Origin of the sequence: Hahella ganghwensis DSM 17046 (assembly GCF_000376785.1) — a bacterium.
GTDB classification, from domain to species: Bacteria; Pseudomonadota; Gammaproteobacteria; order Pseudomonadales; family Oleiphilaceae; genus Hahella; species Hahella ganghwensis.
On record NZ_AQXX01000141.1, the window covers coordinates 115,343 to 159,905 of the forward strand.

The following is a 44,563-nucleotide window of genomic DNA, read 5'->3' on the forward strand; positions in this document are numbered from 1 at the left end:
CCTTCTGGTGATCTCAGCCGATATAAATATCAGCACCCCGACAAGAGTGTTCCAAAGTGTAGAGATAAGCGTTATTATTGTCCATCATGTATACAGTGAACACATTAAAACAGGCAATAGCCCTCAACTCGAAACGCAGAAGCTATGACTTGGGGCGAGTTAAAGGTCTAACTAAGAGGGGAGCCGCCTTCGACGACCAGGACAATTAGTCTCAAATAAACTCTTTACTTTTCAATCAATCACATTCAATGTCGGCTCTTATTCTGAATCTGCCGCCAACCCAGCATTGATCCGATGCCAACCAAAAGTTGGTGAAGCAGAAGTTACTATCTTTCGTCGAACGTCATGTCGGGAGTTTAGGTACAAGGATCTGCAGTAGTAATTTCAGAAGCCTCCGGGGAGACTCTAAAAAAATATCAGCAAAACCTATCTTAATGTTGCCCCAATGGCGACTCTGGTAGTTTTTCAGAGGTTCCTCAGGTTTAATTGAATCAGTGCTACCTGTCCGTATCACTGAGCTGTTTCCGGAGAGTTTAAGTCTCGGGTAACGAATGGATTAAGTACCACCGACCAGTCCGGATATCCGTGGCTGTTTTCGGTGAATTAAACGGTCAATGATCTCAACGAAGGTATTCACATGACATTCCGCTTTCGCCTCCTGCCAATTGTGGCCAGCTCGCTTTTCATTTCGTTGTCGGCCCAGGCTATTGATCTCACCGGCGCTTACCAGAAGGCAACTGAATATGATTCAGAGCTGGCAACTGCTCTGGCCGCGCGTAACGCTTCTGCTGAAAGTGTCACTATTTCCCGTTCTGGCCTGCTACCTCAGATTGTTCTGGGCGGAGCCGTGACTCACCATGACGTAGAAAAGGGTTCCGGTGCCGATGACAGTTATGTCACAGAAGGTGCAGAACTAAGTGTTACCCAACCATTGTTGAAGTTCGACACTTATCACAACTTCAAAGCAAGTGAGTACGCCAGCAATCAAGCTGATGCAGAGCTGAGAACAGCCGAGCAATCACTGATTTTCCGAACCGCCGACGCATACTTCGGCGTACTTCGGGCCTGGGACGATCTGACTACCGCCAGGCGCGCTGAGGAAGCATTCAAACGACAGTGGGAACAAGCCAAAGAACGATTTGAAGTTGGCCTGATCGCCATTACGGAGGTCCATGAATCCAAAGCAACTTACGATTCAGGGAAAGTTGCCCGGATCAACGCACAGGGACAGGTGGATGTCGCCCTTGAAACACTGGAGCGTATTACCGGTGGATACTTTGATCGCATCCAGGTATTGAGCCAGGAATTTCCAGTCGCCATGTTGACGCCTAACTCAGTCAGTGACTGGGAAAACATCGCGTTCGAAAACAACCCTCAGCTTCTCGCAGCACGCTGGAGTGTTCAAAGTGCAGATAGCGTGGTGTCTTCACGTAAAGCTGGCCATTACCCCACCCTGGATGCGGTAGCCAGCTATGCCTATAGCGACTTCAACGGCCCGGCTCCAGCGGACGATGACTCTACAGACGCCAGCATCGCCCTGAATCTCACCGTCCCCCTTTATACCGGCGGCGGCACTCAGGCCGGCGTCCGACAAGCCCGTTATCAGCTTGAGCAAGCCCAGGAAACTCTGAACACCACTCAACGTAACATCCGCCTTCAGTTACGCAGCCTGTACAGGACTCTGCAAACCAACATCGAGGCCATTCAAGCACGCAAGCAGGAAATTGTGTCCAACGAAAGTGCTCTTCAGGCCACCAGAGCAGGATACGACGTTGGTACCCGAAACATTGTGGAAGTTCTGGATGCCGAGCGCCGTTATTTTGAATCATTATCCAACTATGCCAATGCTCGCTACGACTTTGTCGTCAACCAGCTTTCCTTCAAACAAACTGCGGGAGTCCTCTCCATGCAGGACATAGAAGAGCTGAACAAATGGCTGGGCGCTCCGGTTCAGGTAACCAACTAATCAAGTTGCCCGTTATTCTACTTACGAACGAAGAGCAGAACTCTTGAATGGGGCGTGTTATCGCGCCCCCGGCGGAATTACTCGCTCTTCGATCCCTGCCAGTAATCGTTCCAGAGCTCCCTGATTCTTCTTCACAAAAGCCACAGCCCGCTCTCCCTGCTCACGACGCATCTGATCATTCCTCAACAACTTGCCAATCTCCGAAGTCAGACTGGCCTCGTTGATTGTTACCAGAACACCTTCTGATTCGAGACGGTGACAGATATCCTGGAAGTTAAAAACGTGCGCGCCCATCAATACGGGTATTCCCAAAGCGGCAGGCTCCAGAGGGTTGTGTCCTCCACGCTGGATCAGGCTGCCACCAACAAATGCCACATCCGTTGCGGCATAAAATCTCATCAACTCCCCCATAGTGTCACCCAGCACTACCTGAACCTCAGGCGTGAACGGCTTCCGGTGACTTCTTCGGGCCATCACAAGACCTGCTTGCTCAATGATTCCAGCAACAGAATCAAAACGCTCTGGATGCCTCGGGACGATCACCAGCATCAGAGAAGGATCTTCCTGAAGTAATTGGCGAAACATATTCAATAAAATGCGCTCCTCACCCTCGTGAGTACTTCCAGCCACAATCACCAGACGTTCTTCCCCCCACTGAAGCCGTAGCTCAGACCCAGACTGGCGCAACTCGTCCGAAATCTGAATATCAAACTTGATACTGCCCGTCGTGGTAAGGTTTTCTACCTTCACCCCCAAACGGTCGAAGCGAGCGGCATCGTCAGCGCTTTGAGCTGCAACCCAGCTCAAATCAGCAAACATTGATGACGTCAGACCGCTCACTTTTTCATAACCTCTGGCAGAGCGTTCCGACATTCGACCGTTAGCCAATATGGTGGGTACCCCTCGCCGCTGACAGAAATGCACCCAGTTTGGCCACAGCTCAGTTTCCATAACAATCAGCCCGACAGGGTTCAGACGCTGAAAGAAACGGGAAATACATCCAGGGAGATCATATGGCGCGTAAACGTGAAAAACGGAATCTCCGAACAACGCCTTAACTCGTTCAGATCCCGTTGGTGTCATCGTTGTCACCACCAGACGGCAATGCGGGAAGCGTGCCAGCAAAGCTTTGATCATAGGAGCTGCAGCAACGGTTTCACCAACGGAGACAGAATGAATCCAGAGTGTAGGCCGGTCGTCTTTGGGGGCCTTGAATATCCCTAGACGCTCAAGCCAGCGTTGACGGTATTGTGGAGCTTTTCGCCCTCGCCACCACAAACGCATTAATACCAGAGGTAATATCAGGTAATAAAGCAAAGTGTAGAAGAGTCTTGTCATGTTATTTTTGATCTATAGGCTTGTGTGAATCAGCCGCGGAGTGTACCACAACTCTGCCTTTCAACTGCGGACTGCGCAATGTAGACCGTCACGAAACATTACAATATCCCAATCTGAATTTTCAGGGATTGGTTTGGGTTCACATACCGGACTCGCTATAATGGCGCCCGATTTGTCAGCATGAGGCCAGTCCATGGCAGAAATTCTCGAAACCGACATCGTCATCATTGGGGGCGGTATTGCCGGTTTATGGCTCAACTACCGTCTTCGCACGGCCGGTTACAGCACAGTGCTGCTTGAACGCCAAAGTCTGGGAGGCGGACAGTCCGTCCGCTCACAGGGAATTATTCACGGCGGCACCAAGTATGCTCTCCATGGCGCCCTGACCAATGCGTCCAACGCCATCGCAGATATGCCCGCCCGCTGGCGCGCCTGTCTGAAAGGGGAAGGCGATGTGGATCTCACCTCAGCCAGAATTCTCTCTGAGCATCACTATATGTGGTCTCGGGATCGCCTCATGTCCAAGCTGACTTCATTTTTTGCCAGTAAGGCTGTCAGAGGTAGGGTTGAAGCGGATGACCTGGAACATCGCCCAGAGGCGTTCAAAGACCCAGGATTCCACGGTAACTTTTACGCCTTGAATGAAATTGTGGTGGATGTCCCCAGCGTCATTAACTCGCTGACGAGTCCCTTCGGTGACGGTATCTACCAGTATGATTGCGCTCAACACAGCTCGCTGGAACTGGACAACGGAAAGGTTAATGACCTTCAGTTGTTTGGCAAAAATAAACGTGTTCGCATCAAAGCAAAGCGCTACATCCTGGCAGCAGGCGAAGGCAATGAGAGCGTGCTTCACAGTGCGCAGCTCCAGGGGCCAGCCATGCAACGTCGCCCATTGCACATGGTGGTGGTGAAACATCACTACCCTCACCCGATCTACGCCCACTGTATTGGTTCTGGCAGCAAACCTCTGCTGACGATTACCACTCACTACATGGCCGACGGACAGCCGGTTTGGTACCTTGGCGGCAACCTGGCCGAAACCGGTGTTGAACTGGATAAACAGACCCAACTGGATTCAGCCAAAACGATTGTCAAGGAGCTACTCCCTTGGATCGACTTGGGCGACGCCCAGTGGAACAGTTTCATGATCCATCGGGCAGAACCCCAGCAAAATGCTATGTTGAGACCGGATTCGGCCTTTGTCCACCAGTCTGAGAATATTATCACCTGCTGGCCTACCAAACTGGCACTGACCCCCAATCTGGTGGATGAAGTATTCGCCAAGCTGAAACAGGACAATATCACGCCTGGTGCGGAAACCGATTACAATCAGCTGAAGTTCCTGAACCGCCCCACGGTCAGTCAGCCTGTATGGGAGGATTTACTGTCATGATCTACCGCCCACTGGGCCAGTCCGGACTGGAAGTCAGTTGCCTTGGACTGGGCACTGTAAAGCTGGGACGTAATCAGGGAGTGAAATATCCGCAAGGCTTTGAGCTTCCCAATGACCGGGATGCCAAGGCGATCATCAATCTCGCCGCCGACCTCGGCATGAACCTTATTGATACGGCTCCGGCCTACGGAATAAGCGAGGAACGCTTGGGAACTCTGCTCCAGGGTCAGCGCAACCGCTGGATCATCTGCACCAAAGTCGGTGAAGAATTCGATCAGGGCAAGTCCAGCTTTAATTTTTCCCCTGAGCACATCCGCTTCAGTATCGAACGCAGTCTTAAACGCCTGAAAACAGACTATCTTGATCTTGTACTGGTCCACTCGGACGGTAATGATCTGGACATTATTCAACAGGGTGCAATTGATGCCCTGAACGAACTGAAGCAACAGGGCTTGGTCAGAGCAACAGGCATGTCTACCAAGACGGTTGAGGGCGGCATTGAAGCTCTACGCCACAGTGATGTCGCCATGGTGACTTACAACCTGAATGAGCGGCAGGAAAGTGAGGTAATTGATTTTGCCCGGGAACAGGGCAAAGGCATTCTGATCAAGAAAGCGCTGGCCAGCGGACATCTGTGTCTAAAGCCTGGTGAAGATGCTCTGACAGAGAGCTTTCGTTTTGTATTCTCGAATCCAGGCGTCACCAGTGCCATTGTCGGTACGATAAATCCACTACACATGAAAGCCAATATTGACGCCCTGGAGCGGGTCATTCAGGCGTAAAAAAGCCGCCCTTAAGAGGCGGCTCCTGATGAACCCTGCTTTCCCTTGATGCAATCAGCCCTGGGCCAATAAACTTCTCAGATCAATAATCGCTGCGTTGGCACGTGAAATGTAAGACGCCATGGTTAACGAGTGATTCGCCAACACACCAAAACCACTGCCATTCAGAATAAACGGACTCCAGACAGATTCCTGGGTTGCTTCCAGCTCTACTACTATCTGACGCAGACTGACAGTAGCGTTTTTATCTTTCAATACTGCCGCAAAATCCACTTCAATGGCTTTCAGAATATGAATCAATGCCCACGCTGTGCCGCGAGCCTCATAAAACACATCATCCACTTCCAGCCATGGGGTTTTTAATTCCTGTTCCTCGACCCCCGGCGTGGACTGCTGTGCTGCCGGATCGCCGGCCAGATCAACATCGAATTGTCGCTTGCCGACACTTTCACTGAGCCTCTGCGACAGACTGCCAAGACGGGTTTCCACATCCGTCAGCCAGCTTCTCAGGTTATCTGATCGAGCATAGAATTGGCCATCGTTCTTGTCTGTGTCCGCCAGGCGCACCATATAACGCTTAAGCGCAGTGACACCTCGACGATACTCAGACTCTGTTGAAGGAATCATCCAGGAAGCGCTGTCAAAATGCAGTTGAGGCTCAGCAATCGTGAGATCCCGATCTTCAACAGACTGACTTTGAGAGCGACTGATGTCTTTCCGCAGCGCCCGGCTTAAGTCCCTTACCTGTACCAGCACCCCAAACTCCCAGTTAGAAATATTGTCCAGCCAGACACCGGGAGGAAAAACATCATTGCTGATATATCCACCATTTTTCTGCATCAGGGTTTCCACGAGTGTAATCAACGTGGCAGTGGTTGTAGTGCCAACGACCGTATTGGTCTGCTGCTCGCCTACCAGCAACCGGGTTGATTCATTCACATCAAATAACTCAGGTTCCTGACTCCAGTACCAACCGACAAGCACAGAGGCCAACAGATATACCAGCAACAGGATCCCGATAAACTTCAACAACCTGCCACCGCCAAGATAATCCTCAAGATCCTCCCAACGCTCCACAAAGAAATTTTTCATTGATTGCCACATAAACCTTTCCAGTATTGATATGTATCCGTCAGCCCCGGCATAGAGATCAAACGGTTGTCATCCGCCCAAATGCACAGGCTCTGACTGAGGATGGCATATATGATACCCCATTGCACCATCCACCCCGATATTCATCAGACAATCCCACTCTTCCTGACTCTCCACCCCTACGGCAATGACCAGACTGTTTTGAGAGTGCGCAATCTGCACAATAGAACGAAGATAAAACTGATGCCCATCATCTTCGTCGATATTTTTCACCAATCCCGGGTCCACCTTAATCGCATCCACAGACAAATCCCGCAAGTATCCGAAAGGTAAGCCAGCCGTGCCAAAACGACCGATCACCAGACGATAACCAAAGCGTTGGCGCAACTGTATCAACACATCAACACCTGCCCAACATACCTGCAGCGCATATTCAGGACATTCAAGGTACAAGCGTCCAGTCTCCCCCTCATACTTATGCAGCAAAGCCGTTAAAACTGCTGCCAGATCATCCCTGGCGAGAGTCTGAACAGAGAGCAATATGCACAACGCACCATCTTCAGGATGCTGACTCAATCGATGCAATCCCTGTTCAAGCATGCACAAATCAAGTTCGGACGTCATCGCAAAGCGATTCAACATTGGAACAAACTCTGCGGCAGCATGCTGCCCGTGCTCATCAGCCAGCCTGGCCAGGACTTGCTGCATGATGACACCTTGACGCGCCACATCTGGGAGAGCTTCATTTGATATTGAGTTCGTCCCGTTATTTTTCTCACTTATCCCCAGACTGACAACAGGTTGAAAGTTCATTACAAATCCCTGCCTGTCCAACGCCTCACGTAATAACTCCCGCCAAAACGAGGCCGTTTTGACCGGATCAGAAGATCGTTTCAGGTCACCATCTGCCGCCGACCACCCGCCTCCCGAAGACTGTACCGCCTCCTGAGCTGCAAAGTCAGCAGCAGAAAGTAAATCGCTAAGGTTATCGCCGTCCCGGCACAAGACCATCCCCAGAGCTGTCACGCAATCACCATCTTTCTGCAAAGCCTCCAAAGCCTGCAGACGCATTAATAATTGATCAGCCAGCTCTCCAGCATGCTCAAGATCAAAGGCCGGAATAAATGCCGCAAAGGAAGAACCAGCGTGGCGAGCCACATAACTGCCCACAACAGCACGTACCTCGTCCTGCAGGACTTCAGCCACCTCAGTCAAGAGTTGATCCCCGGAAGACCTCCCATACTTTTCGTTGTATCGACCAAAACCTTTTAGTTCCAGCAACCAAAGTACCCCACTACCTTCCCCTGCACCACTGGACAGACCTGCCTGCAACCGCTTATCAAATGTCTCACGGTTAATCAGCCCCGTAACAGAATCCTGAAGCGCAGTCCTGCGAAGGCTCTCGATAGTATGGACCTGTTCATCAAACATGGTTCTTATTGAGGCAGTCATCGTGTTAACAGCCTCTGTCACCCGTCGCATTTCTTTGGTGGCCGGTAACGGAAGGGTTACATCAAAACGGCGATGCGCGATTTTGTCTGCTGCTGATTCCAGTCGCTTCAGGGGGCGCAACAACTGCCTCAACAACAGATGTAGCAATAGAAAGACCACGCATCCCAGTATGACAAATAACGCCCCCTGCTGTTTGACAGTAGACCAGAGGTCACGGTAAGCCAAGCCTGGATGGCTTCTGACCTGCAGAGTCCCAACCCTTTTCCAGCCGGAGACGACATCTGCCTGCCCCAAGGGAGTCTGCAGCGGCATTATAGAAATAAACCAGTCAGGAACCTCTTCCAGGCTCAGCAGCGCACTACGGTTAATAACGACCTGTCCCTGGCTATCCAGCAGACGCACATTCGAGTATGCGCCGGAATCAAAAATCGCATCGATCATCGAGGATGCAGCGACCCAGTCGCCTTCCACGGCAACCGTCGACAGCGAAAGCCCCAGTGAAGTCGCTGAATCCTGACCATGGGAAGTAAGCTGGGCCTGAAGATACTCCCGCTTTTGCACCACATTCAGTATCAACCCGCCGAGCAGGAGCATGACCAATACACCATATACCACTGCCAGCAGCAGTCCTTTAAAACTATACAGTCCTCGGGGTTCCTGGGGCTTATGAGTCACCGGATTTTTATCCTCTTATTTTCTCTGGAGCTGTTGATACTCATTTTCCACTGACAGAAATCTGATGAAAGTCTCACTCGAACAATAAGTTACAGAGCTATACAGTTTCCCACTATGCTGATTCGAAAAACCACTACTATACTTCATCTAATTGAAAGAATAACAATAGAAGAGCCTGGACGAAGACCACAAATCAGATAATTTCCAGCTCATACTCTAATCAGGCACCTTCACCACAGGACTCTTCAGAAAAAAAGCGGAAATGGGCCACACTACACTTATGACCATCGAAAGCCAAAGGGACAAACTCAAGCAACATTTCGCCGGGCGGGTGACCACTCAGGCTCGCGTTGTTCTTGAGGCCTGGCAACAACTCAAACTCCGGCAATGGAGTGACTCTCAGTGGCTGACGGATTTCCAGAATGCCACCATCAAACTGGGCAGGTACGCCGCCCGCTTCGATATGACCGATCACCTCAGTATTGCCCAGGCTATTAACCAGGATCTGAAAAAAGCTCATATTCGCGGCGGTAATAATGTCAGTCAGGAAGTAGAGGCACTGGAGGCACATATCCTCGAACTGGCCAATTTGACTCAGCGCAAATCAGACAAACCAGGCATGTATGCTCAGAGAACCTACATCAGAGCACCGATCTATATTGCTCTGAACAATGGGCAACTGGCAGACCGAATCATCCGACAGATGCAGTTTTTCGACTTTCGCGGCGAACGTTATTACGACCATGAATCGCTGGTTGCAGCCACCCAGAAAAACAAGCCGGAAACACTGATTCTTGATGTAGATTTCGGCGACAGCTCCCGCGCGGGGCTGGAGGTCATCAAGACCATTCAGGGTCATCACGAAACTCCGGTTCCCGTCCTCTTCGTCTGCGCCGACGAAGGCGACATCGAAACCCGACTGATCGCCGCCCGAAATGGAGGTGAGGAGTTCTTCTCCGGTCAGTTTGACGCAGCCCAGCTTATCGAAAAAGTGGAAACCTTCACCCGCACCAGCAGCCATCAACCCTATCGGGTCATGGTTGTGGATGATTCGAAAGCGCAGGCAGCCTTTATCGAAAGCGCCCTGAAGAAAGCCGGAATCATCCCCAAAATCATTACCGATCCCATGCAGGTACTGGTCGGACTGAAAGAGTTCTCGCCGGAACTTATCATCATGGATATGTATATGCCGGGTTGTACCGGCACAGAACTGGCCAAGGTTATCCGGCAACAAGATCAGTTTGTCAGCGTCCCCATCATTTACTTGTCGGCGGAAGATGATATCAACAAGCAATTACATGCCATGAGCCTTGGGGGAGACGATTTTCTGGTCAAGCCTATCGTTCCCCGACATCTGGTTGCGACGATACATAACCGAGGCCGCCGTGCCCGGTCCCTACTGGCGCTGATGATTCGAGACAGCCTGACAGGCTTATTCAACCATACACATACACTCCAGCTATTAACGGGAGAAATTGAGAAAGCCGGCCAGTCTTCGACCCCCCTGTGTTTTGCGATGATGGATATTGATTACTTCAAGAAGATCAACGACCGTTATGGACACCCCGTAGGAGACCGAGTACTGAAGAGCATATCCCTGTTTCTGAAACAGCGACTGCGTAAGTCTGATCATATCGGCCGATATGGTGGTGAAGAGTTCGCCGTCATTCTGCCCAGCACGTCTGAATCCGATGCACGGGATATCATGAACGAAATTCGGGAAAAGTTTTCCGAATTGATTCATCCTACAGATATGGAGCAATTCAAGGCGACATTCAGTTGCGGCATTGCCTCATGCACCCCCACTGATACCCAGCAGTCGCTGGCACAAAAAGCAGACAAGGCACTGTATGATGCCAAACACGGTGGAAGAAACTGCGTCAGGGTTTACCGTGAGAGCTGACAGGCAGCGGCCGGTTAGCTAACGCCACAGCCGGGATAATGGGAATTCAGTGTATCCCGGCGAACTCCAAATATGTAGTTCATATACCAAAGTATGACCAAAATCACCGCCAAATTTCTTGAATACCCCCAGTAAAAGAGTCAAACTTCTGCAAACTTGTTGAAATCATTCATTTCTATAGTTGGGAATTGCAGACGGATCCCCAATCTTGTTCAGAGCGTCAAGGTGATGTCTTCAGCCCCTGAAAAATAAAGCCCTAAGGAAATCGAGCTATGGCGAGCATCCTGGTTATTCATGGCCCCAACCTAAACCTTCTGGGAACCCGGGAACCGGAAATCTACGGATCTGAAACCCTGGACGACATTAACCTGCGCTTGACCCAACAGGCCAAAACCCAAGGGCACCATTTATTAACCCTGCAAAGCAATGCCGAGTATGAGCTGATTGACAGAATCCATGAAGCCAAACGTGAAGGCGTCGACTTCATTATTATCAATCCGGCAGCATTCACCCATACCAGCGTTGCAATTCGAGACGCCTTGCTCGGTGTCGGAATTCCATTCGTCGAAGTGCACCTGTCTAATGTGCATGCACGGGAAGCCTTCCGACACCATTCGTATTTCTCCGATATCGCCATTGGTGTGATATGCGGACTCGGCAGCCAGAGTTATGATTTAGCTTTGCAAGCCGCCATTGCAAGAATTAACCCTTAAACCATCGAGACCCCATTATGGATATTCGTAAAGTAAAAAAGCTGATTGAACTACTCGAAGAATCGGACATTGCGGAAATCGAAATCAAGGAAGGCGATGATTCAGTAAGAATTTCACGCAAATCCTCAGTTACCGCAGATCCTGTGTATGTCAGCGCCCCTCAGGCGGCCCCCAAGCCTGTTGCCGCAGCCGTTGAACCGGCAGCTGCCAGCTCAGCTGAACCAAGCCAGCCAGCTCTGAACGGGCATGTCGTCAAATCCCCAATGGTGGGAACATTTTACCGTTCACCTTCACCAACAGCAGGAGCTTTTGTTGAAGTTGGCCAGCAAGTAAAAGCTGGCGATGTACTTTGCATCGTAGAAGCAATGAAAATGATGAACCAGATCGAAGCAGACAAATCCGGCACCGTAGAGGCCATTCTGGTGGAAAACGGCCAACCGGTGGAATTCGACCAGCCATTGTTCACCATTGTCTGACTCTAAGCATCACGTCCGTTGGCAACAGTCCGAATTGATTCTTCACTGACTGCCACCGCAAAAACGGCCTACGCTTCCACTAGATGATTAGCGGCGTGGGCCATGGAAAACGAAATTCTTACGAGTACATTGACCATGTTGGAAAAAGTACTGATCGCGAACCGTGGCGAAATCGCCCTGAGAGTTTTGCGTGCCTGCAAGGAACTGGGTATCAGCACCGTTGCAGTCCATTCAAGTGTCGATCGTGATCTTATGCACGTTCGACTGGCAGATGAATCAGTGTGTATCGGCCCAAACAGCCCCACTGAAAGCTACCTCAACATCCCTGCCATTATTTCTGCAGCCGAAGTAACCGATACTGTTGGCATTCACCCTGGATACGGCTTCCTGTCAGAGAATGCCGACTTTGCCGAGCAGTGCGAAAAGAGCGGTTTTGTTTTTATTGGCCCCCGCGCCGACACCATTCGTCTGATGGGGAACAAAGTCTCAGCCATCCAGGCCATGCGAAAAGCCGGAGTCCCCACCGTTCCCGGTTCCGACGGCCCCATTACAGATGACAATCAGCGTACTCTGGAAATTGCCCGTAAAATCGGTTACCCGGTCCTGATTAAAGCAGCATCAGGCGGTGGCGGCCGAGGAATGCAGGTGGTTAACAGTGAAGCGGCTCTGCTGAACGCCATCCACGTAACCCAGAGTGAAGCCAAAGCGGCTTTCGGCGATCCTACTGTATACCTGGAAAAATTCCTGGATCGTCCTCGTCACGTCGAAGTGCAGGTACTGGCCGATGGCCAGGGCAATGCTATTCACCTGGGTGACCGCGACTGCTCATTGCAGCGTCGCCACCAGAAAGTCATCGAGGAAGCCCCGGCACCAGGCATTGATCCAGAAGCGCGGGAAAAGGTATTGAAAGCCTGTACAGACGCCTGTATCGATATCGGTTACCGAGGTGCAGGAACCTTTGAATTCCTGTATCAGGATGGCAATTTCTATTTCATTGAAATGAACACCCGTGTTCAGGTTGAACACCCTGTTTCCGAGATGATTACAGGAGTGGATATTGTCAAAGAGCAGCTTCGCATAGCCAGTGGCATGCCACTGACTTTCAAGCAGGAAGATATTCTGTTTCGCGGCCATGCCGTTGAATGCCGAATCAACGCTGAAGATCCGCAAAAGTTCACTCCCAGCCCCGGAACCATACAACACTTCCATGCCCCCGGCGGAAATGGTGTACGTGTGGATTCACATCTGTACAGCGGTTACACCGTACCACCGTACTACGATTCTCTGGTCGGAAAAGTGATCTGTTGGGGAATTGACCGCGACAACGCCATGGAACGTATGCATAATGCGCTCGAAGAAATGGTGGTAGAAGGGATCAAAACCAATATCCCTCTACATCGTCGTCTGGTGAGAGATTCCGGCTTCAGAAGCCAGAAGTTCACCATACATTACCTGGAAAAATTACTTAAGGATTAACATGAGCTGGCTACAGGTAACTGTTGCTGCAAGTGATGACACTGCTGAATATATAGAAGGGCTTCTGGAAGATATTGGAGCCCTGTCCATTACGATGGTCGACGCCCACGATGATCCCGTCCTGGAGCCAGACCTTGGAACAACACCGTTGTGGTCCAGCACCCAGGTGGTTGCCCTATTCAGTGCCGATATTGACCGGGAACTGGTCAGGTCGCATCTTGAGCAGCATCAGATACCTTATGACGCCACTCATTGTGAAATCATTGAAGACCGCGATTGGGAGCGGGAGTGGATGACCCATTTCCAGCCCATGCAATTCGGAAAAAGGTTATGGATTTGCCCAAGTTGGCAACCACCTGAAAATCCGGACGCGGTCAACCTTCTGCTGGACCCGGGACTTGCCTTTGGCACCGGCACCCATCCTACCACAGCACTTTGCCTGGAATGGCTGGACAGCCAGCACCTGCAAGAAAAAAGTATTCTGGACTTTGGTTGCGGTTCAGGCGTACTGGCCATTGCAGGTCTGCTATTAGGTGCCAATGCCGCAGTGGGTACAGATATTGACCCCCAGGCCCTGGATGCCAGTCTGGACAATGCTGAGCGTAACGGCGTTGAGGAGCGGCTGAGCCTTTACCTCCCTGACCAGTTACCGCCGATGTCTGCCGATATTATTGTGGCCAACATTCTCGCCAACCCTCTCATAGGTCTGGCACCGACTCTGGCTGGACTGATTCGCGTAGACGGAGCTATTGCCCTGTCCGGAATTCTCAGGGAACAGGAGCATGACGTCAGATCGGCATACGAGGTCTTCTTCGATCTGGAGCCAACCCAGTACAAAGAGGACTGGGTGCTTATCAGCGGAAAACGCCGCACCGGTATCTGACCTGACGGAACTGCAGGGAACGCAGGAGAACATGAAATTAATCAGGCGGGGAGACATTCTCCCTGTCACCAAGTATTAAAGATCAAATACTTGCAAAACTTCTATCTTTCATTCATGTTTAAACTGTTCTTTCCCGCCGAGTGCGCAGCAAGCTTTCACAATTCGAATCCATATTGGTTTCTGCCCACCGGTCGAGAATGGTTATCTTATTGTACCCATTTGATAGTTAATCTCCGGAGGCTTCATTGTTAACCCGTTGTCCACATTGTTCTGCCAGCTTCAGGGTTTCCGATGCACAATTACAGGCCGCCCGCGGCAAAGTCAGATGCGGCGCCTGTATGAAGGTTTTCAATGCCTCCGAACACTTAATGTCAGATGATCCGGTATCCTCTTCAACAGATGCATCCGGCCAGCAGCCTCCTGCCAGAAAATCCACCCCAGACACAGCCGCTAGAAAAAGTAACACCTCAAGCATTATCTCTGGCGACAATATCTTTGCCGATACAGACTTTGACACCAATGACTTTGAAACCCAAGACAGTGATGACATTCTGGATGAACTGACCAAGGCTTTGACAGCGGCCGGGGACGATTCTGATGACGAGCTGATCTTTCAGGACGATCCAGACCAGGATCAGGAAGAAGAGGGATACTCAGGCGGGCTGCTCGACGAAAGCGAGCTGAGTGACAGCTTCCGCGACCTGGAAAAGCCAGAGGAAAGAAAGAGCTTCGAATTTGAAGACGACGAGGATGATGAGAGCACCAGTACCGATGAAAGTTGGGCAGAGCAGATGTTGCGCGAACTGGAGAAACCAGCTTCACCGCAGCCACCCCCCGAACCTCCACGTTCTGCCAGCCCCCCCTTGTCCAAACCGTCTCAAAGTCAGACAAGCCCTCTGGAGATTCAGGATCATACCTCTCCGGCCGGAACAGCCGCGCCACAACCAAAACCAGCTTCCACAACTCCGCCTCCACCACAGCCAGATCCTATGGCGGCATCCATTCGCGCAGAAAGAGATAATCCCTATCACACACTCCGCGCAGACCCCATCAGTGTCAAATCATCGGGGCCTGAGATAGATCATGGATCGAACTGGTACCGAACAGCATTCTGGAGCCTGGCCATCATCTCCCTCGTAGTCTTCCTGGTATTACAACTGGCCTGGTTTCATTTTGACAAACTGGCCCGCTACGACCAACTAAGACCAATTTACGCGAAAGCTTGTGATGTTCTCGGATGTACCCTGCCCTCTCTGTATGATATTGGGAAAATTAAGAGCCAGAACCTGGTGGTCCGCAGCCATCCGCTGGTAAACAAAGCACTGATCATTGACGCCATCATTATCAATCAGGCGACATTCGAGCAACCGTTTCCCGACATCTCGCTGAATTTTTCAGATATCAACGACGCTGTTGTTGCCCAACGCCGATTCACCCCTCCTGAATATTTGTCTGGGGAAGCAAAGGGCATGACCGTCATGCCACCCAATGTGCCCGTCCATATAGCACTTGAAATCCTTGATCCAGGCAAAGAAGCCGTCAACTATACACTCGACTTTATTGCCACCTACGAGGCAGATAAATAATCTCAAATCCGCCTCGGTCCCGCCTTTTTGGCGGGGCCAAAGCCTCCAATTGATTAAATTTAGCCCTGACGGGATAAAAAATACTCTATTTTTTAAATTTCAAGTCTTTTCCGTCCCCCATCATCTGAGTATCATAGGCACCCCTATTCAGGGCGAACATTTTTTAAACACCTGACATTACTCATGGCCTGATCTTTACTTCAGGCTTTGTTGATTTGTCGAAAGATACTGATCCGGGCACAGACGAATACACCCCCATGCAAATCGGACCTTACCAATTGCGTAACAATCTGATTCTCGCACCTATGGCAGGTGTTACGGATCGCCCTTTCAGACAACTATGTCGCTCATTGGGCGCCGGGTTGGCCGTATCAGAAATGATGGCAGCGAATCCAGACCTTAGAAATACCCGCAAATCCAGATTGCGGATGGACCACACGGGGGAAGAAGCTCCCATCGCGGTACAAATAGCCGGAGGTGATCCTGAAATGCTGGCGGCAGCCGCCCGATACAATCAGGAACACGGCGCCCAGATTATTGATATTAATATGGGATGTCCTGCGAAGAAGGTTTGTAACAAAGCCGCCGGATCGGCTTTGCTTAAGGATGAAGATCTGGTCAGGGATATTTTGACCGCTGTGGTAAAGGCTGTTGATGTGCCTGTTACCCTGAAAATCAGAACTGGCTGGAGCCCGGAGAAGCGCAACGGTATCACCGTTGCCAGGATGGCGGAAGAGTGTGGCATTCAATCACTCGCCGTTCACGGCCGTACCCGGGAATGCAAATACATGGGTCATGCAGAATACGACACAATTGCCCAGATCAAGCAAAGTGTCTCCATCCCGGTTATTGCCAATGGTGATATCACCTCTCCGCTTCAGGCTAAAAAAGTACTGGACTACACCCAGGCTGACGGCATTATGCTGGGCCGTGCAGCTCAAGGACGCCCCTGGATTTTTCGGGAAATCGAACATTACCTGCTTACGCAACAGTTTTTACCGGAGCCGTCTCATCAGGAGATTCGACTCATTTTGATCGGGCACATTATTGATTTGCATGCGTTTTATGGCCCTGTCCAGGGTGCCAGAATCGCACGCAAACATGTCGGGTGGTATCTCGACAGTGCCTGTATCGGAGCAGAATTTAAATCGCAATTTAACCGTATAGACGACGCTCAGGCACAATTAGATGCCATTGATAGTTTTTTTGAGCGCCTGTCGAAAGAAGGAGAGGAAATCGCAGCATGACTACAGAGAGCTTTGCCACACCAGAAGCGCCACTTCAGGTTGAAAAATCCACCGCAGATACTATGACTCTCCGTGACAGCGTTGAGCAGGCATTAGAAAATTACTTCACCCAACTGGATGGTGCTCCGGTCAAAGATGTCTACAACATGGTGCTTTCTGAAGTCGAAGCTCCCCTACTGGAGCAGGTACTGAAGTATACCCGTAATAACCAGACCAAAGCTTCCGTACTGCTTGGTCTTAACCGCGGCACCCTGCGCAAGAAGCTGAAACAGTACGGCTTGCTCTAATAAACAGGCGGTCGTCGACTAGACTTATCATCTTCATTGAATCAAGAGAGGGCTTAAAGCCCTCTTTTTGCTTAAACAAGAGACCTGCAGACCATGACCAGTTCTGACTCAGTCAAAATCAAACGCGCCCTTCTTAGCGTTTCCAATAAAACCAATATTATTGAATTTGCCCGCTCGCTGGCCGACCAGGGTGTCGAGCTATTGTCCACCGGCGGCACCTACAAAATGTTGAAGGAAGCCTCCATCAACGTAAGAGAAGTCTCTGACTATACTGGCTTTCCGGAAATGATGGATGGAAGAGTCAAAACGCTTCATCCAAAAGTACACGGAGGCATTCTGGGCCGCCGCGGTCAGGATGACGCGATCATGGCTGAGCATGGAATTGACCAGATTGACCTGGTAGTGGTCAACCTCTACCCCTTCGAGGCCACTGTCGCCAACCCGGATTGCCAGTTGGCGGATGCTATTGAGAACATTGACATTGGCGGCCCCACCATGGTGCGTTCTGCCGCTAAAAACCACAAAGATGTGGCTATCGTCGTGAACCCTTCAGACTATGACGAACTCCTGCAGGAGCTGAATAGTAATCAGGGGCAGTTAAGCCATGCCACCCGTTTTAATCTGGCAGTAAAGGCCTTTGAACATACGGCAGCCTATGACGGCGCCATTGCCAACTATCTGGGCAAAAAAGTTCTGGCGGAAGAAACCCGCTACCCTCGCACGCTCAACCAGCAGTTCGCCAAGGTACAGGACCTAAGATACGGTGAAAACCCGCATCAGACGGCAGCTTTCTACGTGGAGCAAAATGCCACAGAGGCGTCAGTATCAACCGCCAAACAACTGCAGGGTAAAGAACTATCCTACAACAATATCGCCGACACCGACGCAGCTCTTGAATGCGTCAAACCCTTTGCCGACCCAGCCTGCGTTATCGTCAAGCACGCCAACCCATGCGGCGTTGCCATCGGTGCGGATCTGAAACAGGCATATGACCTGGCGTTCGCGACTGATCCAACCTCAGCTTTCGGAGGCATTATCGCTTTCAACCGTGAGTTGGACGAAGCTACCGCTAAAGCAATTGTCGAGCGCCAGTTTGTTGAGGTAATTATCGCGCCACGTATTCAAGAAGCAGCTCGCGCTGCCGTCGCAGCCAAACCCAATGTCAGACTGCTCGAATGTGGTGATTTCGATGGCGAGCGTCTCGCTGCCTTTGATTTCAAACGCGTAACTGGCGGCCTTCTGGTTCAGGACCGTGACCTGGGTATGGTCAATATGGAAGCGCTGACCATGGCAACAGAACGTTCTCCCACCGAACAAGAGCTCAGTGACCTGCTGTTTGCCTGGGAAGTTGCCAAGTTTGTAAAATCCAACGCCATCGTCTATGCCAAAAGCGGACGTACTATCGGTATTGGTGCAGGACAAATGAGTCGCGTCTACAGCGCAAAAATTGCGGGAATCAAGGCCGCCGACGAGAACCTGGAAGTTAAAGGATCGGTAATGGCCTCGGATGCATTCTTCCCATTCCGCGACAGTGTAGATGCCGCTGCTGCTGCAGGTATCACGGCAATCATTCAGCCTGGCGGCTCCATGCGTGACCAGGAAGTCATCGACGCTGCCAACGAGCACGGCATTGCCATGGTATTTACCGGCATGCGCCATTTCCGTCACTAAACGCCCCCCGGGTTAAGGAATCACTATGAATATTCTGGTCATCGGCAGCGGCGGGCGAGAACACGCTCTGGCCTGGAAGGCTGCCCAGGCTGATTATGTCAGCAAAGTATTTGTCGCTCCGGGCAATGCAGGCACTGCACTGGAAAACAAACTTGAGAACGTTGATATCGATGTTCTGGATTTTGACAAACTGGTGGATTTTGCCAAACAAAATCAGATCGAATTGACCATTGTGGGTCCTGAAGCTCCTCTGGTTGAGGGCGTGGTAGACCGCTTCCGGTCTGAGCAACTATGTATCTTTGGCCCCAGTAGGGGCGCAGCACAGCTGGAAGGCTCCAAGGCATTCACCAAGGACTTTCTGGCTCGCCACAACATTCCAACAGCTCAGTACAAGAACTTCACCGAAATTGAACCAGCCCTGGAATATGTACGCCAACAGGGTGCGCCAATTGTGGTGAAAGCAGACGGACTCGCTGCCGGTAAAGGTGTCATTGTGGCGATGACTCTGGAAGATGCAGAAGCCGCTATCAAAGACATGCTGGCCGGCAATAAGTTTGGCGATGCAGGACACCGGGTAGTGATCGAGGAATTTCTGGAAGGCGAGGAAGCGAGCTTTATCGTCATGGTTGACGGCAAGAATGTCCTCCCGATGGCCACCAGTCAGGACCATAAACGAGTCGGCGATGGCGACACAGGCCCTAATACCGGTGGCATGGGCGCCTACTCTCCCGCCCCGGTGGTTACCGCCGAGGTGCATCAGAGAATCATGGATGAAGTCATCTATCCAACAGTCCAGGGCATGGCCTCAGAGGGTAATGACTACGTAGGGTTCCTTTACGCCGGATTGATGATCACGGCAGACGGTACTCCCAAAGTTATCGAGTACAACTGCCGTTTTGGCGATCCTGAGACTCAACCCATTATGCTGCGGATGAAATCCGACCTGGTAAAACTCTGTATGGCAGCAACAAAAGGCCAACTGGATCAGGAATCCTCAGAGTGGGACTCCAGAGCCGCTCTGGGCGTCGTTCTGGCGGCAGGTGGCTATCCGGACAGCTATGCCAAAGGTAGCGTTATCAGCGGCCTGACAGAAGCCGCCAGGCTCCCTGGCAAAGTGTTTCACGCTGGCACCAAGCTGGCAAATGAAGACGTCACCACCAGCGGAGGACGCGTTCTGTGCACCACTGCTCTGGGCAATACTGTTTCAGAAGCGCAGAAGAACGCCTATGCTCTTGCCCGTCATATCAGTTGGGACGGTGCCTTCTACCGCAACGATATCGGCTACCGCGCCATCGCCAGAGAGCAGAATGAAAGCTAAGTCGTCACCGGCATAATTGAACAAGGGCAGCCGCAAAGTGCTGCCTTTTTTTATCTCAAATCATCCCTCAGAAGTATCTTCAAAATTCCCCTGAAATTCCTGACGCTCTTTGACTTCCTTAAGTAATCGGGCCACAACACAATCGTGCGTACCGGGAAAGTCATCCCGAATCGTTTGTAGATACTCTTCTGCGATTTCATAGTTGCTTTCCCGACGCCTCATATAGGCAACGGCCACATGATACAGAGCATGAGAGCGAACCTGATCTGTCTGCTCCGGGTCATTGTATATTTCCATCAGCATTTTAAGGGCAGCATCCAACCCATAGGGAGGCCGGCTCTTGGCATATTCGACGATCTTGGGACTTACTTCATACTCATTTCTAGGGCAATCAGAACCAGCCCAATCCTTCTGATATTTTTCATAGCCATCTTCCATGGCGTGAACAAAAGCATGCTTTTGTTTGGTTCTTTCTATGATCGCCACATCCGCCACCCCCACGGCGGCAGAATAAAAACAGCCACTGAGGAAGAGGCAGATCAGCCCCATTCCGACATAAGTCATTTTTTTCACTAAACTTCCCTCGGTATTTTTAGTCCGGCAAGGCATTATAGGGGCGACGATTAACCAGTGCCTTTGCCATATGCGTTCACCTGAGGCACGAGATTTATCCACCAGAGGTTTTACGTGTTTACTTCACTCTCCCGCGACGCCAGCGTTCAAGAAAAACTCGGTCATTATCAGGAAACTCTGAAGATTATTCAGCATCTCATCGCAGAAGAAATGGATTGGATCACAATTCTGTCTACTGTGTGTTGCGAGCTACATCAGAGATTTGAGTATTTTCACTGGACGGGATTCTATCGTGTTGTCCAACCGGCACTAATGAAAGCCGGCCCATATCAAGATGGTCATGGGTGCCTGACGATTCCTTTTCATCGTGGCGTATGTGGTGCGGCAGCCACTGCGGAAAAAACACAGTTGGTGAAGGACGTAAACGCAATAACGGATCACATTGCCTGCTCCTCCACCACTCAAAGTGAAATCGTAGTACCTGTTTTCAATAAAAATAATGACGTCATCGCTGTTCTCGATATTGATTCTGACTATCCCGCCGCATTTGACAGGACAGATCAGGATCAACTCGAAACATTGGCGAAAATGCTGAAGGAAAAAGCTCCCAACCTGCCGGATTGAGAGCTCAATCAAAAAACCAGTTCTCAGCGACTACTGAACTGCTTGGCGACAGACTGAAGTCGGATTACCTCCTCCAGCAAATTCTGGTTTGCCTGATGTGTTTGATGCGCATTTTGGGTGGTGATATTGGCAGAGTCATTGATGTGATGGATATTCCCGTTAATCTCTTCTGTCACCGAGCTTTGCTGCTCAGCTGCAGTTGCGATCTGGGTCACCAGTGAAGAAGTTTCCTGCGTGGCCGCCAATATGGATTCAAGTGAGCTACCTGCTTCTCTGGAGAGCTCAACCGTATCAATGGACATTTCCTTGGCGCGGTTCATCATTGCCACCGCATGGTTCACATCTGCACGAATAGACTCAATGGCCTGCTGAATTTCCTCGGTGGTCTTGGCCGTATTACTGGCCAGATTTCGAACTTCATCTGCAACAACAGCAAAGCCTCTGCCCTGCTCCCCCGCGCGGGCAGCCTCTATCGCAGCATTCAGGGCCAGAAGATTGGTTTGCTCAGCAATATTCTGAATCGACTCCACCAGGGTCGAAATATTCTCACTTTTTGAGCTGACCTCTTCCACCTTACCGGAAGCTTCTGTCAGGCGACTCACCAACTGATCAACTGAACTGATGGTTTCATTGACCTTCTTAGATCCTTCACCTACCAAACTTTCCACCGAATGCATGGACTCTGAAGCAGAGCTGGAGTTTCTCGCAACATCATCAATCGTGGCTGACATTTCATTCATCGCCGTGGCAATCTGCTCAATTTCAACCTGTTGGTTGCGAATCTGCTGCTCAGAATCCGTCGATAGTGATGCGGTTTGCTGAGCCACGGTTTCAAGTTGATGGACTGAATCCTGAATCCGCCATATCACTGTCTCCAGTTTACTGCGCAGGAAATGATGCGCCGTGGAAAGTTGCCCAAGCTCATCATTCCGGCCACCATAAACCAGCCTTGACACTTGGTTGTCATATATTTTTCTGGATTCTTCAGCGGCAGACTTGTACGGCGCTCCAATCCAGCCGCCTGCAACCGCCCCGAGAACCAGGCCAATGACCATGGCAACAATCAGAGAAATCGAGTCAGTCATACCTCCCAAAACCGCAATTGCTACAGGAGCAAGAGTCAGGACTGCAGCCACCATTATTTTGGTAAACAGCGACCAGTGTCGTGGCGACATACGAGTGTCCGGCATCTGACCCGCATTCAGCTTTTGGTAAATTTTTTCTGCCGCGGCGACGTGTTTCGCCTGCGGTTTTATTCTGACAGACTGAAACCCTTCTCCGCCGGAAGATTTGGATACAAACGCATCAACCCAGTAATGATCGCCATTCTTGCAGCGATTTTTCACTATTCCAATCCAGGGCTTTCCAAGCTTCACAGTATCCCACAAGTCCTTGAATGCAGCCTGTGGCATGTCTGGATGGCGAACAATGTTATGTGCCTGCCCTTCCAGTTCGGGTAGTTGGAACCCACTGATGTCCACAAAATCCTGATTGGCATAGGTGATAACACCCTTGTCGTTTGTTGTGGAAACAATATGGGTGTTACTGGAGTAATCTTTGTTAACCTGAGTAACAGGGGTATTCTTTCTCATCCTAAACCTCAACTAAGTTGCGCAGTTCCTGCTGTCAAACGGACAGCAATCAGAGCCACGTACCAGAATCAGCTGACATCACATCTGATACCTATATCAGAGCACTATTTTCATTCTGCTTTGAAAATCGGAAAAGAGTTGTTTACCAATCGATAAAAAACGGCTGGCCAGGCCAGCGAGGTATATAATAGCTACAACCCTTTCCCCCGTAGCGCGCATCAGACGGAACGTCAGCAAACTCTTTGCTTAAAGCATAGGATTTATTGCCGGGTAGTCAAACCGTTTTACCAGCATTCACCCGGCAACAAAGTTCGCCGATTTCCCATTAAGAATTTGATTAGAATAGAAAAATTCAGTACTTAGTTTCAAGCCGATCCTCTGAGGGTACGCACAACTTCAAGGATGGCATTTAGATTATGATAGTCACACTTGGAGCCAGCTTCACTCTTGCGATTGCTGACACAACGGTTATCTCGCGTCAGCAATCGATACCAGCCACCATGTTCATGATCCACGAAGTAATTCCAACAATAATCCCATAATTGCTCATAACACTCCCAATACCGAAGATCCGAGGAAGCATCGCCCAACAATGCAGCCGCGGCTATGGATTCTGCCTGGACCCAAAAATACTTATCGTCATCGCAGATAGAGCCGTCCGGCGCAAATCCGTAAAAAAGCCCGTGACTTTCATGATCCCAGGCAACTTCCATACTTTTGTCAAAAAGATATTGTGCTCGTTGTAACCAGGCCGGATTGGCGTCATGACGATAAAGCATCATTAACAGCTTACTCCACTCCGTCTGATGACCGGGTTGAAACCCCCAAGGTTTATACAGGTTTTTTGGATCATCCCGGTTGAATTCCCAATCAGGGCTAAGGTCCAGATGATAGTGTTCCCACACCAGCCCCTGAGTCTGGGCAGCCAGCGTTCCCGTGAACATTTCAGCAAGCTGCTGTGCTCGCGTCAGATATCGTGGATCATTTGTAGCTTCATAGCAGAATAGCAATGCCTCACAGGCATGCATGTTAGCGTTCTGCCCTCGATAGACAGAGACTTCAGACCAATCTGCGCTGATTTCATCCGCATAAAGCCCCTGCTCTGGCAACCAGAAATGCGACTCCCACAACTCCCAGACTTCTTCGAGCCATTCCGCTGCACCGGGCTCTCTTGCTCTGACAGCCGCAGATAAGGCCAGCATGACAAAAGCATATCCATAGCAGTACTGGTTCAGATCTGTTGGCTGGCTTTCAGCCATACTCCAGACAAATCCCTTACCGTCCTTTCTTTGGTGGTTCTGGTGCAGAAATTGATACCCGTGACGGGCATATTCCAACATCCACTGTTCCCTGAATTCAAAATACCCCTGGTAAAAATTGAACATCATACGGGTACTGCTAACCAGATGTTTGACATCCGGCTTGAATACTTCGCCAGTATCCAGGAAGTTCTGAAAATAGCCTCCAGCGGGGTCCAGACAGCTATTCTGATAGAATTCCAGAATTTGCCGACAATGCTTGAGGAGGAATTTTTCACTTCGATACATTAATGACTCCTTCCGACTCCCGCTCCAAACATACGGCCGGGAATATTATATTGGTGCTGCAGCTATATTAACTGCCTTCTCTGAGCCTGTACCAGGGATCAGCAAGATGGCGCTTACGATATTGCAAAGGTGAAATGCCAAAATACTGCTTAAATACTTCGTAAAACCGTGTTACAGACCCAAAACCACAGGAAAACGCGACCTGAATCACCTGCTCATCTGTGCTCAGCAATTGCTTTTGCGCCCGACTTAACCTCCGGGCAGTCAAGTACTCCAGCACCGTAATTCCGAGAGATTTTTTAAACAATCCCATTAAAAAGTTCTTGTTCAACCTTACATGCTCTGCAATCTCAGCAATCCCGATTGGACAGGTATAATTCTGATGAATAAATTCTAACGACCTGACGACGTGACCATTAAGAGCCTGGCAATGCCCCCCGTTCGCCATCAGGCATTCTTTCAGATGTGGACCTAATTGACGTCGTAGAAAAAGGCAGACTTCATCCAGAACCAGTTCTTCCAGTGCATGGTCGTCAAGCCCAAGCTCAGATTGCCAGCGTGAAAGCAGAGACTCGTTACAGTAGTAATCCTGGGATAAAAGCAAAGGCAGACCATGAAGGACTTCAGTTTTGTAGACTGAGGGCATTTTCAGATTAAAAAAAGCCATTAGGGACAGGCGCAAACGGTAAAAATCTACATCATCCGCTTTGAGAAATCGGTAGGGATGCATCCCCGATAGCAGAATCAAGTCCCCCTGATTGACCGTTATCTGCCTGGCAGAGTATTCAAGTTGAACAGATCCCTGTAATGGTAAAAGTATCTCCACTCCCGGATAATGCTGAATGTTTTCCGGAGCACTGTCGCAGGAAATCAGCGCAAGCGAGCACCGCCGGGTGCCGCTCTCTGGCTGAATACCCACAGCCGGACAGCTCGACATCTGACCAAGTTTCACGTTCAGCTCCTGACCTATATTTTTATTTTTAGAGATTGCCGGATCCAGAAGCCAGTCACAGACTAGCTCAATGACAGGCCATTATTGGTAAGTATCAGATCCGGCAGGTGGTCACAATCCGTTGAAAAAAAACGGCGGTCGATAGTGTTATCGTGCCGCCGTTAATCAGGCTAAATCCTGGCCTCGGTTTCGCTGTCAAAGAAGACAGCTTTAGAAAGATCAACCATGAACTCCATATCCTCTCCGGCTTTTACCGCCGAATCCGGAGCAACCCGACAACCGACTTCCACGCCGTTGAGGGTAATATGGATCAAAGTGTCTGGGCCGGTCGGCTCAACGATTTCTGTCTTCGTTTTCACCACAACCACATCTTCACGCTCAACTTCAGTGATATTCACCTCACTGATGCGCTCAGGACGAACTCCCAGAATAACCTTACGACCTTCATATTTCTCCAGGTTCTCACCGCGCTTGCCAAGAGGAAGGCTATAGGTCTGCCCTCCAGCGGTAGTGACTTTGGCGACCAACTGCCCCTGTTCCTTCTGTATAGGCGCAGGAATAAAGTTCATGGCCGGAGAGCCCATAAATCCTGCGACAAAAATATTGGCCGGCTCATCATAGATTTCCTGCGGCGTACCAAATTGCTGCACGATGCCATCCTTCATGACCGCGATACGGTCGGCAAGGGTCATCGCTTCAATCTGGTCATGGGTCACATAAACAATCGTGGTTCCCAGGTTCTGGTGAAGCTTTTTGATTTCAGTCCTCATCTCGACGCGAAGTTTGGCATCGAGATTACTCAGCGGCTCATCGAACAAATAGATTTTCGGCTTCCTCGCCAACGCCCGTCCCATTGCGACCCGTTGACGCTGACCACCAGAGAGTTGAGAAGGCTTGCGGTCGAGCAGGTGCTCTATCTGCAACATTTTGGCGACCCGATTCACCTCATTCAGGCGATCTTCCTTTGGTACCTTGCGCATCTCCAACCCGAATGCAATGTTGTCGCGAACATTCATGCTGGGATACAAGGCATAGCTCTGGAACACCATCGCAATATCACGATCTTTGGGAGATCGACCAGAAACATCTTCTCCCCCGATACGGATCTGCCCATCGGTAATGCTTTCCAGACCGGCAATACTATTCATCAGAGTGGACTTACCACAACCGGAAGGGCCTACCAGAATCAAGAACTCTCCATTCTCAATACTGATGTTGATCCCTTTCAGAACTTCTGTCTTACCGCCAAATACCTTGCGAACGTTATCTATTTCCAACGCAGCCATGTTGCTAACCTCTCTTTATTCAGGGCTGGCCTTTAACCAGCCCCGTCAAATCATATTTTTCAGGAAACTGTTTTTAACCCTTAACCGAACCGGCGGTCAGGCCTCGAACGAAATACTTACCGGCCAGAACGTACACCAGCAGTGTGGGCAGTCCCGCAATAATCGCAGCCGCCATATGCACGTTATATTCCTTAACCCCCGTAGAGGTATTCACCAGGTTATTCAGTGCGACCGTTATGGGCTGGGTTTCACCGCTGCCGTAGACCACCCCGAACAGAAAGTCGTTCCAGATCTGAGTTGTCTGCCAGATGATAGTCACCACAATGATCGGACCAGAAATAGGCAGCAGGATGCGCCAGAAGATTTTGAAAAAACCAGCACCATCTAGCTGGGCTGCCTTGACCAGTTCCGATGGAATATTCACATAGAAGTTTCGGAAGAAGAGCGTGGTGAACGCCACACCATAGGCCACATGCACCAGCACCAGACCTGTTGTGGTATTGGCAATACCAAGCCAACCCAGTGTCTGCGCCATGGGCAGCAATACCACCTGAAACGGAATAAAGCACCCAAACAAAAGCAGGCCGAAGAACAGCTCACTGCCACGGAAGCGCCACTTCGTCAGAACATAGCCATTAATCGCGCCGAGTGCGGTGGAAATCAGAACCGCCGGAACCACTATCTGAACCGAGTTGAAAAAGTAGCTTCCAACGCCTTCACACTTCACCCCGGTACAAGCAGATGACCATGCCTTAATCCAGGGCTCGATCACAAACTCTGCCGGGAAGGAAATCAGATTACCCGCACGGATATCATCCATGGTTTTAAAGGAGGTAAGCAGCATCACCACCAGGGGTAACAGATAAAACAAGGCGGCAGAGATCAACAGTGCATGAATGATGCCTCGGTTGATCCAGAATCCCCAGGTTCGCTGGGCCATATGATGATTAACCATTGCGGGTCCCTCTCAATTCTGAATACAGGTAAGGAATGAGGATTGCCAACACCCCGCCCAGCATCAACATGGCGCTGGCGGCTCCCAATCCAATAGAGCTGCGCGTGAAAGAGTGCGCGTACATAAATGTCGCAGGTAAGTCTGTCGCGTAGCCTGGTCCACCGCCTGTCATTGCCATGACCAAGTCAAAACTCTTGATGGCTATATGGGACAAGATAATGAAAGCGCTGAAAAATACCGGACGCAAACATGGCACAATTATGCGCCAGTAGATACGCGGCATACTGGCACCATCCATCTGCGCAGCCTGAATGATCGAGTTATCAATTCCCCTCAGACCAGCCAGGAACATGGCCATCACAAATCCGGATGACTGCCAGACTGCGGCAATCACCAGGGTGTAGATTGCCATATCCGGATCAACGATCCAGTCAAAGGAAAAATTCTCAAATCCCATATCCTGTACCAGCTTTTCCAGGCCAAGGCCGGGGTTCAGCATCCATTTCCAGGCGGTACCCGTCACGATAAACGATAGGGCCATTGGATAAAGATAAATGGTTCTCAGGACACCTTCCCGGCGAATCTTCTGATCCAGCAGGATTGCCAGAGTAACTCCGATAAACAGGCAGATCGCGATGAACAAGCCACCGAAAAGAGCCAGATTCGTATAGGCTGTCTCCCACCGAGGGTTTTCAAACAGTTTTTCGTATTGAAGTCCGCCAACGAAATCATAAGACGGTAGAAACCGGGAATTCGTGGCAGAAAGTACACCGGTCCAGATGATGTAGCCGTAGATAAATACCAACATCATGATAAATGTCGGCGCTACTACCACCTTGGGTATCCAGTGCTCTATCCGCTGCAGCAACCCACTTGATTGCTTCGCTGTCTGCAGAGGCTCTTCAGCACTCATAGTTATCGCCCTCATAGTGACCTCTAGTAGATATAAAGATAGCCCATTCCACAGAGAAGCATCCCTGTAGTCAGAATCATGGTTTTAAAAGAAAGCGGCTCCAGAGGCCCTGGAGCCGTATAAGGTTACATGGCGGCTTTAACAGCTTGCGCCAGACGATTGACCGCGTCCTGAGCAGACAACGATTCGTCGTTGAAGAAGTTGGTTACAACATCATAGATCGCACCCTGGATGTAAGATGTTGTCGACATGCCATGTGCCATACTTGGTACCAGATCGCCAGTGGCTGCGGAAGCATTGAAGGCATCCATGGAAGCATCAGCACAGAAATCAAACTTGGCACGGGACATACCGGAACGAACAGGAATTGAGCCTTTGTTCAGGTTAAAGGTTTCCTGGAATGCCGGTTCCATAATGGTTTTAGCCAGCGCATTCTGGGCTTTGGCATTTTCGGAATCGTTCAGCTTGAACATAGCAAAGCTGTCGATGTTAAAGGTGTATTGACCGGAAGTTCCAGGAGCCGGAAGACAGGCAAAATCAACACCCGCTTTCTTACCTGCTGCCACAAATTCACCTTTCGCCCAGTCACCCATGACCTGCATCGCAGCTTTTCCATTAATGACCATGCTGGTGGCAATATTCCAGTCGCGGCCAGCGGAATCTTTGTCGATATATTTGCGCAGGTCTTTGAACGCTTTGAAGATCTCAACCATCTTGGCACTTTTCAGAGTGTCCATATCATGATCAACAAATGCCTTACGATAAAACTCACTGCCGCCCATACCCAGAGCTACTGCTTCAAACAAAGTAGCGTCCTGCCAGGCCTGACCACCATGTGCCAGAGGAATGAAGCCGGCTTTCTGAATAGCATCAGCCGCTGCTGGGAAATCTTCCCATGTATTGGGGATGCCGACTCCTGCTTTTTTGAACACTTCAGGGTTGGCCCACAGCCAGTTAACACGGTGAACGTTGACGGGAACTGCAACATAATGACCTTCAGACTTCATAACGTCTGAAACAACTTTCGGCAGGAGTTTGTCCCAGTTGCCTTGCTCGGCAACAGAATCCAAATTGGTCAGCAGACCAAGATCCGCCCATTCCTGAATATCAAGACCTTTGATTTGGGCAGCAGCAGGAGGATTGCCGGAGACGGCGCGGGATTTTAGTACGGTCATGGCACTTTCACCGCCACCACCAGCTACCGCGAAATCTTTCCAGGTGTGTCCCTGTTTTTCCAGCAGATCTTTAAGTACGGCAACCGAAGCAGCCTCACCGCCCGAAGTCCACCAATGGAGAACTTCCACTTCACCGGCCTGTGCGCTGGTAACAGTGGCGCAGGAGAGAACGATTGGAGCCAGATACTTCTTGAAATTTTTCATGATCAAACCTTCTGTTTATTTTTTTAACCAGATCTGCCAGTCAGCAAGCACTGATCGCTGTCAAACCCGAGATAAGCGAGAGCCATGCTGAAAAGGCTGAAGATTAGTATAAGGAGAGTTCTTCGTCTGCAGGGTAAGATAGAGCAACCTAATGTAACAAAACCTTACATCCAACGCTGACCAGTGTTACGTGGTATTTGGCATCCTGCCCGAGGATACTCCCGATCAGTGATTCATACGGCATTACGGGATATATTTCTCACCTGGGTGAATACTTTTTCCTGATACGTTCTGATAGAAAAAGCAAAGACAGGCCGACGCATAATCAAGCTCCGAGGATTTATCTTCAGTAAAATGCCCCAGAGATCGCGAGGTTATTCCCCCGAAGCTTCAGGAGATGTCATGTAGAGGGACGAGTATTCATAGACGATATCATCCAACGCGCCATTCTCTTTAAGAATCACAAGCTGCTGATTGAAACGCCTCATTAGTTCTGAGAACTCGCCTTTTTTCCCCGCAATAAATATATCCACCTGCGATATCGGGTCAGAGTTCACTTTGATTCTGTCAGTCATGCCGGACATTTGTAATTGGTACAGGCCAGACAGTCTGGAGTGAATGAATCCATCCACCATTCCCTGACTTGTCGCCAGAATATTGGCCATCAAGGTACCTTCTACGGTTTGAAACTGATTGGTGCCACGGGCTTCATCGACTCTCACTCCGTAGCTCCATCCCAGGATCACACCGAAAGTCCGCCCGGTTAAATCTTCCACGCTGCGGTAATACCGGGGATGGTCCTTGGCCGTGAATACAACCATTTCCTCTTTATAGATCGCTTTGGAAAAATCCAGCAGCCTGGCTCTTTCAGGTGTCTCCAGTATCCCCGCAACAATAGCATCGCCGTCATATGCCATTTGCAATGCCCTGCGAAAAGGAAGCAATCTCACTTCTATGGGCTGCTCCATAGCTATAAATGTTTCCCTCACAATATCCAGATACATGCCGGCAGGATGACCGTTATCGTCATACAGGAAAGGGGGGTTTTCAGGATAAACGGCCACAATATAGGGAGAAGCAGAGGTAACGGGGCCAGTTATGGCAACCGATAACACCAATAGGCAGAAGAAAGTTTTTGATATGCGTTTTAGCAAGGACATTACGCCATGATGTTGTTGCTTTAAATCCATTATAGCTCCTGTGGAGCGGCTATGAGCCGGAACAGTGTCGATAGCGTCAATCCAGTTCCAGTGCTTTGTTGGACACAGGCAGCTTCACTTCCACTGTCAGCCCACCTTCAGGATGATTCCACAGTCGTATTTCCCCTCCATGACCATGGATAATATTCCGAACAATACTCAATCCAAGACCAGAGCCCCCAGTATTTCGATTGCGGGATTTCTCCAGCCTGACATAGGGTTCGAATATCCGCTCCATATCCCGTTCTGAAACCCCTGGGCCATGATCATGGATCTGTATCACCATCGCTTCATCAGTCCGCGATAACTTCACCTCAGCCTGCTTGCCATAAAACACAGCATTGTCCACCAGGTTGGTGAACGCTCGCTTTAGTGCCAATGGTTTGCCCCAATAACGATCCTGCACGCCACCTTGAAAGACCACTCTCCTGCGCTTCAGATTGGCACCATCACAAATCTCCTGCAACATGGCATTTAAATCGATATTGACCGGGTTTTCGTGAATCGCGGTATCTTTCACGCACTGCAAAGCCCCTTGGACCATATGCTCAAGTTCCAGCAGGTCCTGCTCAAACTTATCCCTCGCCTGTTCATCTTCCAGCATCTCCGCTCTCAACCGCAACCGGGTGATCGGTGTCTTGAGATCGTGGGAAATTGCTGAGAACAGTGTCTCCCTGTCTTCAATGTAGCGTCGCAACCGATCCTGCATGGCATTAAAAGTTCTCGATGCAATCACCATTTCCGCGCTCCCGGATTCCGGTATGGGAGGCCGGTCTATATCCTTACCAAGCTCATCCGCCGCCCTGGAGAGCAACTTCAGGGGCCGAGTCAGGTAACGGATCGTCAACAGAGATACAATCATCACCAGCACAATGGTGATCCCCATAAACCAAAGCCGGTCGGCCGGCAGGTAATCATTTTCCAGCATCCCATCGGGTGTCGGCATCAGAGTCGCCAGATACAACCACTCATCCTCCTTCAGGCCCACCTGTATCACCAGAATCGGTGTCTTGTCAGGCTCCAGAAGCAGACTGTGGTGTCCCCACCCCGGAGGAAGGTCAAGCAGTTTGATATCGTTATTGAAAACGTGCAGCTTCGAAGCCAGGGAAAAGTCGGCATGAAGATTCACATCGGAACCCAGTTGCGATCGCAATACCTGGTTCATTTCTACCAGAACCGCTTCTTTCAATTCACTGGAAGGGATCGGACTGACTCTGATGTATTCACTATTGAAAGTGACAAAGAAGCGGGAGCCCCCCAGCCTTCTCAACTGATCCAGTACAATGTGGCGATAGTCCACTGGGAGTGATTTAAAAAAGCGAACAGTGGAACTGATGCTGTAGGCAATCTGATTGGCCATCCCAATCACACTTTCGTGATGCCGGGTTTTAAGCTGTGTTACCCACACCAGAGATGATAAGCCCTGTGCAGAAAGCACTGCGATCAACAGCAGCAGGACAAACCGGGATGCCAGAGACTTGGGTAACCATCGATTGAGAAGCTTACCTACGGCGGCCCTATTCGCCCGCATCGACATCCACCGGAACTGTGAGAACGTATCCAGCTCCCCGGACCGTTTTGATCAAATGAGGGTTCTTGGCATCATCTCCCAATCGCTGGCGTAATCGGCTCATATGAACATCGATGCTGCGATCGAATGGACTACATTCACGTCCATGAAGAACATCAGAAATTTCATCCCGGCTGAGAACATCATTCCCTTTGTTAAGAAACATCAGCAGCAGACTATAATCTGCTCCGGTCAAATGAGTTTGCGTGTTGTCGGGGAATTTCAATATGCGAGTGGTGGTATCCAGGGTCAGCCCACCAAAGTGATAAAGCTTGGGCGACAAGGCAGTTTTGGCAGGTTCCTGAACCCGCCGCAGAATTGCCTTGATTCTGGCCAGCAGCTCCCGGGGATTGAAAGGTTTTGCCAGATAATCATCCGCCCCCATTTCCAGGCCCACTATTCTATCGGTTTCATCCGAATTCGCGGTCAACATTACCACCGGCACTCCGGACTCGCGCCGCAAACGCTGGCATATGGCAAAGCCATCCTCACCTGGAAGCATGATATCCAGAACCACCAAGTCCGGTGTAGACTGAGCCAACATCTGAAAGAATGCTTCACCATCTGCAGCCGACGACACGACAAACCCGTTACGTGTGAGGTAATCACTCAACAGAGAACGAATTTCTGCATCGTCGTCGACCACTAAAATGTGTTTATTCTTCTGGGTCATTCCGCTCGACTTCTCTACGTCAATTTCTCGTTAATTATCACTGGCTTTGAAGCGCCTTTGGCGGGATCATAACACAAATTATCATAATGACAGCGCCCGGCCGCATTGCTGATCGCTACAACCACCCGGTGTTTCCCGGGCCTTATCATACAGGAGACACATGTATTTCTTCCTCGACATATTTGGCATTGTGGTATTTGCCATTAGTGGCGCACTGACAGCCGGACACAAGAAGCTCGATGTTTTCGGGGTTATCGTCGTAGCCCTTGTTGCCTGTCTGGGTAGCGGTACTCTACGGGACCTGATTCTTGACGCCCACCCGGTCATCTGGATCGCCAATACTTCATACCTTTTCATTGGAATTCTATCCGCATTGGCCACTTTTGTGCTGGTAAGAATGCACTGGATACCCCGTAAAACTCTGGAAGTCTGCGATGCTATAGGCTTGGCCTTCTTTACTCTGGCAGGAACTCAGAAAGCCTTGGCACTGGGACACAGCGCTGAGATCTGCCTGCTGATGGGACTGATGACAGGGGTTGCAGGAGGCGTACTGCGGGATATTATCTGCAATGAGATACCGTTGATCTTTCACAAGGAAATATACGCGACAGCAGCTATCGCGGGATGCCTGGTATTTCTTGGCTTGCACGGGCTGGGGATTGAGGATCAACAGGCTGCAATTTGCAGCATGGTCACCACCCTTGGATTCCGTCTGGCTGGCATATTTTTTGGCATTTCGCTTCCTGCATTTCTGTTTTCCGAAGATGAAAGAGCCCCCTGAATCCGAATTGCGGACAGGTCTTCATTCTGTAATAGACTCATTGCTGATGATGCCTTCAGGAACATCTACACTATATTTGCCTAACGGCGGTCAGGCGTCTGACCATAAAGCTCCTGGAAGCGTTGCTTCTGGAAGCCCTGCATACGTCGACCGTCGATCACAAAAAACGGCGTCCCCTTCCCTCCAAGTTTAGTAAAGTATTCCCTGGCGGCCTGGCTTTTATCAATTAAGAACTCGCTATAGGGAATGCCATTGGCATCTAAGTATGATTTCGCTACAACACAGGCTGCACAATAGGTTTGGCTGAACATCACCACCCGCTCTACTGCCAGACTTAGGGAACTACACAGCATTAACCCTGAAAGTAGCAAAAGCCTGCACACGGCATACCTGGTTTTAACTAACCACATCGTCTTGACTCGCTCCACTAATATCTTGACTCACTCGACTATAGAAACTCTAATACCCTATTACGTCTATCGTCCCGTAACTAAGGATGTTCGTTACCCTTAGGTAGGACAACTCATCTCAGCCAAAGTTTCACAAGGACCCCATGATGGAAGGTTATTGGCCCGAATTTATTGCCGTTGCGATTGCCCATCTGCTGGCAGTTGCCAGTCCGGGGCCGGATTTCGCAGTGGTTATCCGTCAGAGTCTCTGTCGAGGCCTGGCACCTGCAATCTGGACAAGTATTGGTATCGGCATGGCGATACTGGTCCATGTGACTTATTCACTATTTGGGTTGGGACTATTGATATCCCAGTCAGTTATGGCGTTTAGCATTCTTAAATGGGTAGGCGCTATATACTTGGCCTATGTCGGCTGGCAATGCCTGAAAGCCAAGCCTCACCAACCCGGTGAAACCGTCGACCTGAACCAGCCCGCTTTCAAGGATCACTGGCCGGCGTTTCGACTTGGATTTTTGACCAACCTGCTGAACCCCAAAGCGACGCTGTTTTTTGTCGCCCTGTTTTCAGTCATTGTGTCACCGGATACACCAAAGTCAGTACAAGCGATCTATGGGATCTGGATGTGTGTCGCCACCGCAGGCTGGTTTGTCGGTTTGAGTGTGGTTCTTTCACTGCCCAAAGTGAGAGCGGGATTCGAACGGACTGCCCACTGGGTCGAACGCTTCATGGGTGTTGTGTTGTTTGGGCTCGCCGCCCGCCTGTTCGTAGCCACTCGGGATTAATCACCCCATTGCGGCAGTTTGCGAAGATCAACTGCCGCCTCCCCTGACCATAAACAGATATTCGGTATTACTTACACCCCGGTCCATTCTGTTCCCACCTTAACCTTTCTTCCCTCCTCCTCTGCCCCCAAAACAGGTTTCAGAACAAACTGATACACACTAGTCGTCGCGACAGCCTGCCGATGATTGTCTATTCTAAATATTATTAGTCGGATGTTATCGGGCCAAAGGAGTCCGGTCTTGCTGACAAACAGGACATCACCCTGAGGAAAGACAATTGCTTAATGCAGAGCAAGATTCGACCAGCAATTGTCTGTCGTTTTATAAACTCGTCGTATTAATGGGCACTCCATTATGAAGAATCTCCTGTCTTTGTTTAAAAGCAAACTTTTAATGCCGGTCTTTCTGGTGCTGGTTGCCGCAGTTGCGCTGCAGATTTTGATCAACACATGGCTGACGCAAGCTCAGGTACAGGGACTTGCTGAGCAAATTCAAAAGGATTTAAACAATAGTACAGCGACCGTCAGTGCCGAACTCAAAGTGGCAGAGAAGGCCGTTCTGGAGAGATTACAGTCCATGCGCAGTGATGCAGCTTCCCAACTGGGTCAAAGCCTCACCAACGCTCTAGGTAACACCCAGACGAAAATTGAGTCGGACATAAAGGCCTCAATGACTACCAATGCGCAGAACCTTGCAGACATTGTTGCGGCAGTCGCGGCTCCCTCAATCTGGGATCGCGATGTGCCGGTACTCACAAGCCTTGCTGAAATGGCTGACGCTAATGAGTCTGTCGTATTTGCCGGTTTTTTTGATCAGTACGGCGAACGCCTGACCCGCTATGTGGATCGCACGGACGAACGACTAAAGGCCCTGGTTTCCAAAGGCACCGGAAGTGGGAGCCTGGGCAAAGCAATCAATGCAGCTGAGAGCGATCCCTCCATCATAGTGATCACATCAGATATTGCCCCCAATGAGGTCTCCATCGGAAAGTTTATCATGGGGCTCAGCACTGATCGCATAGATCAGGAAATGCATGCCCTTAAAGGCGAGTTTGACCAACTGACAACCCAGAGTCAGCAGTCCGTATCCACGATTCTTGATCAGCAGAGCAGTCAGGTTTCCAGCCGATTGGCCCAGTCCCTCGCCCAAACCGAGAGAACCTCCGATGATGCCAGCACCCAGGTATTGGACACCATTAAAGATGGTGCCAACAGAATTATTGCCAGTCTATTCATGACGGCATTAATACTGGGGGTCGCCCTTATCGTGGTTATTGCTCTAATGCTCGGAGTTCGCGTATTGCTCAAGGTGAATGTTCTGAAAAACGCCATTTGGGATATCGCAGAGGGCGAGGCCGACCTTACCCAGCGAGCCAACGTCAAAGGCAAAGATGAAATTTCACATATGGCGGACGGCATGAATCAGTTCATCGGCCGCATCCAGAATATTATTATCGAAGTTGCAAGCTCCGCCCAACAGGCCACCGCCAAAGCAGGCGAATTGACCTTGAACAGCGACCAGGCAGCTTCTGCAGTCAATAAACAAAAACAGGAAATCGACCAGATTTCTTCTGCCATCACGCAAATGTCAGCCAGCATTCAACAGGTGGCTGAAAACGTGCAATATGTAGCGAACGATGTGGATCACGTTAACGCGGAAACCAAAGCAACAGCCAATATTTCACGCCGTGTCAGTGAAATATTATCGGCAATGGTTGGTGAGGTCGCGGCCGCAGCAACCGTTGTACAGAAACTCGACCACCAAAGCCAGGAAATCGGCTCCGTCCTGACGGTCATTAAAAGCATTGCAGAACAAACCAACTTACTTGCCCTTAACGCCGCCATTGAAGCCGCCAGAGCTGGAGAGAGTGGACGAGGGTTTGCAGTCGTCGCAGACGAAGTTCGTAACCTGGCCAGTAAAACTCAACAATCAACGACAGAGATTGAGGACATCATTACCCAACTGCAGCATGGTAGTGAGGAAGCTGTGGCTGCGATACAAAACGCATCGCAGAAGGTTCAGGCATCTTCAGAATCGTTCCGGGAGGCAGACCAGAACCTCGAGAATATTCAGAACCTGGTGGGGAATCTCCATGGCAGAGCCACCGAGATAGCCTCTGTTGCCGAAGAACAAAGCGCCGTTTCCGAGGAAATCACACAAAATATTACTCACATTGCAGATTCTGCTGAAACCACAGCAACTGCCATGCACAAGGCAGAACAGGCGAGTTCGGAAATCAGTCAGCAGATAAAGGCTCTGGAGGTTCAGGCGTCACAGTTTAAAGTGTAACTTGGCTTCATTGAACAACTGCGGACTTCTAGTAAGTCGCGACTTACATTTAAATAACCACTTTCATGAAAGCACCACTGGTGGATGCCCTTCACTGGGCATCCATAGGCACCAATCAAACAGTTAGAATCAGCTCAAAGCCTGATGCAATTTACTCAGAACCGCTTCCGTCTCGTCCCATCCAATACATCCGTCTGTAATTGAAACACCATATTCCAACGGCTGTCCTGGACAGACTTTTTGCTTCCCTTCCTTCAGATGACTTTCAATCATGACCCCCATGATGGGCGAATGACCAAGACTCAGCTGACGGGCCACTTCAGCCACTACACGACCCTGCCGGGTATAATCCTTGCCGCTGTTATCATGACTGCAGTCCACCATGAGACGAGGCAACATGCCATGTTGTTCCAGGATTTTACTGTAGCGCTTAACAGAGGCTTCATCGTAGTTAGGTTTTTGTCCGCCGCCCCGAAGGACAAGATGAACATGAGGATTACCGGAAGTTCTTCTTAACTGAGGACGGCCGCAAGCTGAAAGGGTGGGATACGCATGAGGGGCACTGGCTGATTGCATCGCCTGAATGGCAACTTCAACACCGCCGTCGGTGCCGTTTTTGAATCCTACCGAAGAATCCAGCCCACTGGCCATTTCCCGATGCAACTGACTTTCAGTGGTACGGGCTCCGATGGCAGTCCAGGAAACCAGATCCTGAAGATAGTCTGACACAATGGGGCTGAGCGCTTCAGTTGCCAGTGGTAAGCCCAGCTCAGCCAGAGACACCATCAACCTCCTGGCTTCTGATAAGCCCTGTGCCATATCGTGTCGACCATCCATATGGGGATCATATACCAACCCTTTCCATCCAATGGTCGTGCGCGGTTTCTCGACATATGCCCGCATCACGAGCAACAACCGGTCACTCAATTTTGCCTGCAACGCGGCCAACTTCCGTCCGTACTCAATCGCTGCATCCACATCGTGGATAGAACAGGGACCAACGACCACCAGGAGGCGATGGTCTCTACCATCGAGAATGGCATTGATTTGTTCACGATGTGCCTGCAACTGTTGCAGCATGCCATCGGACAACGGGTAGCGCTCAGCCAATTGCCGGGCTGAAGGCAGATGATCTTCGCTCATGGATTCAGTTACCGTGGCGTTTGTCTGTTGTTCTGCTTTCGCAATCGTGGATTCTAAAATGGCCTGGTTCATCAGTATTACTCCTTTGGATTCTTTTCGCATCAATTTGTCTGGTTCATTTCGTTCGTTACTCGTTCGCAGCCCTGAAAGGCGGTTGAGTTAGTAACTAAACCGAGACTGGCACCACCAGCGAATCCAATAGAAGTGATAAGGTTCCCATCTTTTGATGGTTGCTTGAACTCGTGAGCTCTCACCCTTATCTTGCTGATTTTCCTGAGTTTTCATTTTTTGATCCCGTTTTCTTCAGGTTATCCGTTCAGGTATATCACATTTTCCTGTTAAAAATCCGGGACATAAAAAAAGCCCCGAGGGTGCGACCTTCGGGGCTTTTTGATTCTTCCGGAAGGCCGCTTGCTTAAGCGACCCTTCCTGTATTTTTTTCAGGCGGTACGCTTAAAGGTTCTAAAAAAATAAAACCAAAAGTGCCAACCGCTAAAATAAGCGCCAGACGCAATAGCAGCTTCAGCGGAAACTGAATGACTGATTTTGCTGATGTTAAGTGCGCTTAAAATATTCATGGGCCTGAGTCTATCTGTTATTTCAGGTAAGCTGCAACCCTTAATTCGTCATAATTAACATTTTTTCCAATTCTTCCTAGGCAAGCATGAGCATCAGTGCAAAGTCTAAAGCGAGTCCAACAACTTCTTTTTGGCTTCATTGATCTTGGCGGCCAGATAATTGCTCCCTCCCCTGTCAGGATGGAACCTCTGCATCAGTCGTCGATGGGCCTCAATAACTTGCTGACGGGAAACGTCCCCGTCAAGTCCAAGAACATCCTTGGCATCTTCCACCGTCATCGCTTCCCCGGCACCAGCCTCTCTTCCAGCGCTAACATCTTCAACGTCAAACTGACTTCTCCAATGTATGCCATAGATCCGCTCAAAATATGTTTCCAGAACTTCAATACTGTCACTGTGTGCTTTGACTGCCACTCGATAGAGATCGGCCAATTGCGCAACAGACATGGTGCTTAACCGCTGCCCGGTATAGGTTCCAGAGAGAATCATTCCATCCATCTCCCCGCTCGCATGATCCAGAGTCATTTTCAGTAAACTGGTCTCCAAGGTGGACTCTTGCCCTGGTCCAGCGCTGGAGGAAACAGCCTTTCCCATCAACTGTTTTATTACTGGTAGTGAACGCAAGATCCAGGGTAGTTGTCTGAGAATTAATAGTATTCCCGCCCCCAACGCAGCCAAAATATGAAGCCTTCCTGACAAAACCAGCAACAGGAGAATGCCTCCTGCAAGACTGAGAGCAATGTAAATCAACTTTTTCTGCTTGGGAGTTGAAGGGTTTTTAACTGCATTACTCAGCAGGTAAAACATTACCAACAACAGAGCGAGTCCCAATATTATCTGCACGTTTCAAAGTCCTTAGAGTTAGAGCCGATAGAGATCGACCACTATAAATAACACAAATATATGAAGGGATGATGCAGTCAACGCTTCGGGGACGGCAATTGCCGGACCAATTCCGACACCAGGGAGTCTTTCCTCTTCCTGGCATAATTCTCCAAAGCCAAATACCCACCACGGGCATACTCAGCAACTGCTTTCAGTAACTCTTTGAGTTGACTGACACTGGCTTCGTCAAACTTACAATAGGCCCCTCCAGTCAGCTGAGCCAGTTTCCGGTATACTGCCTCTACCCTCGGATCATATCCTTCCTGAAAAATAAATAATGGCATGCCAAGAAGGCCAAGCTGACCGGCCAGTTTATACAATCCCGCAGAATCTTCTTCCAATGCGTCCCCGACAAATACTGCTGCATTCACTTTGTGCTGGCGGGTTTCATTTTGCATGTGCTGTAACAGGCGCCCAATCTGGGTTTGCCCAGCCTGGCAGTATACCCTTGTCATCTCATCGGCTAACTGCTCTGGCTTATCCACCCAGGCACTATGATAAAACTCCATCAATCCCCTGTAATAAGCGAACTGCACAGACAGACCTGTTTCGTTGCCTGCAGTAGTTAACATCTCCGCCTGTAACTGACTGGCCTGGTCCCAAAGAGGTTGGCGACTCATGGTGGCATCTATGGTAAAGAGCAATCGCCCTTTACCCGACTTTACTGACGGGGGAATTGATTTCACCTTTGCCAGAAACTGATCAATGTCAGATCGTCGGGCAGGAGGTTTGGCGTCCTTTTCAGACATTGCGGATTCTCCGATCATAATCACACTGTTGGGCCAACAACTCCTAATCTGATACCTGACAGGACAAATATCAACTCCTCACCGGGTATTGAAGCCCACTGTCTCTTCATTCATCTGATAAAATCACTTAAAGTAGGCTCCCTGCTTATCACCTGATCAGAGGTATATTGTGATCGTTTATCAAGGCCACGAAGGCGCTTACTCACACCGAGCCTGCAAACATGTATTTCCGGATAAGGAGGCTCGAGCCTGCTCATCATTCAGGGCTGCTATGGAAGAGGTGGAGCAGGGTAAGGCAGATTTGGCCATGATTCCTCTGGAAAACTCGACAGCGGGAAGAGTTGAAGAAATCTATCGCCTGATTCCCAAAATGAGCCTGTTCATCATTGAAGAACACTTCGAGTCGGTCAACCACTGCCTGATGGCACCGAAAGGCACCACCAAAGATAGTATCAAGACCGTGTACTCCCACCCCCAGGCTCTGGCACAATGCAGCGATCACATACGCAAACTGGGTTATCACCCGGTCGCGACACTGGACACGGCCGGTGCCGCCCTGCAGGTAAGCCAGAGCGGCAGCACAGACGCGGCCGCCATTGCCTCCAGCCTGGCGGCAGAACTCTATCAACTGGAAATCATTGAACAGGGTTTTCAGGACCAGAGCGGCAATACCACCCGGTTCATTATCCTGTCCCATGAGCAGAACCTGCCACCTCTGGAACCCGGCGTCGCTTACATCACCTCTTTATTATTCAAGGTTCGCAATATACCGGCGGCTTTATACAAAGCCCTCGGCGGTTTTGCCACCAACGGTGTCAATCTTGTTAAACTTGAAAGTTACATGCCAGGCGGCACACTGAATGCCAGCCAGTTTCACGTTGACCTTGAGGGACATGTCAATTCCCGCCCCCTGCAGCTGGCAATGGAAGAATTGAGCTTTTTTGCCGAAGATGTTCGTGTACTGGGCACCTACCGGGCTCATCCGGCACGTGCAAGTCGCAGCTTTCACGACTGATAAACTGATATCAATAGATATAGCACAGGCAGCGCCTTGAGATGTTGCCTCACCATGACGGAGTAACACACCATGAGCCAATGGCTGAGCGACATATCCATTTTTGCCGTTAATCTGGCTTTAAAGGCCGGCGAAGTGATTGAAAAGGAACAGCGCCATGCAGCCTTTGAAACTCAATATAAAAGCCATCAGGAATTGGTGACTTCCGCCGATCTGAAAGTCGATGAAATGATTCGAAAGAGTATTCAGGCCAACTTTCCTGACCACCAGATTCTGTCTGAGGAAAGTGCCAACGACTTATCGAAAATCAAGGACTCCAATGCTCCGCTCTGGGTCGTGGACCCCATTGACGGCACCGTAAACTTTGCTTACGGACACAGCCAGGTAGCTGTATCTATCGCTTACTTCGAGGGCGGCGAAGCCAAGGTCGGCGTTGTTCACGCCCCCATGCAGAACGAGACTTTTCATGCAATACGTGGCCAGTTTTCCCACTGTAACCACAAGCCTATCTCCGTCAGTGGCGAAACAGATTTTCGGCAGTCATTGATCGCAACCGGATTCCCTTACCACAAGGAAACCGTGCATCATCTGGTAAAACGTCTGGAAGCGGTGCTCGGTGAATGCCGCGATATCCGTCGAATCGGTTCTGCCGCTCTGGATATCTGCTGGGTTGCCATGGGTCGTCTGGATGCCTATTACGAAACCGTCAGCCCCTGGGACTTTGCCGCCGCACGCCTGATTGCTTCCGAGGCCGGCGCCCGCTGCGGCCACCTGGGCCCTGTGCCTGACGACATCCCGGAAGAATTGTTTGGAACGGATAATATTATCGCAACACCGGCGATCTATGACCGGTTGAAAGAATTGCTGCAGGAAGCTGATGGGCGGGAGTGATTCCCGCCTCCGTCCTCATAGAGGACCGTGATTCTTTGAACATCTGTGTCACTTGTACTACTTCCTTGGAGCACTATTCAGAACTCTCCACCCGTACTTTGTTTCCGCGACATAAATATTAAAATAGCTGGCATACCCGCTTTCCGATTCACAGTCTTCTGTCGCAATGTAAATATTATTCTGATAGTGCCTCAATAACCCCACCTCGCATACTGCGCCACTAAAATCAGGGAAACCATACTCCTCAATCTTGCGTCGATAGGATAATTCGAGCACTTCAGCGGTCAGAGCAACCTGCTCTGGATCATGCTCAATCGAAACATCCAAGTCTCTTAGCATCTGCTTTGCTTCCTCCCTGAAGCCTTTTGCCTCTACCGCGGCTTCTATATCCTTCGACCTGTATGCCTCGATCAGTGCTTCCATTGCCTCTTCAGCACTCGTATATCTATACTTTTCCTGAGACTCAGCTTGAACTACAGCACAACTGACAAGTGCAGGGAAAATAAATAGACAGCTTATTCCGAGAAGCCAGTGAGTTTTTGCAGGGCGACTGATTCCTGATGGAGGGCGGCCGTGTTTTGAAACGGATTTCACTTCCTTATACATTTATTGATAGCTCTCTTTATTAATAGTTCCCTTAGATCGTTAATTTAGGGACCGAATGCTCCTATAGCTGGCGCTTAACGTGGCAACTCAATTGTTAAGCCAATTTATCAACGAGGCCTTCATGTCCGGTTTTAATGCCAACACAAAATCTCCCGAGATAAATACAACTGCAAACCTCGAGTATGCTATCGAAGGCTCTCTACTGAGTCTAATGGTAGGCGATTCTTTAGGCTTACCTTACGAAGGCATTTCGTCTCGACGCATCTCCAAGCTGCTCAAGTCCAGCCCCAAACACTGTCTGTTTTTTGGAAAAGGAATGGTCTCAGATGATACCGAACATGCCGTGATGACGGCGGCATCGCTCATTGAACATTGGAGGGATTGGGATAAGTTTCAGCCCAGCTTAGCTTGGCGTTTAAGATGGTGGCTGCTTCGTTTGCCTGCTGGCATTGGCCTTGCTACGGGCCGCTCGATCATTAAGCTCTGGCTCGGCTATCCGGCAAAATACAGCGGTGTGTATTCAGCAGGAAACGGCCCAGCGATGAGAGCGCCAATTATCGGTGTCATGCTGGGAGATCGACCCGAAATAATGAAGCTGATCGTCAAGGCCTCCACCGAGTTAACCCATAATGACGTGGTCAACTGATTTGTGACAACCCAGTTAAGCAACTTCTCGTAATTCTTTCCAGGCCGTTTCATATTGATTCGGGCTTTGGTAATCCAAATATGAATGTAGCCGAAAGCTGTTGTAGAACATCGTGATGTAATGCAACACATCTTGCTGTGCTTCTCGTCGAGTCTGGTAGTGGTGCCATTGAATCCGTTCTTGCTTCAGGCTACCGAAGAAGCTCTCCACTACCGCGTTATCCCAGCAGTTCCCCTTTCGACTCATGCTGCCAACAAAGCCATG

General features: G+C 50.1%; 40 protein-coding genes and 1 riboswitch (1 of these 41 only partly in view). Of the genes, 20 read left to right on the forward strand and 20 right to left on the reverse strand.

Annotated elements, in window-relative coordinates; translation table 11 throughout:
- A riboswitch (TPP riboswitch) is annotated at window positions 1-50 on the reverse strand (it extends 58 nt beyond the left edge of the window).
- Between the two features lie 587 nt (window positions 51-637).
- A complete protein-coding gene (locus F566_RS0127870) occupies window positions 638-1,966 on the forward strand; it encodes a TolC family outer membrane protein (RefSeq protein ID WP_020410339.1) in 1,329 nt (442 codons plus the stop codon).
- Window positions 1,967-2,023: 57 nt separating this feature from the next.
- On the opposite strand, the gene waaA is transcribed toward F566_RS0127870, so the two are convergent.
- The gene (waaA, locus tag F566_RS0127875; protein ID WP_026180372.1) at window positions 2,024-3,304 is read right to left on the reverse strand and encodes a lipid IV(A) 3-deoxy-D-manno-octulosonic acid transferase; all 1,281 of its coding nucleotides are present in this window, start codon (window positions 3,302-3,304) and stop codon (window positions 2,024-2,026) included.
- Window positions 3,305-3,497: 193 nt separating this feature from the next.
- On the opposite strand from waaA, the gene F566_RS0127880 reads away from it, so the two are divergent.
- Both F566_RS0127880 and F566_RS0127885 read left to right on the forward strand, forming a co-directional pair.
- The gene (locus F566_RS0127880) at window positions 3,498-4,700 is read left to right on the forward strand and encodes an FAD-dependent oxidoreductase (RefSeq protein WP_020410341.1); all 1,203 of its coding nucleotides are present in this window, start codon (window positions 3,498-3,500) and stop codon (window positions 4,698-4,700) included.
- Entirely contained in the window at window positions 4,697-5,482 is a 786-nt protein-coding gene (locus F566_RS0127885) for an aldo/keto reductase (protein ID WP_020410342.1), read from the forward strand. Before F566_RS0127880 ends, F566_RS0127885 begins: the two co-directional genes overlap by 4 nt.
- A gap of 54 nt (window positions 5,483-5,536) precedes the next feature.
- On the opposite strand, the gene F566_RS0127890 is transcribed toward F566_RS0127885, so the two are convergent.
- Window positions 5,537-6,586, reverse strand: a complete 1,050-nt coding sequence (locus tag F566_RS0127890) for a DUF2333 family protein (protein ID WP_020410343.1) — start codon at window positions 6,584-6,586, stop codon at window positions 5,537-5,539.
- Between the two features lie 57 nt (window positions 6,587-6,643).
- On the reverse strand, window positions 6,644-8,701 hold the full coding sequence (locus F566_RS0127895) for an EAL domain-containing protein (protein ID WP_020410344.1): 2,058 nt from the start codon (window positions 8,699-8,701) through the stop codon (window positions 6,644-6,646).
- A gap of 280 nt (window positions 8,702-8,981) precedes the next feature.
- On the opposite strand from F566_RS0127895, the gene F566_RS0127900 reads away from it, so the two are divergent.
- From F566_RS0127900 to purD, 10 genes are all read left to right on the forward strand, one after another.
- On the forward strand, window positions 8,982-10,604 hold the full coding sequence (locus F566_RS0127900; RefSeq protein ID WP_020410345.1) for a GGDEF domain-containing response regulator: 1,623 nt from the start codon (window positions 8,982-8,984) through the stop codon (window positions 10,602-10,604).
- A 272-nt stretch (window positions 10,605-10,876) separates the two neighbouring features.
- Window positions 10,877-11,317, forward strand: a complete 441-nt coding sequence (gene aroQ / locus F566_RS0127905) for a type II 3-dehydroquinate dehydratase (RefSeq protein ID WP_020410346.1) — start codon at window positions 10,877-10,879, stop codon at window positions 11,315-11,317.
- 17 nt (window positions 11,318-11,334) lie between these two features.
- The gene (gene accB / locus F566_RS0127910) at window positions 11,335-11,793 is read left to right on the forward strand and encodes an acetyl-CoA carboxylase biotin carboxyl carrier protein (RefSeq protein ID WP_020410347.1); all 459 of its coding nucleotides are present in this window, start codon (window positions 11,335-11,337) and stop codon (window positions 11,791-11,793) included.
- Between the two features lie 135 nt (window positions 11,794-11,928).
- Complete coding sequence (accC, locus tag F566_RS0127915; protein WP_026180373.1) at window positions 11,929-13,269, forward strand: acetyl-CoA carboxylase biotin carboxylase subunit; 1,341 nt, start codon at window positions 11,929-11,931, stop codon at window positions 13,267-13,269.
- A 1-nt stretch (window position 13,270) separates the two neighbouring features.
- Window positions 13,271-14,152 (forward strand): 50S ribosomal protein L11 methyltransferase, encoded by an 882-nt coding sequence (gene prmA / locus F566_RS0127920; RefSeq protein ID WP_020410349.1) that lies wholly within the window; start codon window positions 13,271-13,273, stop codon window positions 14,150-14,152.
- 245 nt (window positions 14,153-14,397) lie between these two features.
- Window positions 14,398-15,738, forward strand: coding sequence for a DUF3426 domain-containing protein (locus tag F566_RS0127925; RefSeq protein WP_083921198.1), 1,341 nt, complete (start codon window positions 14,398-14,400; stop codon window positions 15,736-15,738).
- Between the two features lie 257 nt (window positions 15,739-15,995).
- On the forward strand, window positions 15,996-16,985 hold the full coding sequence (gene dusB, locus F566_RS0127930; RefSeq protein ID WP_020410351.1) for a tRNA dihydrouridine synthase DusB: 990 nt from the start codon (window positions 15,996-15,998) through the stop codon (window positions 16,983-16,985).
- Window positions 16,982-17,272 (forward strand): DNA-binding transcriptional regulator Fis, encoded by a 291-nt coding sequence (fis, locus tag F566_RS0127935; RefSeq protein ID WP_020410352.1) that lies wholly within the window; start codon window positions 16,982-16,984, stop codon window positions 17,270-17,272. The genes dusB and fis overlap by 4 nt, the downstream gene beginning before the upstream one ends.
- A 93-nt stretch (window positions 17,273-17,365) precedes the next feature.
- The gene (purH, locus tag F566_RS0127940) at window positions 17,366-18,943 is read left to right on the forward strand and encodes a bifunctional phosphoribosylaminoimidazolecarboxamide formyltransferase/IMP cyclohydrolase (RefSeq protein ID WP_020410353.1); all 1,578 of its coding nucleotides are present in this window, start codon (window positions 17,366-17,368) and stop codon (window positions 18,941-18,943) included.
- Between the two features lie 25 nt (window positions 18,944-18,968).
- Window positions 18,969-20,261 carry a phosphoribosylamine--glycine ligase gene (gene purD, locus F566_RS0127945; RefSeq protein ID WP_020410354.1) on the forward strand — a complete coding sequence of 431 codons (1,293 nt, stop codon included), beginning with the start codon at window positions 18,969-18,971 and terminating at the stop codon, window positions 20,259-20,261.
- Window positions 20,262-20,321: 60 nt separating this feature from the next.
- Here purD and F566_RS0127950 read toward each other — a convergent pair whose 3' ends face one another.
- Window positions 20,322-20,825 carry a hypothetical protein gene (locus F566_RS0127950; RefSeq protein WP_157497163.1) on the reverse strand — a complete coding sequence of 168 codons (504 nt, stop codon included), beginning with the start codon at window positions 20,823-20,825 and terminating at the stop codon, window positions 20,322-20,324.
- A gap of 123 nt (window positions 20,826-20,948) precedes the next feature.
- Here F566_RS0127950 and F566_RS0127955 point away from each other — a divergent pair, with 123 nt between their 5' ends.
- Window positions 20,949-21,458, forward strand: coding sequence for a GAF domain-containing protein (locus tag F566_RS0127955; RefSeq protein WP_020410356.1), 510 nt, complete (start codon window positions 20,949-20,951; stop codon window positions 21,456-21,458).
- 23 nt (window positions 21,459-21,481) lie between these two features.
- Here the strand turns inward: F566_RS0127955 and F566_RS0127960 are convergent, their stop codons facing one another.
- The 10 genes from F566_RS0127960 to F566_RS0128005 form a co-directional block, all read right to left on the reverse strand.
- Window positions 21,482-23,050, reverse strand: a complete 1,569-nt coding sequence (locus F566_RS0127960) for a methyl-accepting chemotaxis protein (protein ID WP_020410357.1) — start codon at window positions 23,048-23,050, stop codon at window positions 21,482-21,484.
- A 365-nt stretch (window positions 23,051-23,415) separates the two neighbouring features.
- Window positions 23,416-24,597, reverse strand: a complete 1,182-nt coding sequence (locus tag F566_RS0127965) for an AGE family epimerase/isomerase (protein WP_020410358.1) — start codon at window positions 24,595-24,597, stop codon at window positions 23,416-23,418.
- 67 nt (window positions 24,598-24,664) lie between these two features.
- Window positions 24,665-25,549 carry a helix-turn-helix domain-containing protein gene (locus tag F566_RS0127970; protein WP_020410359.1) on the reverse strand — a complete coding sequence of 295 codons (885 nt, stop codon included), beginning with the start codon at window positions 25,547-25,549 and terminating at the stop codon, window positions 24,665-24,667.
- Between the two features lie 170 nt (window positions 25,550-25,719).
- Window positions 25,720-26,835, reverse strand: a complete 1,116-nt coding sequence (locus tag F566_RS0127975) for an ABC transporter ATP-binding protein (RefSeq protein WP_020410360.1) — start codon at window positions 26,833-26,835, stop codon at window positions 25,720-25,722.
- A 73-nt stretch (window positions 26,836-26,908) separates the two neighbouring features.
- A complete protein-coding gene (locus F566_RS0127980; RefSeq protein ID WP_026180374.1) occupies window positions 26,909-27,775 on the reverse strand; it encodes a carbohydrate ABC transporter permease in 867 nt (288 codons plus the stop codon).
- Window positions 27,776-27,782: 7 nt separating this feature from the next.
- On the reverse strand, window positions 27,783-28,703 hold the full coding sequence (locus tag F566_RS0127985) for a carbohydrate ABC transporter permease (RefSeq protein WP_020410362.1): 921 nt from the start codon (window positions 28,701-28,703) through the stop codon (window positions 27,783-27,785).
- 125 nt (window positions 28,704-28,828) lie between these two features.
- Window positions 28,829-30,082: an ABC transporter substrate-binding protein gene (locus F566_RS0127990; RefSeq protein ID WP_020410363.1), complete on the reverse strand. Its 1,254-nt coding sequence runs from the start codon at window positions 30,080-30,082 to the stop codon at window positions 28,829-28,831.
- Window positions 30,083-30,456: 374 nt separating this feature from the next.
- Window positions 30,457-31,272: a substrate-binding periplasmic protein gene (locus F566_RS0127995; RefSeq protein ID WP_020410364.1), complete on the reverse strand. Its 816-nt coding sequence runs from the start codon at window positions 31,270-31,272 to the stop codon at window positions 30,457-30,459.
- Window positions 31,273-31,318: 46 nt separating this feature from the next.
- Entirely contained in the window at window positions 31,319-32,812 is a 1,494-nt protein-coding gene (locus F566_RS0128000) for an ATP-binding protein (protein WP_020410365.1), read from the reverse strand.
- Window positions 32,799-33,524, reverse strand: coding sequence for a response regulator (locus tag F566_RS0128005; RefSeq protein ID WP_020410366.1), 726 nt, complete (start codon window positions 33,522-33,524; stop codon window positions 32,799-32,801). The genes F566_RS0128000 and F566_RS0128005 overlap by 14 nt, the downstream gene beginning before the upstream one ends.
- Before the next feature lie 160 nt (window positions 33,525-33,684).
- Here F566_RS0128005 and F566_RS0128010 point away from each other — a divergent pair, with 160 nt between their 5' ends.
- On the forward strand, window positions 33,685-34,305 hold the full coding sequence (locus F566_RS0128010) for a trimeric intracellular cation channel family protein (protein WP_020410367.1): 621 nt from the start codon (window positions 33,685-33,687) through the stop codon (window positions 34,303-34,305).
- Window positions 34,306-34,385: 80 nt separating this feature from the next.
- Here F566_RS0128010 and F566_RS35890 read toward each other — a convergent pair whose 3' ends face one another.
- On the reverse strand, window positions 34,386-34,715 hold the full coding sequence (locus F566_RS35890; RefSeq protein ID WP_020410368.1) for a glutaredoxin domain-containing protein: 330 nt from the start codon (window positions 34,713-34,715) through the stop codon (window positions 34,386-34,388).
- A gap of 143 nt (window positions 34,716-34,858) precedes the next feature.
- Here F566_RS35890 and F566_RS0128020 point away from each other — a divergent pair, with 143 nt between their 5' ends.
- Window positions 34,859-35,497: a LysE family translocator gene (locus F566_RS0128020; protein ID WP_245555318.1), complete on the forward strand. Its 639-nt coding sequence runs from the start codon at window positions 34,859-34,861 to the stop codon at window positions 35,495-35,497.
- A 354-nt stretch (window positions 35,498-35,851) separates the two neighbouring features.
- Window positions 35,852-37,786 (forward strand): methyl-accepting chemotaxis protein, encoded by a 1,935-nt coding sequence (locus tag F566_RS0128025; protein ID WP_020410370.1) that lies wholly within the window; start codon window positions 35,852-35,854, stop codon window positions 37,784-37,786.
- Between the two features lie 129 nt (window positions 37,787-37,915).
- Here the strand turns inward: F566_RS0128025 and F566_RS0128030 are convergent, their stop codons facing one another.
- The 3 genes from F566_RS0128030 to F566_RS0128040 form a co-directional block, all read right to left on the reverse strand.
- On the reverse strand, window positions 37,916-39,001 hold the full coding sequence (locus F566_RS0128030) for a 3-deoxy-7-phosphoheptulonate synthase (protein WP_020410371.1): 1,086 nt from the start codon (window positions 38,999-39,001) through the stop codon (window positions 37,916-37,918).
- Window positions 39,002-39,612: 611 nt separating this feature from the next.
- Window positions 39,613-40,350, reverse strand: a complete 738-nt coding sequence (locus F566_RS0128035; protein WP_020410372.1) for a J domain-containing protein — start codon at window positions 40,348-40,350, stop codon at window positions 39,613-39,615.
- 77 nt (window positions 40,351-40,427) lie between these two features.
- The gene (locus F566_RS0128040) at window positions 40,428-41,141 is read right to left on the reverse strand and encodes a hypothetical protein (protein ID WP_033416997.1); all 714 of its coding nucleotides are present in this window, start codon (window positions 41,139-41,141) and stop codon (window positions 40,428-40,430) included.
- Between the two features lie 169 nt (window positions 41,142-41,310).
- On the opposite strand from F566_RS0128040, the gene F566_RS0128045 reads away from it, so the two are divergent.
- Window positions 41,311-42,156, forward strand: a complete 846-nt coding sequence (locus F566_RS0128045) for a prephenate dehydratase (RefSeq protein ID WP_026180376.1) — start codon at window positions 41,311-41,313, stop codon at window positions 42,154-42,156.
- A 72-nt stretch (window positions 42,157-42,228) separates the two neighbouring features.
- Entirely contained in the window at window positions 42,229-43,047 is an 819-nt protein-coding gene (locus tag F566_RS0128050) for an inositol monophosphatase family protein (RefSeq protein WP_020410375.1), read from the forward strand.
- 57 nt (window positions 43,048-43,104) lie between these two features.
- On the opposite strand, the gene F566_RS0128055 is transcribed toward F566_RS0128050, so the two are convergent.
- Window positions 43,105-43,470 carry a hypothetical protein gene (locus F566_RS0128055; RefSeq protein WP_157497153.1) on the reverse strand — a complete coding sequence of 122 codons (366 nt, stop codon included), beginning with the start codon at window positions 43,468-43,470 and terminating at the stop codon, window positions 43,105-43,107.
- 262 nt (window positions 43,471-43,732) lie between these two features.
- On the opposite strand from F566_RS0128055, the gene F566_RS34380 reads away from it, so the two are divergent.
- A complete protein-coding gene (locus F566_RS34380) occupies window positions 43,733-44,299 on the forward strand; it encodes an ADP-ribosylglycohydrolase family protein (protein ID WP_020410377.1) in 567 nt (188 codons plus the stop codon).
- Window positions 44,300-44,314: 15 nt separating this feature from the next.
- On the opposite strand, the gene F566_RS0128065 is transcribed toward F566_RS34380, so the two are convergent.
- Window positions 44,315-44,563 (reverse strand): IS3 family transposase (locus F566_RS0128065; protein ID WP_020405008.1); only part of this gene is annotated, 249 nt, incomplete at its 5' end.

What these genes read in the sequence shown, in the direction of transcription:
- F566_RS0127870 (WP_020410339.1), top strand. Translation starts at nt 638, where the DNA reads ATGACATTCCGCTTTCGCCTCCTGCCAATTGTGGCCAGCTCGCTTTTC.
- waaA (WP_026180372.1), bottom strand. Translation starts at nt 3,304, where the DNA reads ATGACAAGACTCTTCTACACTTTGCTTTATTACCTGATATTACCTCTG.
- F566_RS0127880 (WP_020410341.1), top strand. Translation starts at nt 3,498, where the DNA reads ATGGCAGAAATTCTCGAAACCGACATCGTCATCATTGGGGGCGGTATT.
- F566_RS0127885 (WP_020410342.1), top strand. Translation starts at nt 4,697, where the DNA reads ATGATCTACCGCCCACTGGGCCAGTCCGGACTGGAAGTCAGTTGCCTT.
- F566_RS0127890 (WP_020410343.1), bottom strand. Translation starts at nt 6,586, where the DNA reads ATGTGGCAATCAATGAAAAATTTCTTTGTGGAGCGTTGGGAGGATCTT.
- F566_RS0127900 (WP_020410345.1), top strand. Translation starts at nt 8,982, where the DNA reads ATGACCATCGAAAGCCAAAGGGACAAACTCAAGCAACATTTCGCCGGG.
- aroQ (WP_020410346.1), top strand. Translation starts at nt 10,877, where the DNA reads ATGGCGAGCATCCTGGTTATTCATGGCCCCAACCTAAACCTTCTGGGA.
- accB (WP_020410347.1), top strand. Translation starts at nt 11,335, where the DNA reads ATGGATATTCGTAAAGTAAAAAAGCTGATTGAACTACTCGAAGAATCG.
- accC (WP_026180373.1), top strand. Translation starts at nt 11,929, where the DNA reads ATGTTGGAAAAAGTACTGATCGCGAACCGTGGCGAAATCGCCCTGAGA.
- prmA (WP_020410349.1), top strand. Translation starts at nt 13,271, where the DNA reads ATGAGCTGGCTACAGGTAACTGTTGCTGCAAGTGATGACACTGCTGAA.
- dusB (WP_020410351.1), top strand. Translation starts at nt 15,996, where the DNA reads ATGCAAATCGGACCTTACCAATTGCGTAACAATCTGATTCTCGCACCT.
- fis (WP_020410352.1), top strand. Translation starts at nt 16,982, where the DNA reads ATGACTACAGAGAGCTTTGCCACACCAGAAGCGCCACTTCAGGTTGAA.
- purH (WP_020410353.1), top strand. Translation starts at nt 17,366, where the DNA reads ATGACCAGTTCTGACTCAGTCAAAATCAAACGCGCCCTTCTTAGCGTT.
- purD (WP_020410354.1), top strand. Translation starts at nt 18,969, where the DNA reads ATGAATATTCTGGTCATCGGCAGCGGCGGGCGAGAACACGCTCTGGCC.
- F566_RS0127950 (WP_157497163.1), bottom strand. Translation starts at nt 20,825, where the DNA reads ATGACTTATGTCGGAATGGGGCTGATCTGCCTCTTCCTCAGTGGCTGT.
- F566_RS0127960 (WP_020410357.1), bottom strand. Translation starts at nt 23,050, where the DNA reads ATGAGAAAGAATACCCCTGTTACTCAGGTTAACAAAGATTACTCCAGT.
- F566_RS0127965 (WP_020410358.1), bottom strand. Translation starts at nt 24,597, where the DNA reads ATGTATCGAAGTGAAAAATTCCTCCTCAAGCATTGTCGGCAAATTCTG.
- F566_RS0127975 (WP_020410360.1), bottom strand. Translation starts at nt 26,835, where the DNA reads ATGGCTGCGTTGGAAATAGATAACGTTCGCAAGGTATTTGGCGGTAAG.
- F566_RS0127980 (WP_026180374.1), bottom strand. Translation starts at nt 27,775, where the DNA reads ATGGCCCAGCGAACCTGGGGATTCTGGATCAACCGAGGCATCATTCAT.
- F566_RS0127985 (WP_020410362.1), bottom strand. Translation starts at nt 28,703, where the DNA reads ATGAGTGCTGAAGAGCCTCTGCAGACAGCGAAGCAATCAAGTGGGTTG.
- F566_RS0127990 (WP_020410363.1), bottom strand. Translation starts at nt 30,082, where the DNA reads ATGAAAAATTTCAAGAAGTATCTGGCTCCAATCGTTCTCTCCTGCGCC.
- F566_RS0127995 (WP_020410364.1), bottom strand. Translation starts at nt 31,272, where the DNA reads ATGGATTTAAAGCAACAACATCATGGCGTAATGTCCTTGCTAAAACGC.
- F566_RS0128000 (WP_020410365.1), bottom strand. Translation starts at nt 32,812, where the DNA reads ATGCGGGCGAATAGGGCCGCCGTAGGTAAGCTTCTCAATCGATGGTTA.
- F566_RS0128005 (WP_020410366.1), bottom strand. Translation starts at nt 33,524, where the DNA reads ATGACCCAGAAGAATAAACACATTTTAGTGGTCGACGACGATGCAGAA.
- F566_RS0128010 (WP_020410367.1), top strand. Translation starts at nt 33,685, where the DNA reads ATGTATTTCTTCCTCGACATATTTGGCATTGTGGTATTTGCCATTAGT.
- F566_RS35890 (WP_020410368.1), bottom strand. Translation starts at nt 34,715, where the DNA reads ATGTGGTTAGTTAAAACCAGGTATGCCGTGTGCAGGCTTTTGCTACTT.
- F566_RS0128020 (WP_245555318.1), top strand. Translation starts at nt 34,859, where the DNA reads ATGATGGAAGGTTATTGGCCCGAATTTATTGCCGTTGCGATTGCCCAT.
- F566_RS0128025 (WP_020410370.1), top strand. Translation starts at nt 35,852, where the DNA reads ATGAAGAATCTCCTGTCTTTGTTTAAAAGCAAACTTTTAATGCCGGTC.
- F566_RS0128030 (WP_020410371.1), bottom strand. Translation starts at nt 39,001, where the DNA reads ATGAACCAGGCCATTTTAGAATCCACGATTGCGAAAGCAGAACAACAG.
- F566_RS0128040 (WP_033416997.1), bottom strand. Translation starts at nt 41,141, where the DNA reads ATGTCTGAAAAGGACGCCAAACCTCCTGCCCGACGATCTGACATTGAT.
- F566_RS0128050 (WP_020410375.1), top strand. Translation starts at nt 42,229, where the DNA reads ATGAGCCAATGGCTGAGCGACATATCCATTTTTGCCGTTAATCTGGCT.
- F566_RS0128055 (WP_157497153.1), bottom strand. Translation starts at nt 43,470, where the DNA reads ATGGAAGCACTGATCGAGGCATACAGGTCGAAGGATATAGAAGCCGCG.